Origin of the sequence: Myxococcus sp. RHSTA-1-4, assembly GCF_020037125.1 — a bacterium.
Taxonomy (GTDB): domain Bacteria; phylum Myxococcota; class Myxococcia; order Myxococcales; family Myxococcaceae; genus Myxococcus.
Genome location: NZ_JAIQDG010000055.1, coordinates 1 through 49300, shown reverse-complemented (window position 1 = coordinate 49300; position 49300 = coordinate 1). Strand labels below are relative to the sequence as shown.

The following is a 49300-nucleotide window of genomic DNA, read 5'->3' as shown; positions in this document are numbered from 1 at the left end:
CACCTGCGCTTCAATCACCTGCGGGATGTTGCGCTCGGACGCCTCGGGCAGGCGCGTGTCGTTCCACGTCACCAGCAACTGCTCGCGCTCCTCGCGAGTCAGCAGGGGCAGCTCGGCGATGGAGCGCTCGGGCGTGGTGACGGCCGCATGCAGCAGCGTGCGGAAGTGGCCCGCGACGCGCGCCACGGTGGAGGCGCCGAAGAGGTCGGTGGCGTACTCGAAGGAAGCATCCAGCGCGCCCTCACGTCCCTCGAAGAGGAACAGGGTGAGGTCGAACATCGACGCGCCAGTGTCCACGTCCAGGCGCTCCCAGCGCAGGCCCTCCAGCTCCAGCGCGAGGGCCGGGTCGTCCTGGAGGACGAGCATGGCCTGGAAGAGCGGCGCATGGCTCTGGCTGCGGACGGGCTGCACGGCCTCGACGACGCGCTCGAAGGGCACGTCCTGGTGGGCGAGAGCGCCGAGCACGCGCTCCCGCACCTGGCTCAGCAGGCCCAGGAAGGAAGGCGCGCCGGACATCTCCGCGCGGAAGGCGAGCGTGTTGACGAAAAGGCCGATGACGTCGGCTTGTCCCGCGCGGCCTCGGCCGGCGACGGGAGTCCCCACGCACACGTCCGTCTGCCCCGACAGGCGGGACAGCAGCACCTGATACGCGGTGAGAAGCACGGAGAAGGGCGTCGTGCCCTCGCGCCGCGCGAGCGCCTGCACCTGGCTCCACAGCCCGGCATCGAGCTGGAACGCGTGGCGGGCGCCCCGGTGGCTCTCCAGCGCGGGGCGGGGGGCATCGGTGGGCAGCTCCAGCAGCGGCGGCGCGCCGTGCAGGTGCTTCCAGTATTCGAGCTGTCCATCCAGCTCACCGCGCTCCAGGCGGGCGCGCTGGGCGGCGGCATGGTCCACGTAGCGCGCGGGCGCCGGAGGCAGATGCGCCTCGCGGCCCGAGGCGTGGGCGGCGTAGAGGGCGGCCAGCTCCCGCGCGAGCACGCCCATGGACGTGCCGTCGGAGACGAGGTGGTGCACGGTGAGCACCAGCACGTGGCGCTCCTCGCCCAGCCTCAGCAGCAGGGCGCGCAGCACGGGGCCACGGGCCAGGTCGAACGGGCGGCGAGCCTCATCACGGGCGCGGCGCAGCGCTTCTGCCTCGCGCTGGGCCTCGGGCAGGCCGCTCAGGTCCTCGCGCTCCAGGCGCGTGCGCCCCGCGAGGAGGATGGACTGCGAGGGCGCGCCCTCATCGGAATGGAAGACGGTGCGCAGCGACTCGTGACGCTGGACCAGCGCGTGGAGGCTGGCCTGCAGCGCGGCCACGTCCAGGCGGCCATCCAGGCGCAGGCCCACGGGCAGGTGGTACACGGCGCTGCCAGGCGTGAGCTGCTCCAGGAACCACAGCCGCTCCTGCGCGGGAGAGAGCGGGAAGGGACCGGGGCCGGTGGAGACCTCCAGTGCCTGCTCCCGCCGAGGCTCGGCCGGAAGGGCGCGAGCCAGCTCCTCCAGCGTGCAGCCCGCGAGCAGGGTCTGCATGGGCACCGAGACGCCCAGCTCCTTCTCGAAGAAGTGCGCCAGCTCCACCGCCGCGAGCGAGTCCAGGCCGTAGCGCGTGAGCGGCGCCGTTGCGTCCAGCTCCTCGGGCCGCACGTGCAGGCGCGGCGCGAGGCGGGCGCGCAGCCAGGAGACGCGCTCCTCCTCGACGATGGGCGTCGCACTCACGGAGGTGGACGGGGCCTGCTCGGAGGAGGTCGAGCCCGGTGAGGACTCGGACCAGGACGACACCACGGCCAGCCGCCCGTCGAGGAGCGCCTGGCGGCAGGCGCGGCGCTGCACCTTGCCGCTGGACGTCTTGGGAAGCGCGCCGGGCTCGATGAGCACGAGCGTGTGCGGCTGCACCTCGTGCGTCTCCGCGAGGCGCTGGCGGAGGGCGCCAATCACCTCGGCCGGGTCGGCCATGCGGCGCGGGTCCACCTCCAGCACGACGGCGAGCCGCTCCTCGCCCTCCACCTCCAGGGCAAAGGCGGCGCTGCAGCCGGGGCGGATGGCGGGGTGGCTCTGGTCCGCCGTCAGCTCCAGGTCCTGCGGGTAGTGATTGCGGCCACGGAGGATGATGAGGTCCTTGAGGCGGCCGGTGACGAACAGCTCTCCCTGCTGGAAGAAGCCGAGGTCTCCCGTGCGCAGGTAGCGGTGCTCGCCGCCACCCACGGGGCGCGCATGGAAGGCGTGCTCCGTCTCCTCGGTACGCCTCCAGTAGCCCAGGGCCACGCTCGGGCCGCGCACCCAGACCTCGCCCACCTGTCCGTCCGCGAGAATCTCCCGCGTCTCCGGATGGACGATGAGCACTTCCTGATCCGGCAGGTTGCGGCCGCAGCTCACGAGCGTGCGCGTGGCCACATCGCCGCCAGGCTCCACCGCGCGGTTCTGCTCCAGCGCGGCCGAATCCAGCGTGCGGAGGATGGGCGCCTCGGACGGGAGGCCGCCGGAGACGATGAGCGTGCCCTCGGCGAGGCCGTAGCACGGGTAGAAGGACTCGCGGCGGAAGCCCTGGGGGCCGAAGGCCTCGACGAAGCGGTCCAGCGTCTCCGGGCGGATGGGCTCGGCGCCGGAGAAGGCGACTCGCCAGCTGCTCAGGTCCAGGCCCTCGCGCTCCTCGGGCGTCACCTTCCGGACGCACAGGTCATACGCGAAGTTGGGACCGCCGCTGATGGTGGCCTTGTGACGGGAGAGGGTCTGGAGCCACAGCAGGGGCCGCTTGAGGAACGTGAGCGGCGACATCAGCGCCACGGGGAAGCCCCCGTACAGCGGCTGGAGGATGCCGCCGATGAGGCCCATGTCATGGTACGGGGGCAGCCAGATGGTGCCCACGCTGTCCGCGTCCGCCTGGAAGGCGTGGGAGATGAGCCCCAGGTTGTGCAGCAGGTTGCCGTGGCTGAGCATCACGCCCTTGGGCGTGCCGGTGGAGCCGGAGGTGTACTGGAGGAACGCGAGCGAGTCGGCGCTCACGTCCGGAGCGCGCCACACGCTGGCGGCGTCTTCCTCGAGCGTGTCGGTGGCCACCCAGCGCAGCGACTTCAGCTCCGGGGCCTGCTCGAAGAGCATCTCCGCCATGGACAGGAGCCACGACGTGGTGAGCACCACGGAGGCCTGGGCGTCCTTGATGATGGCCAGCAGCCGCGGGAGGGTGCGCTCCAGGCGCGTGGGGTCCGGCGGGTACGCGGGGACGGCGATGGCGCCCGCGTAGAGGCAGCCGAAGAAGCCCGAGATGTACTCCAGCCCCGGCGGGTAGAGCAGCACGGCGCGCTCGCCCCGGGCGCCGAGCGACTGGAGCGCCCCGCCAATGAGGCGCGCGCGGTGCTGGAGGGCCCCGCGATTCAGCTCACTCTCTTCGCCCTCGAAGTCCTCGACGAAGGAGTAGAGGCGCGCGGCCGGCTGGGCCGAGGCCCTCGCCTCGAGCAGCTCGACGAGCGTGGACCACTGGGTGGGCGATTGGCGGATCATCACCGATTCCCTCGAGGCGCGGTTCGTGGGGCCGCGCGATGTAGCGGGAAAGCTGCGTTGAAAGCGGAAAGCCGAGGCATGCGAGGCGCGGAGAGCATGGGACGCAGGGAGGTGGAGCGGATGACGGGTCGCCGCGCTAGCGCGGGTCCGCGGTCAATGCCCCAGAACAGCTCCGCCGCGAGGACGGAGCAGAACCTGTCGAAAGAAGAAGTCTCAAATGCCCAACGAGCCGGATCGAATGGTCAGCAGCTTCATACCACACGTCTACGGGTAGACGGATGATCCGAGGCTCCCTTGAAGACGAGGGAGGGAAGCGGCCGGGGCCGTTGTTTTATTCCCTGTTTTTCAATGTTTCCCGGTGGGCAGGCGACCAGGTGAGGTGGCTATGTGCCTTGAATCATTGGCCTTTGAGACGTCACAAGGGGTCGGAGGGGCTCACACGTCCCAGTGCACCCGGTAGAGCGTCAGGGGCGCGTCCTTCCCCTTGACCGGGGTGGGAGGCAGGAGCTCCAGCTTCCAGCGGCGATCCGCCAGCCGATCACGAGTGCTCTGGGTGATCAGGATCTCCCCCGGGCCGGCCGCACCGCAGACGCGGCTGGCGACATTGGTGGTGTCGCCGATGGTGGCGTACTGGAGGAAGCGCTGGGAGCCGATGTTGCCGGCCGCCACCGGGCCGCTGTTCAGCCCGATGTGGATCTGGAGCGCTTCCTGGCGCTGTTCGCTCCGGTGCTCGTTGAGCCGCTGAAGCGCCTGCTGCATCCGCACGGCCGCGCGCAGCGCGCGGTCGGCGTCGTCCGGATGTGAGAACGGCGCGCCCCACGTGGCCATCAGGGCGTCACCGATGTACTTCTCGAGCGTTCCTTCCTGCTCGAACACGATGTCCGCCATGGTGGGGAAGTAGGCATTGAGCATGTCCACCACCTCTCCGGGCCGCATCCGCGAGGACAGGTTCGTGAAGCCGCAGATGTCCGAGAAGAGCGTCGTCACCTCGGCCTCCTTCGCGCCCAGCTCGATGACGGAGGAGGACTGCTCCAGCCGCGCGAGGGCGCTGGGCGGAAAGAAGCGCTGGTAGTTGTTTCGGCGGACGGCCTCCTGCTCGATGCGCTGGTAGAGCATCGAGTTCTCCAGCGCGATGCCCACCTGGTTGGCGAAGGACGACAGGAACTCGAGGTCCTCCTGCGAGAAGCGCTCCGGGCGCCGGAGGTTGTCCAGGTAGAGCACCCCCAGCAGCTCCTCGCGTCCCTTGAGCGGCGCGCACATGGCCGCGTAGATGGACTGCTGCACGACGGACTCGGCCGTGTCCAGGCGTGGGTCCAGCCGCGCGTCGGCGAAGAGGGCCGCCACGCCATGGCGCTGCACATAGCTGGCGATGTGCCGGCTGTAGACGTGGGCCAGGTCCCTGGAGCCTTCCGAGGTCCGCGCGACGCGGGGCCGCAGCACGCCGTTGCCCGGGTCCACCAGGAGGATGACGGCGCGGTCCGCCTCGAGCACCTGGAACACCAGCTCCAGCGAGCGCTCCATCAGGTTGTCGATGGTGCCCGGTGAAGAGAGGAACTGGCTGACCTTGAGGAGGATCTGCAGCTTGTCCCGGTCCCGCTCCGCCGAGCTCGTGGTGCCCAGCTTGAGCGCCGAGGACCGGCTGCTGTCCTGGGTGCCCAGAATCTCCTGCAAGGAGACCTGGGAGAACGCCCGGGACTCATGCGTCATCGTGGGGTTGACGGACGGCTCCGCCACCCGGAGCAGGCGGAAGGTGACGGCCCCGCAGGTGAAGGTGTCGCCGGGGTGGAGCTCGCGGCTGGTGATGCGGGCGCCTCCGACGAACGTGCCGTTCTTGCTCTGCAGGTCCGTCAGCACCACCTTGCCGCCGGCGGTCGCAATCCGGGCATGCTGGCGGGAGAGGCTCTTGTCCAGGATGGAGATCTGGTTCTCCACGTCACGCCCGATGAGGGTGATGCCTTCTCCCAGCGGGAAGACCTGCTCGTCAGGGAGCCCCGGGTTCATGACGACCTGCAGAGTCTGCACCGCACCCTCCCGTGCGCATGGCCACGCCGCCACCCGGTGGCCCGTCCAAGGCCTTCTCTAGCACAAGCGACCGGTGGGGCTCCCCGAGGGGGCCTGACGGGGAGCCCCACCGGATGGCCGGATCGTCCCGGTCCACGGGGACCCGGCTTCGCCGGTCATCCGGGCCGGTGAGGCTCCCCCTCGTGGGCGGCCTCGGGGGGCCGCCCGGTCAGCAGCCGGGTGGTGCGCCACAGCCGCTCGGCGCCCATGCGCTGCAGCTCGCGGCGCAGCTCCGGTTCCGCGTCGAGGAGCTGCTCGAAGGCGCTTCGCTCCAGCTTCAGCAACAGGCAGGGCGTCGCGGCCCGCACGGAGGCCGTCACCAGCTTGCTGCGCAGCAGCGAGACTTCTCCGAAGACGTCGCCCTCGACCAGGTCCGGGTAGGGCGTCTCATGGCCGTCCACGTGCTGGTGGAACACGGTGCAGCGCCCGCGCAGGAGGAGGTAGAGGGCCTGGGCGGGCTGTCCCCGCGTGAGGACCTGCTCCCCCGCGTCCACCGTGCACGGCGTGAAGGCGTCCCGCACCGTCTGGAGCAGGGGCCGCCGCAGCCGGGAGAAGAGGGGGCTGCTGCGCACCAGATGGGCGACCACGTCCGCGCTCCGCGCCTTGACGGGAGCCTCGGCGGGCGGCGTCACCGGGGGCGCGGCGGCGCTCTTCCCGGCCGCGGCGCCGGGCAGGGGCAGTCCGCGACGGGCACGCAGCTCCACCAGGAGCGCGTGGGCACGCCCGTGGTCCGGGTCGAGCTGGAGGATGACCTTGCACAGCGCGATGGCGCGCAGCGTCCACCCCAGCTTCTCCCAGGCCCTGGCGGCCGCCTCGTACTCGGCGATGGCGCCACGCGTCCGGCCCAGCCGCTGCAGGACCTCGGCGACCTTCTGCCGGCACGACGGCTCTTCCGGTGCCACCTTCACGGCCTCCTGGAAGGCGGTGAGCGCCGCCTCCAGGTCTCCCGCGACCAGCATGTCGGTGCCGCGGTTCCTCGCCTCGCGCAGCACGGCCGTGGCCGGGGCTTCCCTGGCGGAGGCGGGGGATGGGGAATCGAGAGACGCCGATGCATTCTTTCCGGGCATGGTGCGTATCCGGTCATCCACTGCGAGGTTGACCGTCACGTTAGGCCCGGACAAGGAGCCCGGCTGTGAAGCAGCTCACAGGTTCACGGTGAAAGCAGCTACAGCGTAGAAACCGGAAAGGCGTTGATCTCGAATCGCTTCACCTCACATGCTGCTTCGAGGGGGGTGACTCCGTGTCCTACGCGCAGCTCCTGAACCAGGTCTCCATCTTCGAGCAGCTCGAGGGCGACGACCTCGAGCACCTGTCCGCGCTTCTCCGAACCCGGCGCTATGCGAAGGGGGAGGTCATCTTCCACCAGGGAGACGTGGGCACGTCCCTCTACATCATCCGCAAGGGGCAGGTGGCCATCCGCCTCGGCTCACCGGATGGCAAGGAGGTCATCCTGGCGCTGCTCGACCGAGGGGACTTCTTCGGAGAGCTGGCGCTGTTGGATGGAGAGCCCCGCTCCACGGACGCCGTCGCGCGCGAGGAGTCGGACCTGCTGACCATCCGGCGGGAGGACTTCCGCAGGTACCTGGACGCCCGTCCCAAGGTGGCCCTGGGGCTGCTGGCCAACCTGAGCCGGCTGGTGCGGCACGTCACGCAACTGGTGCACGACACCACCTTCCTGGATGCGCGGGCGCGCCTGGTACGCGTCCTCCTCGAGCTGGCGCGCAACCAGGGCCAGCCGGGCGCCGAGGGTGTCGTCATTCCCCAGAAGCTCACCCAGACGGAGCTGGCCAACCTCTGCGGCCTCACCCGCGAGAGCACCAACAAGTGGCTGCGCTTCTACGTCCGCGAGGGCCTGCTGGCCTACGAGGGAGGGCGCATCACCCTGGTCCACCCCGAGCGCCTGGGGCGGGAAACGGAGTGAGCACGCCCTCCCGAGGCACCTACAGCGAGTAGCCCAGCGTCACCCCGAGCACGTGCGCGGTGCCGGAGTACGTGCCGTCGAGACCGGCTCCCGTGCTCTCCGTGCTCGCGAGGAGCACGAGCTGGTAGGCCGCGTCCGCGCGCAGGTTGCCCATCGCGTAGCCCGCGCCCAGGGAGAACTTGTAGCGGTCGGCGTCCGGCAGGTCCGGCGTGAGCGTCTCGGCCGGGCTGGGCGACAGGTCCACCACGAAGCCCGCGCGCACCTGCAGCTCCGGCCGCAGGGTGTACTCCGCGCCCAGGTGGTACTTGGCCTTCGCCACCCACCGCTTTTCCACCGGGTTGTTCAGCGCGGGGTTGTCCGGGAACTGGATGGTCAGCTCCTTCATGCTGGCCCAGTCCACCATCTGGACGTCGAACGCGAGCGTCAGGTTCTCCATGGGCGTGGCCGCGAGCCCCAGCGACAGCGTCGCGGGGAACTTCACGTCCGCCTCCACGCGCTGGTCCAGCATGCGCGCCTGGAACTGCTGGGGGATGTTCTGGAAGTCCGCCAGGCCCTCGTACTTCGTGGACACGGCGCTGCGGTAGTGGACGCCGGCCGTCAGCTCCCCGGGCAGCAGCACCGCCTGGAAGCCCGCGTTGAAGCCCACGCCCCAGGCCGCGCCGCCCAGGTGGACGCCGCCCTCGCTCTCCACGAAGTTGATGGAGCGCTTCAGCTCCACCGTGGTGCGCACGACGTCCACGCCCACGCCCAGCCGGAAGTACTCGTGGAGCTGATACGCGAACGTGGGGTTGATGTAGTACGCCGCCAGGCTCGACTCGCGGCCCTTGAAGCGGCCCACGAAGTCATCCTCCCAGCGGCTGCGCGCGCCGTAGGGCGTGTACGCGCCCAGGCCGAACGCCGCCTTCTCGAAGGGCCGGTAGACGACGAAGACGTGGGGCGGGGGAGACAGCGTCATCTTCTGCCCCTGCGCCGCCCCGTCCGTCGGGGTGAACTCGATGAAGGGGAGGATGCCGGTGTCGCCGACGGTGATGTCCAGCTTCTTCACGCCGAGGATGTTGGCGGCGTTGGAGTAGATGGCCGACGAGTCGTCCAGCGCGGCGGTGGACGCATTGCCCATGCCCGTCGAGCGCGCGCTTTGGGTGTCGATCTGGAAGCCCGCGGCCTGGGTGGCACCCGCGGCGAGCAGCGTCACAAGGGAGAGCGTCTTCTTCATGGTGTGCATTTCGTCTGGCCGGGCCATCGATTTCGGCGCCGTCGTTTTTTGTGCCGCGCCGAAGCGGGTGACCCAATCCCATTTCCGGGAAGCGCCATCCGGGCGGAGGGGGTCACTCGGGGAGGCGTGAGTATAGGCGGAAGGGCGATTCACTTGCAGCCGATGCTTCCCGCGTCCGGTGCGGAGGGCGTTCCCCCATCCGCGGCCCCCGGGAGGTCCCGCACTCCGGGTGGGGGTTGGCGGATGCGCCTCGGCGAGGGGAGGGCGTCGATGAGCCGCCAGGCCTCGTCCCAGCTCACACAGGGCAGGATGACGTGCGAGCCCGCGACGGCCACCTGGACGTGTCCGATGCCGTAGCCGCGCTCCAGCGGTCCCTGCACGGCCTTCACCGACTGGATGCGCGAGCGCTGGAGCACCGTGGTGCGCCTGCGCCAGAAGCCCTGCCGGACCACCACGAGGCCCTCGGTGATGAGCCAGCCCTGGAAGCGCCAGTCGAACCAGGCGCCCACGAGCTGGAGCGGGAGCAGCGCCCAGGCGAGCACGCCCCAGGGCCAGAGGAGGAAGGTCGCGGGCGTGGCCACCAGGACACTCACCCCCACCGAGCGGATTCGCGCGCGCAGGAGCGATTTCGGGTGCGCGGGGCGCAGGGACAGCGCGCCCAGGGTGGCCGGCAGTCCCGGGATGAGCCGCTCCACGAGCGCCTCCATCCGGTCGGAGGGCACCACCGGCACCACCAGCTCGGCGCGCTCGGCCGGCTCCCGTCCGGCGCGCACCCCGGCCGTCTCCACCTCCACGGAGCCAAAGCCGAGCCAACGGCGCAGGAGGGGCTCGTCCAGCACGACCTGCTGGATTCGCTCGCGCCGCACCGTCACCTGCCGGCTCGTGAAGAGGCCGCCCATGGCGCGGAAGTGCCTCCCGGTATCCACGAGGCGGAAGCCATGGAACCGCAGGACGGCCAGCACCACGTTCACCAGCCAGAGGACGAGCAGCCCCGCGAGGACGACCAGGACGGCGGAGGCCCAGCCCATCCCGGGCTTCGCCAGCGCCGCCCACCGCGCCGACATCCACGGCAGCATCCACTCGTGGAAGGCTTCCACCAGCTCGTTGAGGGCGCCCATCACCACGGCGAGAACCCCCAGGCCCGTGGCCGTCGCGCCGTAGCGAAGCAGGTCCACCAGCCGCATCCGCGCCAGGACCTCGCCCTCGGCCGCGCCCGGAGCGCCCGCGGGAGCGAGTGCCGGCGCCTCGTGCCCCCGCGCCGCGTGCAGTGCGTCGATGAGCGCCTGTGCGTCCCGGGGCGTGAGCCCGCGCAGGTGGCCCTCGGCCTTCTGTCCGGAGGCCGTCTCCACCTTCAGCTCCACCAGGCCCAGCAGCTTCGAGACGAAGGGCTGGAGGACCTCGGTGTTCTGCACGCGCGCCGCCTCGATGAAGCGCGAGGTCTTGGTGAAGACGCCGGAGCGGATCTCCAGATGCGCTCCCACCACCCGGTAGCGCAGCGTGGCGACGTCATAGAGCAGCGCGGCGGCGCTGACCGCGGCGAACAGGAAGATGAAGCCCCAGAGGAGGACGGGAAGTCCTCCGCCCTTCATGAAGAAGGCCGGAATGATGGCGCCCAGGAGCGGACGCACCACGATGCCGAGAATGGGGAACAGCGCCGCGAGCGGAGCCCTCGGGCTGAGCATCTTCCATGGCACCTCCTCGGGCTCGGGGACGGGCGCCGGGGTTTCAGACGACATCGTCGGCCTCGCGCCGCACGAGCTTCTCGCGCAGGGCATCCGCCGTCTCACGCGCGAGGCCGGGAATCTCTCCGTCCGCTCCACCTCCGGAGGCCGTGTAGACCTGGAGCCTCGCCAGCCCGAGGGCCCGCTCGATGGGGCCCTGGTGCACGTCCACATGCTGGATGCGGCCCGCGGGGATGGACACGAGCCGCCGCACCAGCACGCCGTGCGCGATGAGCAGGTCATGCTCGCGCAGCGCCCAGCCCCAGCGCTGGTGCGCGCGCGGGGGATACCAGGCGGCGAGCACGCCACATACCAGCACCGCCGCCCCGGGGAACAGCCAGGCCCATCCGCCCAGGCCCGTCCTTGACAGGATGAACGCCGCGAATGAGCCGAGCACGCCATACACGGCGATGCGGATGAGCCCCGACAGGCGGAAGAGCGTGAGCGCGTTGGGAGGGAGGCGTTCGAGCGTGGGCACCGTGTCGGACATGGTCCTCCTCCGCGAGGCGCCCGTGAGTGTACTCCGGTATCTGATACACTCGCGGCTCCCGTCACGAGTCCGCGATACATGCATGGATCATGTGACAGTTCCGCGTGACCCGCGCCGGTGCGGGAAGAGCGCGCTCTCGTCGTCCGCCTCGACAGCCAAACCAGCATTTCGGGCTTTAGCCGCCTAGCTTGCGCGCCGCTCACCAGCGACGATATCCAGGGCTCCCCCTCGGCGAACATGGCACCTTCCTCCGCGCGAACCCCCCCGGCTGCGACCCTTCTGGAGTTGCTCGAAACCCGCGCTCGTACGCTCGGAGAGCAGCCCCTCTACACCTTCCTGGAAGATGGCGGCGACGACACGGTCCTGAGCTATGCGGCGCTGGATCTGCGTGCGCGGCGCATCGGCGCGGCGCTCCAGTCGCTGGCGCGGGCAGGCGAGCGGGCGGTGCTCCTCTATCCTCCGGGCCTGGAATACGTCGCGGGCTTCTTCGGCTGCCTGTACGCCGGGCTGGTCGCCGTGCCCGCGTACCCTCCAGACCCCTCGCGGTTGGACAGGACGCTGCCGCGGCTGCGAGCCATCATCCGTGATGCCCGTGCGAGTGTCGTGCTCACCACCGCCTTCATCCAGGAGATGGGGGAGGGACTCTTCGAGGGCGCGCCGGAGCTGGCGGCGCTGCGCTGGGTGGCCACGGACGCGCTCCCCGACGGGACGGAGGCGGGCTGGCAACGTCCGGACCCGCGGTGGGACACGCTCGCGTTCCTCCAGTACACGTCCGGTTCCACGGGCGACCCGAAGGGCGTGCGGCTCAGTCACGGAAACCTGCTGCACAACCTGGGGCTCATCTCCCACGCGTTCGAGGTCCGTGACGACAGCGCCGGTGTCATCTGGCTGCCGCCGTACCACGACATGGGCCTCATCGGCGGCATCCTCCAGCCGCTGTACGCGGGCTTCCCCGTGGCGCTCATGTCGCCGCTCGCGTTCCTCCGGCGCCCGCGCTTCTGGCTGGAGTCGCTCACGCGCTTCGGCGGCACCATCAGCGGCGGTCCCTGCTTCGCCTTCGACCTGTGCGTGCGCAAGGTTCCCCCCGGTGAGCGCGAGGGCCTGGACCTGCGCCGCTGGGAGCTGGCCTTCTGCGGCGCGGAGCCCATCCGCCCGGAGGTGATGTCGCGCTTCGCCGAGGCGTTCGCTCCCGCCGGCTTCCAGGCGGGCGCGTTCTATCCCTGCTACGGACTGGCCGAGGGCACGCTGATCGCCTCGGGAGGACGGAAGGGCGGCGGCGTGCTCACGCGGAGCTGGGACGCGGCGGCGCTGGAGCGCAACGAGGCACTGGAGGCTCCCGAAGGCTCCGGCTCGCGCCCGCTCGTCGGATGCGGCCGGACGATGCCGGACCAGACGCTGCTCGTCGTGGACCCGGACACGCGGCGCGCGTGCCCGCCGGAGCGGGTGGGGGAGATCTGGGTCTCCGGGCCGAGCGTGGCCCATGGCTACTGGGAACGGCCCGAGGAGAGCGAGGCCACCTTCGGCGCGACGCTGGCGGACGACGCGAGCGGGCAACGCTTCCTGCGCACGGGTGACCTGGGGCTGCTGCGCGACGGTGAGCTGTTCGTCGTGGGCCGGCGCAAGGACCTCATCATCCTGCGCGGGCGCAACCTGCACCCGCAGGACCTGGAGCTGACCCTGGAGCGCAGCCACCCGGCGCTGCGGCCGGGCTGTGGCGCGGCGTTCTCCATCGAGGTGGGCGGCGAGGAGCGGCTCGCCGTGATGTACGAGGTGGACCCGCGCAAGGCGTGGACGCCGGAGGACGTGGTGGCCGCCGTGCGCCGAGGCCTGTCCGAGGCGCACGAGGTGCAGCTCCACACGCTCGTCCTCATCGAGCCGGGCGCCCTGCCCAAGACGTCCAGCGGGAAGATCCAGCGCCGCGCGTGCCGGGCGGAGCTGCTCGCCGGAACGGCCCGGGCGCTGCTGACCTGGAGCGAGTCGGACGCGGGTGGCGCGGAGGCGCCGGAGCGCGCGGGGACTCCGGGAGAGATGGCTCCTCCGGCGCCGTCCACCGTCGAGGAGCTGGAGGCGTGGCTGCTGGCGCGGATCGCCAGCCGGCTTCGCGTCCGTCCGGAGTCGCTGGCGCGCGACGTGCCCATCACGTCCTTCGGCCTGGACTCACTGGGCGCCGTCGAGCTGGCGAACGACCTCGAATCCCTGGGCACCGTCCTCCGGATGGAGGTCCTGCTCCAGGGGCCCACCGTGGCCGAGCTGGCACGCAAGGTCTTCGAGGCGCGTGGAGCGGCGGCGCTTCCGGAGCTGGTCCCCGGGACGGGTGCCGAGCCGGCCCCGCTCACCTCCGCGCAGCAGCGGCTGTGGCTCTTCGAGCAGCTCGAGCGAGGCAATCCGGCGTACCACCTGCCCGCCGCGGTGCGGCTCACCGGGAAGCTGGATGAGCCAGCGCTGCGGTCCGCCTTCGAGGCGATTACCCAGCGGCACCTCGCCCTGCGCGCGGTGTTCCGCGAGGAGGACGGTACGCCCTCGCAGATCACCCGGCCCGAGGTGTCACCCTGGTTTTCGCGCGTGGACCTGCGCGCGGTCCCCGTGGCCGGGCGCGAGGAAGCGGCGCTCCGGCTGGCACGGGAGGCGGCTCGCGCACCCTTCGACCTCACGAAGGGGCCGGTGCTCCGGACCACGCTGATCCAGCTCGACGAGCACGAGCACCTGCTCGTGGTGGTGATGCACCACATCGCCTCGGATGGAGGTTCGTTCGCCATCCTGGCGCGTGAGCTGAGCGCGCTCTACGCGGCCTGCACGGCGGGGCGCGAGGCCACGCTGCCACCGCTGCCCCTCCAGTATCCCGATTTCGCGCGCTGGCGCCGGGAGCGCGACGAGGAAGCCGCGCGCTCCGCCTCGATGGAGTGGTGGAAGCAACGGCTCGCGGGAGCTCCCGCCGCCCTGGAGCTTCCGGTGGATCACCCGCGCCCGCCCATGCCGTCCTACCGGGGCGGACGGATCTCACTGCACATCCCCGAGCCCCTCACCGCCCGGCTGGAGGCGCTTGGCCGGGATGAGGGCGCCACGCTCTTCATGACGCTGCTGGCGGCCTTCCAGGTGCTGCTGGCGCGTCACTCGGGCCAGGAAGACCTCTGCATCGGAACCCCCGTCAACGGGCGGGACAGGGCCGGGCTGGAGGGGCTGATCGGCTGCTTCCTCGACCTGCTGGTCCTCCGTGGCTCCCTCGCCGGCGCCCCGCGCTTCCGCGAACTGCTGGGGAGGACGCGCGAGGTGACGCTCGATGCGTTCGCGCACCGGGGTGTTCCCTTCGAACGGGTGGTGGATGCCGTGCAGCCCGCGAGGGACCGCTCCCGCGCGCCCCTGTTCCAGGTGCTGTTCGTGCTCCAGCCGGAGCCCGGGGCGGGGCTCGCGCTGCCCGGCCTGGAGTCGCGCCGTGCGGAGCTGGACCCCGGCGCCACGCCTTATGACCTGACCCTGTCCCTCGCGCGCGGCGCGAACGGGCTGGAGGGCTGGCTCGAGTACGCCACGGACCTCTTCGAGCCGGCCACCGCCGCGAGGATGGCGCAGCGGCTCCAGGTGCTGCTGGACGCCATCGCCTCCGGCCCGGATCAGCGCGTCTCCGCGCTCTCGCTGCTGCCGGAGGCCGAGCGGCGCCAGCTGCTGGTGGACTGGAACGACACGCGCACGGACTTCCCGGATGCGTGCATCCACACGCTCATCGAAGCGCGGGCCGCGCGGGCTCCCGAGACGGTCGCCGTGCGCTGCGGGGACGAGGCGCTCACCTGGCGCGAGCTGGACCGGCGGGCCAACGCGCTGGCGCGGCGGCTGCGCGAGCAGGGCGTGGGGCCGGAGTGTGTGGTCGGCTTCTGCGCGGACCGCTCGGTGGACCTGGTGGTGGGACTGCTGGGCATCCTCAAGGCCGGCGGTGCGTACCTGCCGCTGGACCCCGCGTACCCGGAGGCGCGGCTGGCCCTCATGCTGGAGGACGCCGCGGCGCCTGTCGTCCTCGCGCACCGGCACCTGGCCTCGGCGTTCCAGGCCAGCGGACGTGCCGTGGTCCTGCTGGATCCGCCGGGCGGGCCCGAGGAGGCGGACGCCGCTCCCGCTTGCGGCGTGGGCCCCGGCAACCTCGCGTACATCCTCTACACATCCGGCTCCACCGGCCGCCCCAAGGGCGTGCTGATTCCGCACCGCAACGTCGTCAGCTTCTTCGCCGGCATGGACGCACGCATTGGCGCCACGCCGGGCACGTGGCTCGCGGTGACGAGCGTGTCCTTCGACATCTCCGTGCTGGAGCTGCTCTGGACGCTGGCACGCGGCTTCAAGGTCGTCGTGCAGGGCGAGAAGGGCGCCCTGGCCGCCGAGACACTTCCCACGCTGATTCGCGGGCACGGGATTACCCACCTGCAGGTGACGCCCTCACTGGCCCATGCACTGCTGCTGGAGCCCGACGCACCGGGCGCGCTCGCGGGCCTGGAGCGGATGCTGGTGGGCGGCGAGGCGCTGCCCATGGAGCTGGCCGCGCGGCTGAGGGACACCGTGGGCGGTGCGCTCCTCAACATGTACGGTCCCACGGAGACCACCATCTGGTCCTCCACGCACCGCGTGGGCACGGAGCAGGGGACGGTCCCCATCGGGACGCCCATTGCCAACACCTCCCTCCTCGTCCTGGACGCGGGGCTGCGGCCCGCTCCGGTGGGCGTGCCCGGCGAGCTGTTCATCGGCGGCGCGGGAGTCGCCCGCGGATACCACGCGAGGCCGGAGCTGACGGCGGAGCGTTTCCTGCCGGACCCGTACGGTGACGTCCCCGGTGCGCGGATGTACCGGACGGGAGACCGCGCGCGCTGGCGGGCGGACGGCACGGTGGAGTTCCTGGGCCGCGTGGACCACCAGCTCAAGGTCCGCGGCTTCCGCGTGGAGCCTGGTGAGATTGAAGCCGCGCTGGCGAGGCACCCCGGAGTCGGACAAGTCGTGGTGGTGGCACGGGAGGACGTGCCCGGTGGCGCGCGACTGGTGGCGTACGTCGTGCCCCAGCCCGGTGCGGCGTTGTCCGAGGACGCGCTGCGGGCCTTCGCGCGGCAAGCACTTCCCGAGCACATGGTGCCTTCGGCCATCGTGCGGCTCGACGCGCTCCCCCTGACGCCCAATGGGAAGGTGGACCGCAAGGCGCTTCCCGCTCCGGAGGGCGTGCGTGCCGCGGCCCGGGAGTACGTCGCTCCAAGGACGGAAACCGAGCGGCGCCTGACGGAGCTGTGGTCGTCGCTGCTGGGCGTGCGGCAGGTCGGGGTGGAGGACGACTTCTTCTCGCTGGGCGGTGACTCCATCCTCGCGTTGAGGATCGTTGCACGGGCCCGGCAAGCGGGCCTCCACCTGACGGCGCGACAACTCTTCCAGCACCCGACGGTGGCCGGGCTGGCCCAGGTGGTTGGGAACGCAGGCCCGGTGGCGGGATGGGCACGGGACGAGGCCGGCACGGCGGGCACGGCGCTGTCGCCCGTCCAGCAGGGCCTGCTGTTCCAGGTGTTGCTGGAGCCGGGGACGGAGGCGTACTTCGAGCAGCTCAGCTGGACGCTCGCGGGGCCGCTCGACGTGGACGCGCTCCGGCGCGCCTGGGCGGTCGTGGTGGAGCGCCATGGCGCGCTCCGCACCTCGTTCAGGTGGCAGGGCCTGGAGGCGCCGCTCCAAGTGGTGCACGCCCAGGTGGCGCTGCCCTGGCTCGAGCAGGACTGGCGGAGTGTCCCGGCGGACGAGCAGCGCCGCATGCTGGAGGACTTCCTGCGTGACGACCGCGCGCGGGGCTTCGACCTGACCCATGCACCGCTGCTGCGGCTGGCGCTGATCCGCCTCGAGGAGGGGAGCTGGCGGTGCGTCTGGAGCTTCCACCACCTGCTGCTGGACGGCTGGAGCATCGCGCGGGTGCTGGGGGAGGTCCTGGACGCGTATGGGGTGCTCGCGAGCGGCGGGACGTGGCGGCCCTCCGCCGCCATGGACTTCCGCGCGTACGTCGAGTGGCTGAAGCACCGGAGGCCCGAGCAGGACGAGTCCTTCTGGCGCGATCAGCTCGCGGGAATCGACTCGCCCACGCCGCTGCCGGCGGAGGGCGGCACCCCGGCCACGCGTGAGACAGGGGAGTGCGAGGTGTCGCTGGACGAGGCGGACACCTCGGCGCTCCAGGACTTCGCGCGGCGCCATGGTTTGACGCCGAGCACGCTGGTGCACGGGGCGTGGGCCCTGCTGCTGTCGCGGTATGGCGGCGGCGCGGACGTCGTCTTCGGAACGGCACTCTCGGGACGGCCGGCGGAGCTGCCCGGCATCGACGAAGCAGTGGGACTGTTCATCCACTCGCTCCCCGTACGCGCGCGGGTGCGCCTCTCGGAGAAGCTCGTGCCGTGGCTGCGCGAGCTGCACGCGGTGTTGATGGAGTTGAGCCAGCGCGAGCACGTCCCGCTCCCTCTTCTCCAGGGGTGGAGCGAGGTCCCCCGGGGCGCACACCTCTTCGAGAGCCTGCTGGCGTTCGAGAACTACCCGCTGGACTCCGCGCTCACTCGAGGCGCGGCCGGGCTGGAGGTGCGCGACGTCCGCGTCTTCGAGCGCACGCACTACCCACTGACCGCCGTGGCCCTGCCGGGCCGCACCCTCCGGCTGAAGCTGCAGTACCGCCTGGAGCGCATCCAGGAAGAGGCCGCCGCGAGGTTGCTGAAACACTGGCGGACCCTGCTGCGCGGGATGATCGCCGAGCCGGAGCAGCGCCTCGGAGACGTGTCCCTCCTCTCGGAGACCGAGCGCCGGCGGGTGCTGGTGGAGTGGAACGCCACCCGCACCGCGTACCCGCGTGCGGCCACCGTGCACGCGCTCTTCGAGGCTCAGGCGGGGCGGATGCCCGAGGCCGTGGCGGTGGTCTACGGCGGCGCCGCGCTCACCTACGCGGAGCTGGACCAGCGGGCGAACCGGCTGGCGCATCGGCTCCACGCGCTCGGTGCTGGACGGGGCTCCACCGTGGGGCTCTGCGTGGAGCGCTCCGCGGAGCTCGTCGTGGGGATGCTGGCCATCCTCAAGGCGGGAGCGGCCTACGTACCGCTGGACCCGGCGTATCCGCGCGAGCGGCTGGCGTGGATGCTCGCGGACGCGGGTGCGCCGGTGCTGCTCACCCAGGAACGGCTGCGGGGCACGCTGCCCGTGGAAGGTGTGCGGGTGCTCGCGCTGGACGGGGAGGGCGTGCTCGACGGGATGCCGGCCACGGCTCCGGAGTCAGGGGCCGGCGCGGAGGACGCGGCCTACGTCATCTACACCTCCGGCTCCACCGGCACGCCGAAGGGAGTCTGCGTGCCTCACCGGGCGGTGGTGCGCCTCGTCGTGGAGACGGACTTCATCCAGTGGTCGCCGGACGACCGTGTCGCGCAGGCCTCCAATGCCTCGTTCGACGCGGCCACGTTCGAGGTCTGGGGGGCGCTGCTCAACGGCGCGCGGCTGGTGGGCGTGGACCGGGAGACGGCGCTCGCCCCGAGGGCCTTCGCCACGTGGCTGCGCGAGCAGGACATCCGCGTGCTGTTCCTCACCACGGCGTGGTTCAACCAGGTCGCGGCCGAGGTGCCGGACGCCTTCCGCGGGCTGAGGCAGCTCCACTTTGGAGGCGAGGCGGTGGACCCGAGGCCGGTGCGCCAGGTCCTCCGCGAAGGGCCGCCGGAGCGCCTGCTGCACGTCTACGGCCCCACGGAGAGCACCACCTTCTCCACCTGGCACCTCATCACCGAGGTACCGGAAGGAGCGACGACCCTGCCCATCGGCCGGCCGCTCGCGAACACGGAGCAGTACGTGCTCGACGTGGCCCTGGCGCCGGTGCCGCCGGGAGGCGTGGGGGAGCTATGGCTGGGTGGAGACGGGCTGGCGTGGGGCTACCTCGGCCGGCCGGAGCTGACGGCGGAGCGCTTCGTGCCGCACCCGTTCAGCACGACGCCGGGCGCGCGGCTGTACCGCACGGGTGACCGGGTCCGGCTCCTCCCTGACGGCGCGGTGTCGTTCGTCGGGCGCGTGGATACGCAGGTGAAGGTGCGCGGCTTCCGCGTGGAGCCGGGCGAGGTCGAGGCGGCGCTGCTGCGGCACCCCGAGGTGCGGCAGGCCGCCGTGCTCGCGCGCGAGGATGCCGTGGGTGGCTCGCGGCGCCTGGTGGCGTACGTGGTCCCCTCGGCGGAGGGGGCCGCGCCTCCGTCCCCGGCCGTCCTGCGGGAGTTCCTCACCGAGCACCTGCCCGCGTACATGGTGCCCTCCGCCTTCATGGTGCTGGAGCGGCTGCCGCTGACGCCCAATGGCAAGGTGGATCGGCGCGCGCTGCCGGAGCCCACGCGCTTCGAGTCCGCGGAGGAGACGTCCGCGGGCTCCGCCGCGCCCCGGGGACCCGAGGAGGAACTGCTCGCCGGACTCTTCGAGGAACTGCTCGGCGTCTCGCACGTCGGTGCCTACGACAGCTTCTTCGACCTGGGTGGGCACTCGTTGCTGGCCACCCGCGTCGTCGCGCGCATCCAGGCCACCTTCGGCGTGTCCCTGTCATTGAGAGACCTGTTCGAGGACCCCACGGTGGGGCGGCTCGCGGAGCGCATCCGAGCGGCCCGCCAGGCGAACGGGGCCGTGCGACTCCCGCCCATCGTCCCCGTGCCGAGGGAGTGCCCCCTGCCGTTGTCCGCGATGCAGGAGCGGCTGTGGTTGCTGGAGCAGCTCCAGCCGGGCACGGCGCTCTACAACGTCGTCTGGGCGGCATGGCTGGAGGGACCGTTGGACGTGCCCGCGTTCGAGCGCGCGCTGTCCGCGCTGTTCCGCCGCCACGAGGCGCCACGGACCACGTTCTCGAGCCACGCGGGAGATCCGGTGCAGGTCATCCACCCGGAGGTGCAGGTCTCGCTGCCAGTGGTGGACCTGCTCAACGTGGCCGAAGCGGAGCGTGAAGCAGAGGCCCTGCGCGCCGCCTCCGAAGAGGCCCGGCGTCCGTTCTCCCTGGCCGATGGGCCGCTCTTCCGCGCGCTGCTGCTCCGCACGGGGGAGACGAAGCACCTGCTCGTCCTGACGCTGCACCACATCATCTCCGACGGCTGGTCCCTGGGCGTGGTCACCCGTGAGCTGGCCGCGCTGTATGGGGCGGAGCTGCACGGGCGCCCCTCGCCACTGCCGGAGCCCTCGCTCCAGCCCGCGGACCATGCCGTGTGGCAGCGCGAGTGGCTGAAGGGCGAATCGCTGGAGGCGCAGCTCCGCTACTGGCGCAAGCAGCTCGCGGGGGCCCCGCCCGTCCTGGAGCTGCCCACGGACTTCCCGCGCCCGAGCCTCCAGCGCTTCCGGGGAGACACCCTCCGCGTTCACCTGCCCGCCGAACTCTCCGAGCGCTTTCGTGCCCTCTGCCGCCATGAGGGTGTCACGCCCTTCATGGGCCTGCTGGCCGCGTTCCAGCTCCTGCTGTCCCGCGTGTCGGGGCAGGAGGACGTGTGCGTGGGCTCGCCCATCGCCGGCCGTCACCACCCGGGCCTGGAGGACTTGATTGGCTTCTTCGTCAACACGCTGGTGCTGCGCACGCGGCTGGGGGGCAACCCCACCTTCCGCGAATTGCTCCACCAGGTGCGTGAGACGACGCTGGATGCGTATGCCCACCAGGACGTGCCCTTCGAGAAGCTGGTGGAGGCCCTTCAGCCTCCGCGCAGCCTGAGCCACGCGCCACTGGTGCAGGTGGTGCTGGCGCTCAACGAGGGAACGCGGTGGGATGCACCCGAGGGCCTCGCCATGCGTCCGGTGGAGCTGGCCTCCGGTACGGCGAAGTTCGACCTGACTCTCTCGCTCTTCGACTCCCCGGATGGACTCTCCGGGACGCTGGAGTACGACGCGGACCTCTTCACGCCGGCCACGGCCTCGCGGCTCATGTCCCAGTTGCGCGTGCTGCTGGAGGGCGCGGTGGCGGATGCCGGTCAGCGCGTGGGCGACCTGCCGATGATGGACTCGGCGGAGCGCCAGCGCCTGCTGGTGGAGTGGAACGACACCCGGGCCGAGTACCCGCGCGAGGCCTGCCTCGCCGAGCTGTTCGAGGCGCAGGCGGCGCGGACGCCCGACGCGGTGGCGGCCGAGTGCGTGGACTCCCGGCTCACGTACGGCGAGCTGGACCGGCGGGCGAATCAGCTCGCGTGGTACCTGCGCAAGCACGGCGTGGGGCAGGGGACACCGGTGGGCCTGTGCGTACAGCGCTCGCTGGAGCTGGTGGTGGGGATGCTCGGCATCCTCAAGGCGGGCGGCGCGTACGTGCCGCTGGACCCCACGTACCCACGCGAGCGGCTGGCATTCATGGTGGAGGACACGCGCCTGCCGGTGGTGCTGGCGCAGCGGTCGGTGCTGGAGCTGCTGCCCTCCGGAAGCGCCACGGTGGTGCTGCTGGACGAGGCCTGGAGCGACGTGGCGCGCGAGCCGGAGTCGTCTCCGAGCATCCGGGTGCCGGCGGAGTCGCTGGCGTACGTCATGTATACCTCAGGCTCCACGGGACGGCCCAAGGGCGTCTGCGTTCCGCAGCGCGCGGTGGCGCGGCTGGTGCTCGGGAGCCGCTTCGCGCGGTTCGGACCGGAGGAGGTGTTCCTCCAGCTCGCGCCCATCTGCTTCGACGCCGCCACCCTGGAGCTGTGGGGGGCGCTGCTGCACGGGGCGAGGCTGGTCCTCTTCCCACCGACGACACCCACGGTGGACTCGCTGAAGGACGTGCTGGTCCGCCATGGCGTGACGACGCTGTGGCTGACGGCCGCGCTCTTCGAGGCCATCTCCGCCGCCCGGCCGGACGCGCTGGACGGGGTGCGCCAGCTCCTGGCGGGCGGTGACGTGCTTCCACCAGCGGTGGTGCGTGAGCGGCTCGCGCGCGGCGGCATCATGGTCAATGGCTACGGGCCCACGGAGGGCACCACCTTCACCTGCTGCCATGTCATGGAGGGCTCCATCGCCGACGGCCCGGTGCCCATCGGCAGGCCCATCGCCAACACGCGGGTGTACGTGGTGGACCGCGGCCTGCGGCTGGTGCCTCCGGGTGTGCCGGGCGAGCTGCTCATCGGCGGCGACGGGCTCGCGTGGGGCTACCTCGGGCGGCCGGAGCTGACGGCCGAGCGGTTCATCCCGGATGCCTTCGGACCGGAGTCGGGCGGGCGGCTGTACCGCACGGGAGACCAGGTCCGCTACCGGGAGGACGGGACGCTGGAGTTCCTCGGGCGGATGGACGCGCAGGTGAAGGTGCGCGGCTACCGCGTGGAGCCGGGCGAGGTGGAGGAGGCGCTGCGCAAGCACCCGGCAGTGGCCGAGGCGGTGGTGGTGGCGAAGCCGGACCCCGCCGGTGGCAAGCGGCTGGTGGCCTATGCCGTCCCACGGCATGGGGAGACGCTGGAGCCCCGCGCGCTGCGGACCTTCCTGGCGGAGTCGCTGCCGGAGTTCATGGTGCCCTCCGCGCTGGTGCCGCTGGCGGCGCTACCGCTGACGCCGGTGGGCAAGCTGGACCGGGCGGCGCTGCCGGAGCCGGATGTGGCCCGCCCGTCAGGGAGCACCTTCGCGGAGCCCACCACGGCGCTGGAGCGCCGGCTGGCGGAGCTGTGGGCAAAGGTGCTGGGCGTGGAGCGGGTCGGTGTGGAGGACCACTTCTTCGCGGACCTGGGCGGCAGCTCCATGTCCGTGGTCAAGGCGTGCGCGCTGCTCCGGGACGAGCTGAAGCGGGACGTTCCGGCAACGCGCTTCTTCGAACATCCGACGGTCCGAGCCTTCGCCATGTCCCTGGAAGGGGACGGCGAGGTGACGGACTCACGGGACAACGAGGCCCACGTGGATCGCGCCCAGCAGCGGCGGCAGGCGATCCGGCGTCAGGGCCGGCGGGGGAATCACGGCAATGGCTGAGGTCGATGACATGCAGGGCGAGGACACCGGGAACGACATCGCGATCATCGGCATGGCGGGGCGCTTCCCCGGCGCCACGAGCCTGATCGAGTTCTGGAGCAACCTCCGGAGCGGCGTGGAGTCCATCTCGTTCTGGTCCGAGGCGGAGACCGAGCGCTCGCCGCTCATCCCCGAGGAGCTGTGGATGCACCCGCGCTTCATCCGCGCCGGCGGCATCCTCGAAGGGGCTGACCACTTCGACCACAACTTCTTCGATGTCCCGCTGCGCGAAGCGCAGTGGATGGACCCGCAGCAGCGCGTCTTCCTCCAGTGCGCCTGGGCGGCGCTGGAGGACGCGGCGTATGACCCGTCCCGCTACAAGGACCGCATTTCGCTCTACGCGGGCGCGGGCTCCAGCGGGCACCTGCTGTCCCTGCTGAGCGAGGCACGCAAGGACGCGGGGGCGGTGCTGGACCTGGCCACCGCCGGCCCGGAGAGCCTGGCGATGAAGGCGTCCTTCAAGCTCCAGCTCCGGGGCGAGAGCGTCGCCGTCTACACCGCCTGCTCCACGAGCCTGGTCGCCATCCACATGGCCTGCCAGAGCCTGCTCACGCGGCAGTCGGACATCGCGCTCGCGGGAGGCGTGCGCATCGCCAGTCCCCAGCGGACGGGCTACCTGCACCAGGAGGGGCTCATCTACTCGCCGGACGGGCACTGCCGCGCCTTCGACGCACGGGCCGCCGGCACCGTGGCCGGCAACGGCGTGGGCGTGGTGGTGCTCAAGCCGCTGGCGGACGCGCTGCGCGACGGGGACCACATCCGCGCGGTCATCAAGGGCTCCGCCGTCAACAACGACGGCCAGCAGAAGGTCGGCTACACCGCGCCCAGCATCGAGGGGCAGGCCGAGGTCATCGCGGACGCGCTGGCCTATGCGGGGCTCGGGGGCGATGACATCGACTACATCGAGGCCCATGGCACCGGTACGTCGCTGGGCGACCCCATCGAGATTGCCGCACTGACCCGCGCCTTCCGGAAGACGACGGAGCGCCGGGGCGACTGCGCCATCGGCTCGCTCAAGACGAACCTGGGCCACCTGGACGCGGCGGCCGGCGTGGCGGGGCTCATCAAGGTGGTGCTGTCGCTCGAGAACGAGGAGCTGCCGCCGAGCCTCCACTTCGAGCGTCCCAACCCGGAGATCGACTTCGAGAAGAGCCCCTTCTTCGTCAATACGGAGCTGAGGTCATGGGAGCGCGGTGGGAGGCCGCGCCGGGCGGGTATCAGCTCCTTCGGCATCGGCGGCACCAACGCCCACGTGGTGGTGGAGGAAGCGCCCGCGGCACGAAAGGAGCGGCGGAGTGCTCGCCCCTTGCAACTCGTGACACTGTCCGCGCGCACCCCTTCGGCCCTGGAGGTGATGTCGCGGGCCCTGGCGTCGCACGTGGAGAGCAGTCCGTTCCTCGACCTGGAGGACGTGGCCTTCACGCGCAACGTGGGACGCCACGCGTTCGAGCATCGGCGCACCGTGGTGGCGGCGAACAGGCTCGAGCTGGCGGAGCGGCTGCGCAACACCACCGCGGTGGAGGCCGGCCGCAACCGCCGCGTGGCCTTCCTCTTCCCCGGGCAGGGCGCTCAGGCGGTGGCCATGGGCCGCGAGCTGTACGCGGCCGAGCCGGGCTTCCGCAAGGACGTGGACGCCGCGCTGGCCCGGCTGGAGCCGGCCCTGAAGGCGGAGGTGCGCCTGCTCCTGCTGGCCACGGAGGAAGAGGAGGCCGCCTCCAGGAAGCTGACGGACCCACGCGTGGCGCTGCCCGCGCTCTTCATCGTCGAGCACGCGCTGGCCCGGATCTGGATGTCCTGGGGCATCCGGCCCCACGCGATGCTGGGGCATAGCTATGGCGAGTACGCGGCGGCCTGCGTGGCCGGCGTGCTGTCGCCGGAGGACGGACTCCGGCTCGCGGTGGTACGCGGCGCGCTGATGGCCCGGATGCCCCCGGGGGCGATGCTCGCGGTCGGGCTGAAGGAAGAGGAGGTCCTTCCGCTCCTCGTGGACGGAATCTCGCTGGCGGCGGTGAACGGCGCGGGCCGGTGCGTCGTCTCGGGCCCCGTGGACGCCATCGCGCGGCTGGAGGGCGAGCTCTCCGGCCGTGGCGTGGGCGTGGTGCGCCTGCCCGCCGCGCACGCGTTCCACTCCAGCGCGGTGGAGCCGCTGATGCCGGACCTGGCGCGCGCGGTGTCCGCGCTGCGTCTCAAGAAGCCGGAGATGCCCTTCGTGTCCAGCCTCACCGGCACGTGGATCCGCCCGGAGGAAGCGACCGACCCCACGTACTGGGCCCGGCAGATGCGCCAGCCGGTCCGCTTCGCGGCGGGCCTGGAGGTGCTCATCGCGGAGGGGTGCAGTGTCCTGCTGGAGGTGGGGCCGGGGACGGACCTCACGTCGCATGGCCGCTACCACGCACGGCTGAACAAGCGGGTGCTCGCCGTTCCTTCCCTGCGCCGTCGCCGCTCGGAGGGAGACTACCTCGGGCTGCTCCAGACGCTGGGCGACCTGTGGTGCGCGGGCGTGGACGTGGACTGGGAGAAGTTCCACGGCGTGGACTCGTGCCGCCGCGTCCCGCTGCCGACGTACCCTTTCGAGGAGAAGCCCTGCCGGCTGGAGTCCCAGGCGCTTCCCGTGTTGCCGCGAGCCGCGCCGGCCGTGGAGGCGAAGCCCGCCGAGGCCGCCATGATGGCCGAGTCGCTCGCGGCCGCGGCGGTTCCCGTGCCTCCCACGTCCGTGGGGGAGATCCAGCAGCGCGTGATGGAGATCTGGCGCGAGCGGCTGGGGCCGGTGGAGATCGGCCCCAACGACGACTTCCTGGAGCTGGGGGGCAACTCGCTGATGGCGGCGCAGATGCTGACCCGCCTGCGCGAGACGTTCTCCGTGCAGCTCCCGCTGAGCGCGCTGTTCGAAGCGCCCACCGTGGCGGGCATCTCCGCGCGCATCGAGGCGATGCTGCAGTCGACCTCCCCGGCCGGCGGCGCGATGGCGTCGGAGGTGATGTTCCGCATCGACCGGAGTGGCGAGCTGCCGCTGTCGGTGGTGCAGGAGCGCGTCTGGCGGATGGAGCAGCTCGACCCGGGCAACCCGTCCCTCAACATGCCCCTGGCGGTGCGGCTCACCGGGTCGCTCGACGTGGCGGTGCTGGAGCGGAGCGTCAACGAGGTCATCCGCCGGCATGAGATTCTGCGCGCGACATACACCGTGGAGCAGGGGCGCGTGCGCCAGCACTTCGCCTCCGAGCTCCGCATCCAGGTGCCGGTGGTGGACCTGCGGGAGTACGCGGGCGACCGCGAGGCGGAGGCGCTGCGGCTGGCGCTGGATGAGGCGGTGCAGCCGTTCTCCCTGGAGCAGGGCCCCATCGTCCGCGCCCGGCTGCTGCGGCTGGCGGAGACGGACCATCTGATGCTCCTGACGGTGCACCACATCGCGGCGGACACGCTGTCGCTGGTGGCGTTCTTCCGCGAAATGGCGGTGAACTACCAGGCGTTCAGCGAGGGCAAACCGGCGCCGCTGCCGGAGCTGGCCGTGCAGTACGTGGACGCGGCGGCCTGGGAGCGCCGCTCGCTGGCCGGAGGCGCGCTGGCGCACCAGGAGGCCTACTGGAAGGAAGTGCTGGCGGACCTGCCTCCCTCGCTGGAGCTGGTATCCGACCGGCCGCGAGGCGCGGCCTCCCACCTGCGCGGGGCCCGCTTCCCCGTGGTCTTCTCGCGCGAGCTGAGCGCCGCGCTCTACGCGTTCAGCCACCGCGAGGGCGTGACGCCCTTCATGACGCTGCTGGCCGCGCTCTCCTCGCTGCTGGTCCGCTACTCGGGGCGCGAGGACATCGTGGTGGGCACGCCCGTGGGCAACCGCGCCCGGGGCGAGCTGGAGCCGCTCATCGGCTTCGTGGCCCACGCCATGGCACTGCGCACGGACGTGTCCGGCGACCCGTCGTTCCGCGAGCTGGTCGTCCGAGCGCGAGAGACGACCATCGGCGCGTCCAGCCATCAGGACGTGCCCTTCGAGCACGTGCTGCCCATGGTTGCGCCCGGACGCGACCCGGCTCAGCAGCGGCTCTGCGACGCGGCCCTCGTGCTGCACGGACTCAACGCCGCGGCCACTCCGTTGGTGCCGGGGCTCGAGCTGAAGCTGGTGGAGGTGCCGGGAACGCCCGCGCAATTCGGCGCGACCCTGGGCGAGATGACGCTCCTCCTGCACGAGAGCCAGAGCGGCATCTTCCACGGCTTCATCGAGTACGCCACCGAGCTCTACGATGAGGCGCGCATCGCCCGGCTGGCTGGGCACCTGGAGACGCTGCTCGGCGCGGCCCTGGCCAATCCGGAGCTGCGGGTGTCCCGACTCCCGCTGGCGACGCTCGGCGAGCGTGAACTGATGGCGCGACCAGGCGCGGAGTCTTCGGCGCCTGGACTGGCGACGCGTGTCGCGCCCCCTGGCGAGCGCGAGCTATCGGAGGGGACCGCGCCCGGACTCCTGGAGCGGCTCGCAGCGCGGGTGGACAGTGCGCCGGATGCGGTGGCGCTCAGTGCCGGAGCGCGCCGCCTGACCTGGCGTGAGCTCGCGGAGCGGGCCCGAGGACTGGCCGCCCGGCTGCGGAAGGAGGGCGTGGGTCCTGAAGTGCCCGTGGCCCTGCGCCTGGAGCCCTCGGTCGAGTCAGTCGTCGCGCTCTGGGGCGTGCTGGAGGCCGGCGGTGCGTGCCTCCCTGTCTCTCGTGGCGAGGTGCTGGAGCTGGCGTCTCTGCTCCCGGCCAGTGGCCCGAGGGTGCTGCTGGTAGCCCGCCTCGGAGAAGCCTCCGGGGTCCCGGTGGGCGTGCGTGTCCTGACCGTGGAAGGTGAGGCCGGTGATGTGGCCGCCGCTGGCACCGTGCCCCCCGAGCGGCTGGCATTCATCGTGCCCGCGCCCGAGGCGCTGGGCGGACGTGGCCGCGTCATGCTGACCCATCGCAACGTCGCGCACCTGCTGGCGTCGCTGGACGCGCGGGTGGGGGCGGGCGAGGGCGAGGTGTGGCTGGCGGCGGGCGGGCCCGCGTCGGACCCGACGGGACTGGACCTGCTGTGGGCCCTGGCGCGCGGAATGCGCGTCGTCCTCCCTCCCGAGCGGCTGGCCGCGCGCTTCGCCGTCCTCGGACGGAAGCCGGACATGCGCCGGCCCATCGACTTCAGCCTCTCCTACTTCGCCAACGACGAGGACTCGCTGGGCGAAGAGAAGTACGAGCTGCTCATCGAAGGCGCGAAGTTCGCGGATGCGCACGGCTTCTCCGCCGTCTGGACGCCGGAGCGGCGCTTCCACTCGTTCGGTGGCTTGTACCCGCAGCCCTCGGTGATTGGCGGCGCGCTCGCGATGCTGACGCGCAACGTGCAGATCCGCGCGGGCAGCGTGGTGCTGCCGCTGCACGACCCCATCGAGGTGGCCGAGCAGTGGTCCGTGGTGGACAACCTGTCGCACGGGCGCGTGAGCCTGTCGTTCGCCACGGGGTGGCACGCGAATGACTTCGTGCTCTCGCCGGACACCTTCGCCCGCCGGCGCGAGGTGCTCCTCGAGCGGCTGGAGGAGCTGCGCCGCCTGTGGAGGGGCGGCACGGTGAAGCGCCGCAACGGCGCGGGCAACGAGGTGGAGCTCGCGTTGCGCCCGAAGCCGAAGCAGGCGGAGCTGCCGGTGTGGCTGACGTCCACCGGAAACCCGGAGACGTTCCGCAAGGCCGGCGAGGTGGGCGCGAACATCCTCACCAACGTGCTCGGGCTGGGCTCCAGCCTGGACGAGCTGGCGGTGAAGGTCGCGCTGTACCGCGAGATGTATCGCAAGTCGGGCGCGCCGGGACGTGGCCATGTGGCGCTGATGCTCCACACCTTCCTCGGCCAGGACATGGACGAGGTGCGCGCCGCGGTGCGCGAGCCGCTCAAGCGATACTTCCAGAGCTCGGTGGACGTCTTCGCCAGCCTGGTCGGCAGCCAGGGCCTCCAGGTGGACGTGCGCGGTCTCACGCCAGAGGACATGGAGGTCATGCTCGAGCAGGGCGTCGAGCACTACCTGAAGGATGGCGGCCTGTTCGGCACGGTGGAGGACTGCGAGCGCATCGTGGAGCGCGTGCGCTCCCTGGACGTGGACGAGATTGCCTGCCTCGTCGACTACGGCGTGCCGCTGGAGCCGAGCATGTCCAGCCTGCGCCGGCTGGCCGTGCTGCGGGAGCGGAGCCAGGTGCGGCCCCTGCCCGAGGAGGCGGTGCTGGCCGAAGGCGATGCCGGCCTGGGCGACCTGCTGGAGCTCGTCCGGGGCGAGGGCATCACCGCGCTGCGGTGCGCGCCGTCACAGGCACGCGCGCTCGCGGAGCTGCCCGGCGCCGATGCGGCACTGGGCGGGGTGCGCTTGTGGGTGCTGGGCGGTGAGTCCCGGCCCGCGAGTGGAACGGACGCTCCATTCCTCTCCACCTCCGCGAGGAGGGTGGAGCTGGAGTCCTCACTGGTGGGCGCGGCCTGGCCGACCCACCACACCGCGCCCGTGTACCTGCGCGATGCCTCCGGCGGCCCGGTGCCTGTGGGTGTCGTCGGAGAGCTGGCGCTGGGTGGAACCGCCATTCCGCGCGGCTTCTGGAACGACCCCGAGGCTACCCGTGTGCGCTTCATTCCCGTGCCGGGTGCCGGCCCGGACGAGCGGCTCTTCCTGACCGGCCAGCACGCCCGCCTCCGCAATCCGGGAGAGCTCGAGCTGGTGGTGCCCTCGCACGCCACGAAGCCCCGTCATCCGGCGAAGGCTCGCGGCACGGTGGCACCCAAGCCCAAGGGGGTCGCGCCCGTCGCGCCGCCCCCAGTGGTGCCCGCCGCGACGGCGACGCCGGTGGCGCGCGTCTCGCGTGACGAGCCGCTGCCGCTGTCCTTCCCCCAGCAGCGCATCTGGGCCCTGAGCCAGCTCGACCCCAACGGCATCGCCTACAACAACACCGTCACCCTCCGTCTGGACGGCGCGGTGAGCGTCCCGCTGCTGGAGGCGGCGCTGAACGAGCTGGTGCGCCGGCACGAGGTGCTGCGCACCACCTTCGCGCTCGCGGAGGGCGGCGCGCATCAGGTCATTGCTCCGTCCATGCCCCTGGTGCTGGAGCAACTGGAGGCCAGGGGTTCGAGCACGGAGGAGCGCGAGGCCACGGCGCTGCGGCTGGCGCTCGCGGAGGCTCGCCGCCCGTTCGACCTGGTGCACGGGCCGGTGATGCGCGCCGTGCTGATCCGGATGGGTGATGCGGCCTCGGTGCTGCACCTCACCATCCACCACATCGCCTCGGACGGCTGGTCCAGCGGCGTGTTGTTCCGCGAGTTGGTCACGGTCTACGAGTCGCTGGTGGCGGGCCGTCCGTCGCCGCTGCCCGAGCTGCCGGTGCAGTACGCGGACTACGCGGTGTGGCAGCGCAGCTGGCTGCTCAGTCCGGCAGTGGAGGCCCAGCTCGCGTACTGGAAGCAGCAGCTCGCCGGAGCCCAGGTGCTGGAGATGCCGACGGACCGCCCGCGCCCCGTGCGCTGGTCGGGCCGGGGTGGGCGCCTCCAGGTTGCCGTGCGCAAGCCGCTGGTGGACGCGCTCTGGACGCTGGGGCGCCGTGAAGGCGCCACGCCCTTCATGGTGCTGACCGCGGCATTCCAGACGCTGCTGCACCGCTACTCGGGCCAGGACGACATCATCGTCGGTACCTCCGCCGCGGGCCGCAACCGGCCCGAGCTGGAGGGGCTCATCGGCTGCTTCCTGAACACACTCGCCATCCGAGGGGACCTGTCGGGCGCGCCCACGTTCGTGGAACTGCTCCGCCGCGTGAAGGTGGCGTCCATCGGGGCCTACGCCCACCAGGAGATTCCGTTCGAGCGGCTGGTGGACGAGCTGCGCGTCCCGCGCGACCCGAGCCGCATGCCGCTGGTCCAGGCGATGCTGACGTTCCACAACACGCCGCCGGTGGAGGTCCGCACGCCGGGCCTCGGCGTGAAGATGATCGAGCTGGACATCGGCGCGACCAAGGTGGACCTGTCGCTGGAGCTGCGCGACACGCAGGACGGCCTCACGGGCGCGCTGGAGTTCGCGGCCGATCTCTTCGAGCCAGCGACGGCGCAGCGCCTCTGGGAGCGCTTCGTGCGACTGCTGGAAGGCATCGCGGCCGACCCGGCCCAGCGCGTGGCCGAGCTGCCGATGCTGTCCGAGTCCGAGCGTCACCATCTCCTGGTGGCCTGGAACGACACGCGAGAGCCCTTCCCCTCGGAGGCCTGCATCCACGAGCTCTTCTCGGCCCAGGCGGCGCGGACGCCGGACGCCGTGGCGGTGGTGGCAGAGGGACAGCGCCTGACGTACGCCGAGCTGGAGACGCGTGCCAACCAGCTCGCGCACCATCTGCGCTCGCTGGGCGTGGGGCCCGAGGTGCGGGTGGGCCTGTGCGCGGAGCGGTCGGCGGAGCTGGTGGTGGGGCTGCTGGGCGTGCTGAAGGCGGGCGGCGCCTTCGTCCCGCTGGACCCTGCGTATCCCAGCGCTCGGCTGACCTACATGATGCGGGACGCCGGGCTGTCGGTGGTGGTGACGCAGGGGCATCTCGAGGACGAGCTCCCCGCCACCCATGAGCTGCTGGTCTCGGTGGACACGGAGTGGAGCCACATCGCCCGGAACCCCACGGAGGCGCCGCGCTCCGGCGTGCCGGCGGAGGGACTGGCGTACGTCATCTACACGTCGGGTTCCACGGGGACGCCCAAGGGCGTGCTGGTTCCGCACCAGGGCCTCTGCAACACGGTGCGCGCGGTCATCCGCGCCCATGGCGTCGGCCCCGGGAAGAGGGTGCTCCAGGCGGCGGCGCTCGGCTTCGACGCGTCCGTGCTGGAGGTGCTGTCCACGCTGGTGGCCGGGGCGGAGCTGCACCTTGCACCGCGAGAGTCGCTGCTGCCAGGAGCGCCGCTGCGCGAGGTGCTGGAGGCACGCGGCATCACCACGGTGACGCTCACGCCGTCGTCGCTGTCGCAGCTGGAGCCGGAGGGACTGCCCGCGCTGGAGACCGTCATCTCCGCGGGCGAGGCCTGCACGCCGGAGCTGGCGCGGCGCTGGAATTCGGGGCGGCGGCTGCTCAACGGCTATGGCCCCACGGAGGCCACGGTCTGCGCGACTGTCTCCACGGAGCTGGACGTGGAGCGCCCGGACATCGGGCGACCCATCGCGAACATGCGCGCGTACGTGCTGGACGGGCGGGGCCAGCCCGTGCCGCCGGGAGTGCCGGGCGAGCTGTACCTCGGTGGCCCTGGCGTGGCGCGGGGCTACCTGGGGCGGGCGGAGCTGACGGCGGAGCGCTTCGTGCCGGACGCGTTCTCCGGTGAGGCCGGTGTGCGCCTGTACCGGACGGGCGACCGCGTCCGATACCGCGCGGACGGCCGGCTGGAGTACCTGGGCCGTACGGACCACCAGGTGAAGGTGCGTGGCTTCCGCATCGAGCTGGGTGAGGTGGAAGCGGCGCTCCGCCAGTATCCCGGAGTGAACGACGCGGTGGCCACGGTGCGCGAGGAGCCACCGGGGACGAAGCGGCTGGTGGGCTACCTCGTGCGGGCCCCGGGTGACGCGGCCGCACTGGACGTCACCGCGCTGCGCGCCTTCCTGAAGGAGCGGCTGCCCGAGCACATGGTGCCCGCGGCCTTCGTCGCGCTGGAGACGTTGCCGCTGTCGCCCGCGGGGAAGGTGGACCGGGCGGCGCTTCCGGCGCCGGACTCCGCGCGCGTGGGGCAGGGGAAGACCTTCGTCGAGCCTCGCACCGACGCGGAGAAGAGGCTGGCGGCGCTCTGGGCGCAGGTGCTCGGCGTGGAGCGCGTGGGCCTGCACGACAACTTCTTCGAGCTGGGCGGCGACTCCATCCTCGGCATCCAGATTGTCTCCCGCGCGAAGGCGGCGGGGCTGGCGCTGGAGCCGGCCCAGCTCTTCGAGAAGCAGACGCTCGCGGAGCTGGCCGCCGCGGCGGGCGAGGCCAGGGCCGGCACGGCGGAGCAGGGCGTGGTGGTGGGCCCTGTCCCGCTGACGCCGATGCAGCGCATCTTCTTCGACGAGTGGGCGCTGCCGGAGCCGCACCACTACAACCTGGCGGCGGTGCTGGAGGTGCGCCGGCCGGTGGATGCCGCGTTGCTGGAGCAGGCGCTGCGGGCGCTGGTGGCCCATCACGACGCGCTCCGCCTGCGCTTCACGCGGACGGCGGCTGGCTGGCATCAGGAGTGTGCCCCCGTGCCCGAGCGCATCCAGGTGCGGCGCGTGGACCTGTCGTCCGTGCCGGAGGCGGAGCAGGGCGCGGCGCTGGAGGCCGTGGGAGCGGAGGTCCACCGGAGCCTGAACCTGGGCGAGGGGCTGTTGCTGCGCGCGGTCCTCTTCAACCGGGGAGCGGGCCGGACGGGACGGCTGTTGCTGGTGGTGCACCACCTCGCGGTGGACGGTGTCTCGCTGCGTCCGCTGCTGGAGGACCTGGAGACGGCCTACACCCAGCTCGAGCGGGGAGCCCCGGTGGTGCTGCCGGCCAAGACGACGTCCTTCAAGTCGTGGGCGGAGCGGCTGGTGGAGCACGCGCGCTCGGAGGAACTGGCCCGCGAGCTGCCGCTCTGGAAGGCGGCGGGCGATGTCCCGTCCCTGCCGGTGGACCTGGCGGGAGGCGAGAACACGCCGGGCTCGGAGGCGCTGGTGACGGTGACGCTCGGCGAGGCCGAGACACGGGCACTTCTGAACGAGGCGCCCACCGCGTACCGCGCGCGCGTGGACGAGGTGTTGCTCGCCGCGGTGGCGCGGGCCATCTCGCACTGGACCGGCGGCCGGAAGGTGCGGCTGGAGCTGGAGGGCCATGGCCGCGAGGCGCTGTTCGCGGACGTGGACCTGTCACGCACGGTGGGCTGGTTCACCAGCACGTTCCCCCTGGAGGTGGAGCTGCCGGAGGGGGGCAGCGCGGGTGACGGGCTGAGAGCCCTCCGCGACGCACGGCGGAAGCTGCCGGCGAACGGCATCGGCCATGGCCTGCTGCGCTACCTGCGGGAGGACACGGCCGAGGTGCTGCGCGCGTCCCCGCGCGCCGAGGTGGGCTTCAACTACCTGGGACAGCTCGAAGCGGCGGCCCGGGGCTCGGAGCGCTTCGCCCTCACGGAGGAGCCGAGCGGCGCGTGGCATGGCCCGGGAGGCCGCCGGCCCCACCGCATCGAAGTGAACGCGGTGGTGAGTGACGGCCGGCTGAAGGTGGTCTGGGCCTACAGCTCCAACCTGCACGCACGAGCCACCATCGAGGCCGTGGCCGCCCGGTTCCTGTCCGCGCTGCACGAGCTGGTGGAAGGCCGGGGCACGCCGGACGCGGCACGCCGGTCGCCCGGAGACTTCCCGCTGGCCCGCCTGACGCCCGCGTCCCTGGAGCGCCTGTTGCGGCAGTACCCCGACGTGGAGGACCTGTACCCGCTCACCTCGCTCCAGCAGGGCATGCTCTTCCACGCGGCGCTGGCGGCGCCCGGCTCGGGGGTCTTCCACGAGCAGCTCTCGTGGACCTCGCGCGGCCGGGTGGACCTGCCCGCGCTGCGGCGCGCCCTGGCGGAGGTCGTCGCGCGCAACGCCGTCCTGCGGACGTCGTTCATCCACGAAGGGCTGCCCGAGCCCCTTCAGGTCGTCCATGCGAAGGCGGCGCTGCCCTGGACGGAGCATGACCTGCGTGGGCTCTCCGCCGAGGAGCAGCGCGCGCGGCTGGAGGCCATGGTTCGCGAGGACCGCGCCCGAGGCTTCAAGTTGTCCCCGGCGCCCCTGGCGCGGATGGACGTGGTGCGCCTGGAGGAAGGCGCGTACCGGTTCCTCTGGAGCCACCACCACCTGGTGATGGACGGGTGGGGCGTGGGCCTGATGCTGCAACAGGTCTTCGCCATCTACACGGCGCTCGTGGAAGGCCGGGAGGCCGCGCTGCCGCGCCCGCCGGCCTGGCGCGACTACATCGCATGGCTCCAGCGGCAGGACCTTGCGCGGGCGGAGGCGTTCTGGCGGAAGGAGCTCGCGGGGTTCAGCGCGCCGACGCCGCTCCCCGCCGCCCTGCCAGCGGCGCCGGGAGTGGAGGCGGCCGTCACCGGGGAGGAAATCCTGTGGTTGCCGCCCGAGGCCACCTCGGCGCTCCAGGCGTTCGCCCGGCGGAATGGCATCACCCTCAACACGCTGGCGCAGGGCGCGTGGGCGCTGCTGCTCGGCCGCTACGCAGGAGAAGAGGACGTCGTGTTCGGCGCCACCGTCTCCGGGCGGCCGGTGGACCTGCCCGACGCCGAGTCCATGGTGGGCCTGTTCATCAACTCGCTCCCGGTCCGGGTGACGCTGCCCCAGGGAGCGCCGGTGGTGCCGTGGCTCCAGGGACTCCAGGCGCGGCAGCTCGAGATGCGCAGGTACGAGCACAGCCCGCTGGTGCAGGTGAAGGGCTGGAGCGAGGTGCCGCGCGGCCTGCCGCTCTTCGACAGCCTGCTCATCTTCGAGAACTACCCGCTCGACACCTCGTTGGGGCAGCGCGTCCCGGGGATGGAGGTGCGGGACGTGCACAGCCAGGAGCATGGCAACCATCCGCTCATCGCCTACGTGGTGCCCGGCGAGAAGCTGCGGCTGAGCCTGTCCTACGCGCCCGCGCTCTTCGGGGCGGAGACTGTGGCACGACTGCTGTCTCACTGGCGGACCTTGCTGGAGGGCCTCGCCTCCGGAGCACAGCGGCTCGGCGACGTGCCGATGCTGCGCGAGGAGGAGCGCCGCCGCGTGCTCGAAGCGGGCCGAGGACCGGAGGCTGTCTTCGACACGGAGGCGAGCCTCGGCGCGCTCTTCGACGCGCAGGTGACGCGCACGCCGGACGCTCCGGCCCTGCTGGCGGGCGACACACGGGTGACGTACCAGGAGCTTTCCGCCCGCGCGGAGCGGCTCGCGCGCCGCTTGCGGCAACTGGGCGTGGGACCGGAGTCGCGCGTGGCGGTGTGCGCGGACCGCTCGGTGGAGATGGTGGCGGGCGTGCTGGCCGTGCTGAAGGCAGGCGCGGCCTGGGTGCCGCTGGATTCCGCGTATCCCCGCGAGCGGCTGACATGGATGGTGGAGGAGAGCCGCCCGGTGGTGCTGCTCGCCCGGCGTCACCTGTCGGAGCGGCTGCCTCCCCACGGCGAAATCCCCGTGCTCTGGCTGGAGGACGATGGAGCGGAGGCCGGTGAGCCGTTGCCTCCCACTCGCGGTGGCGACGCGCTCGCGTACGTCATCTTCACTTCCGGCTCCACGGGCAGACCCAAGGGCGTCATGGCCACGCACCGCGCGACGCTGAACCGCTTCGCGTGGATGTGGCGTGCCTTCCCGTTCGATCCGGGCGAGGTGTGCGCCGTGAAGACGGCGCTGAGCTTCGTGGACTCGGTGTGGGAGGTGCTCGGGCCACTGCTGGCGGGCGTGCCCGCGGTGCTGCTGCCGGACGACACGGTGCTGGACCCGGTGCGGTTGGTGACGGCGCTGGAGTCCCATGGAGTGACGCGGCTGGTGCTCGTGCCGTCCCTGCTGCGGGCGCTGCTGGAGGTGCCGGAAGTGGGACGGCGGCTGGCGCTGTTGCGCACCTGGATGACGAGTGGTGAGCGGCTGCCCGAGGAGCTGTCGGCCCGGTTCCGCGAGCGGCTACCTCACGCGCGGCTGCTCAACCTCTACGGCTCCTCGGAGGTTGCCGCGGACGCAACGGCCACCGAGGTGGGCCAGGGCCCGGTGTCCATCGGCCGCCCCATCGACAACCTGCGGGCGTACGTCCTGGATGGGGCGCTGCGTCCCGTGCCGGAGGGTGTGCGCGGTGAGCTGTACGTGGCGGGGCACGGGGTGGCTCGCGGCTATCTGGGCCGGCCGGACGCGACGGCGGAGCGCTTCATCCCGGACCCGTTCGCAGCCACGCCCGGCGCGCGGATGTACCGCACGGGAGACGTGGTCCGGTGGCTGCCGGACGGCACGCTGGAGTACCTGGGCCGGGCGGACGACCAGGTGAAGGTGCGTGGCGCCCGCGTCGAGCCCGGTGAGGTGGAGGCGGCACTGGCCCAGCACCCGGCGGTGGCTCGCGTCGCCGTCGTGGCACACGAGGCGTCGCCCGGGGAGGCCCGGCTGGTGGCATGGGCTGTCCTGAAGCCGGGGCAGGCACTCGACGCCGCCGCGATGCGCGCGTTCCTCAAGGAGCGGCTGCCGGACTTCATGGTGCCGTCCGCCTTCGAGGCGCTGGAGGCCCTACCGCTGACGCCGAGCGGGAAGGTGGACCGGCGCTCGCTCCGGGCTCGCGCGGCCCCCACGGGCAATGCCGCCGCGGAGTACGTGGCCCCCGCGACGCCGGAGGAACTGGCGCTGGCGGGCATCTGGTCGGAGCTGCTTGGCCGGCCGCGCATCGGCGCGAGGGATGACTTCTTCGCGTTGGGAGGCCACTCGCTGATGGCGGCGCGGATCGTCTCCCGCGTGCGCGAGGCCCTGGGCGTGGAGCTGCCGCTGACGGCGGTCTTCGAAGCGCCCACGCTGGCTGGAATGGCGGACGTGGTGTCGCGCCTCGCGGGCTCGATGAAGGAGCTCGCCGGGGCGCCGATTGCCCGGGTGTCAAGAGAGCTGGACCCGTCCGCGCTGGAGCAGCTGTCGGACGAAGAGCTGGACGCACTGCTGGACGCGACCGAGGTGGAGAGCTGAGTCATGGGTAACGAGACGGACAAGAAGCCCACGCTCACGCGCGAGGAGAAGCTCGCGCTCCTGGCGAAGCGACTGGAGAAGAAGCCCCGGCCGGCCCTGCCGCTGACGTTCTCCCAGCAGCGGATGTGGTTCCTGGAGCAGCTCTCGCCAGGGCTCCCGGCCTACAACCTGCCGATGGTGGTGGAGCTGTCTGGCCGCCTGGACGTGGCCGCCCTGGAGCGGAGCTTCCAGGAAGTGGCCCGCCGCCATGAGTCGCTCCGCACGCGCTTCGGTGAGGTCTCCGGCACGCCGGTGCAGTTCGTCGAAGCGCAGGTCCGGCTTCCCTTCGCCGTCGAAGCGGTGGAGGAAGCCTCCGAGGATGCGCGCGAGGCCGCGGTGCGGCGGCGCATCCAGCGGGAGATGGAGACGCCGTTCGACCTGGCGAAGGGGCCGCTGGCGCGCGTGGTGCTGCTGCGCGTGGCACCGGAACGGCACGTGCTGCTGGTGGTGATGCACCACATCATCTCCGACGGCTGGTCCATGGGCGTGCTGACCCATGAGGTGGTGGCGATCTACGGCGCCTTCGCCGAAGGCCGGCCGTCACCGCTGCCGGAGCTGCCCATCCAGTACGCGGACTACGCGGCATGGCAGCGCGGGAAGCTGCGCGGGGAGGCGCTCGACGCGCACCTGGACTTCTGGCGCAAGCGCCTGGAGGGCGCGCCGCACGAGCTGGAACTGCCCACGGACCGCCCGAGACGCTCGGCGACGGGACGGGCGGAGCAGCGCAAGGCCCGGCTCCCCGCGCTGCTGGCGGAACGGCTGGAGTCGCTGGCACGAGGGGAGGGCGCGACGCTCTTCATGGGCGTGCTTGCGGGCCTCCAGGCGCTGCTGTCGCGGTACAGCGGACAGAAGGACCTGCTCATCGGCGCGCCGTACGCGAACCGGGACCGGAAGGAGACGGAAGGGCTGATCGGCCTCTTCTTCGAACCCCTCGTGCTGCGCGCGAACCTGTCGGGACGGCCGAGCTTCCGCGAGCTGCTGCGGCGCGCGAAGGCGGGCACGGTGGAGGCGTTCGCGCACCCGCACGTCCCCTTCGAGCCGCTGCTGAAGGCCCTGGCGGTGGAGCGGGACCTGACGCGGGCGCCCATGTTCCAGGTGCTGTTCGGACAGCTCGACGCGCTGCCCCAGGTCCGCGAGGTCCCCGGCTTGCGCGTGAGGATGCTCGACGCCGACGTGACGAGCACGGAGCTGGACCTGACGCTGATGATGGCGCGAGGGCCGGAAGGCATCGCGCTGGCGGCCACCTACAACGCGGACCTGTACGACGCGGCCACCATCGAGGGGCTCCTCGGGCACCTGGAGGTGCTGCTCGACGCGGCGGTGGAGTCGCCGGACGGGGCGGTGGAAGCGCTGCCGCTGATGAGGGCGCCGGAGCGGAGCCGGCTGCTGGTGGAGTGGAACGGGGCGCACGAGGCGCTTCCCCTCGACGCGAGCATCCACGCGCTGTTCGAGGCGCAGGTGGAGCGGACTCCGGACGCCCCGGCGGTGGCCGCTGGCGGCCAGTCGTTGACGTACCGCGAGCTGGACGCCAGGGCGAACCTGCTGGCGCACCGGCTGCGGGGGCTCGGCGTGGGGATGGAGACCCGCGTGGCCGTGTGCGTGGAGCGCTCGGTGGAGCTGATGGCGGCGCTGCTCGGCGTCCTGAAGGCCGGTGGTGCCTATGTGCCGCTGGACCCGGAGTATCCGGCGGAGCGGTTGGGCTTCATGCTGGAGGACAGCGGAGCACGCGTGGTGGTGGCGCGTGGCGCGTTCCGCGAGAAGCTGGGTGACGCACCCGGGCGGGTGTGGCTGGACGTGGACTCGCTCCCGGCCACCGGTGAGGTGTCGAAGCCCGCGATGCAGGTGCCGCCCTCGGCGGCGGCCTATGTGCTCTACACCTCGGGCTCGACGGGACGCCCCAAGGGCGTGGTGGTGCAGCACCGCTCGCTGGTGAACTTCACCCGCGCGGCGTGGCGGGCCTTCCCGGTGGAGCCGGGAGACCGCGTGCTCCAGTTCGCCTCCATCAGCTGGGACACCAGCGCGGAGGAGATCTACCCGTGCCTCACGCGCGGCGGGACGCTGGTGCTGCGCACGCCGGAGATGCTGGACGTGCCGGATGCCTTCCTGTCGCGAGTCGAGGCGGCGGGTGTCACCCAGCTCAACCTGCCCACGGCCTTCTGGCACGAAGTCACCGCGAGCCTGGACGAGGGCAAGGCGCGGCTCCCGGCGGGTTTGAAGTGGGTGGTCATCGGCGGCGAGCGTGCGGTGCCCGAGCGCGTGGCGCAGTGGCGCCGCCGCGTGGGCAGTGCCGTGCCCCTGTTCAACACCTACGGTCTCACCGAGGTGACGGCAGTGGCCACCTCCGTGGACCTGGCCGCGTTGGCCTCCGGTCCGGAGGAGGCCGGGCGCGAGGTGGCCATCGGCCGGCCGCTGACGAACGTGCGCGTGTATGTGCTGGACGGCGAGCTGCAGCCGGTGCCGCCAGGCGTGCTGGGCGAGCTGTACGTGGGCGGCGAAGGCCTGGCGCGCGGGTACCTCTCCCGGCCGGAGCTGACGGCGGAGCGATTCGTGCCCGACCCGTTCGGGAACGGTGCGCGGCTGTACCGCACGGGCGACAAGGCGCGCTGGAGGCGTGACGGCACGCTGGAGTACCTCGGCCGCGGCGACACCCAGGTCAAGATTCGCGGCCACCGCATCGAGCCGGGTGAGGTGGAGGCAGCGCTGCTGGCGCAGCCGGGCGTGCGTGAGGCGCTGGTGACGGTGCGGGAGGACGCACCGGGGGACAAGCGGCTGGTGGCGTACGCGGTGCCCAGGGAAGGGAAGACGCTGGACGGAAGCGAGGTCCGCGCGGCGCTGGAACAGCGGCTGCCACGGTTCCTGGTACCGCAGGCGGTGGTGGTGCTGGAGCGGCTGCCGCTCCTGCCCAACGGCAAGGTGGACCGCAAGGCGCTGCCCGCGCCGGAGGCGGTGAGTGTGCCGCGGCGGGAGGCCTACGTGGCCCCTCGTACGCCGGTGGAGCAGATGCTGGCGGGCTTCTGGGCGGAGGTGCTGCGCCTGGAGTCGGTGGGCCTGCACGACAACTTCTTCGAGGTGGGCGGACACTCGCTGCTCGCGATGCAGCTCGTCGCGCGGGTGCGTGAGGCGTTCCGGGTGGACCTGCCACTGCGCGATGTCTTCGAGTCGCCCACCGTGGCCGCATTGGCGGAGCGGGTGGCCCGATCCGTGGCCGTCGCTGGAGTCCCGGCGCCGCCGCTGACGCGGAAGGCTCGGCAGGGGGATGCGCCGCTGTCGTTCGCGCAGCAGCGGCTGTGGTTCCTCGCACAGCTCGACCCGGGGAATACGTCCTACAACCTGTGGGCCCCTGTGCGGCTGACGGGTACCCTGGACGTGGGCTCGCTGGAGCGGAGCTTCGGGGAGCTGGTGCGCCGGCACGAGTCGCTGCGCACGGTGTTCCGCGCCGTGGGTGGCTCGCCCGTGCAGGGCATCGTCCCCGAGGGCCGCGTGCCGCTGGAGCTCGTGGACCTGGGCTCGCTCCCGAGCGAGGAGCGTGAGGCCGCGGCGAAGGCTCGCGCCGAGGAAGAGGTGCGGCGCCCGTTCGACGTGGAGCATGGCCCGCTGCTGAGGACGACGCTGCTGAAGCTGTCGGAGCAGGAGCACGTGCTGGTGCTGGTGATGCACCACATCGTGTCGGACTACTGGTCCATGGGCATCCTCGTGCGCGAGGTGGCCGCGATCTACGAGGCCTTCTCCCAGGGCCAGCCGTCGCCCCTGCCGGAGCTGCCCGTGCAGTACGCGGACTACGCGGTGTGGCAGCGAGAGTGGCTGAAGGGCGAGGTGCTGGAGGCGCAGCTCGCGTACTGGCGCAAGCAGCTCGCCGGGGCTCCCCGGGCGCTGGAGCTGCCCACGGACCGGCCGCGTCCGGCGACGCAGACGTTCCGCGGCGCGAACCGGCTGGTGACGTGGCCGAAGGCGCTCTGGCGTGACGTGGAGTCCCTCGGCCGCCGCGAGGGGGCCACGCCGTTCATGGTGCTGCTGGCGGCGTTCCAGACGGTGCTGTCGCGCTACTCGGGCCAGGAGGACGTGAGCGTGGGAGCGCCCATCGCGGGACGCTCGCACTCGGAGACGGAGGGCCTCATCGGCTTCTTCGTCAACACGCTGGTGTTGAGGACGCGGCTGGAGCCCCGGCAGAGCTTCCGCGAGCTGCTGGCGCAGGTCCGCGAGGTGACGCTGGGCGCCTATGCGCACCAGGACGTGTCGTTCGAGAAGCTGGTGGAGGAGCTGCAGCCGGAGCGGGACCTGAGCCGCGGCCCGCTGTTCCAGGTGACGCTCACGTTGCAGAACACGCCCGTATCCGAGGTCCGGCTGCGCGACCTCACGCTCAAGGGGATGGAGGCGGAGGAGAAGACGTCGAAGTTCGACCTGTCCCTGTTGGTGGAGGAGGTGCGGGACGGAGTCGTCGCGCTGGTCAACTACAACAGCGACCTGTTCGACGCCGGAACGATGGAGCGGATGCTGGGGCACCTGCGCGTGCTGCTGGAGTCGGCCGTCGCACGTCCGGAGCAGCGGCTGTGGGAGCTGCCGCTGCTGGACTCCGAGGAGCAGCGCCGGCTGGTGGGCGAGTGGAGCGGCAGACGGGTGGAGTACCCCCGAGAGAAGTCGCTGCCGGAGCTGTTCGAAGCGCAGGTGGCGAAGACGCCTGACGCGGTGGCGGTGGCGTACGAAGGCCAGTGGCTGACGTATGTGGAGCTGAATCGCTGGGCCAACCAGATCGCGCACCATCTGAGGGGCATGGGCGTGGGGCCCGAGGTGCGCGTGGGCCTCTGCATGGAGCGCTCGCTGGACATGGTGGCCAGCGTGCTCGGCATCCTGAAGGCGGGCGGCGCCTACGTGCCGCTGGACGCGAGCTACCCGCTGGAGCGTCTGTCCTGGATGAAGCGAGAGGCCGGAGTGGCCTTGCTCGTGGCCCAGGAGAAGCTGGCGGACGAGGTGGCCGAGGGCGGTGAGCCGGTCTTCTGCGTGGACTCGCAGTGGGAAGCCATCGTGCGCCAGCCGGAGAACAACCCTCCAACGCGGGTCGGCGGCGGCAACCTGGCCTACGTGATGTTCACGTCGGGGAGCACGGGCAAGCCAAAGGGCGTGGGCGTGCCGCACCGTGCGGTAGCGCGGCTGGTGCTGGGGGCGGACTACGCGCACTTCGGGCCGGAGGAGGTGTGGCTGCAACTGGCCCCTATTTCCTTCGACGCGTCCACGTTGGAGCTGTGGGGCGCGCTGCTGCACGGCGCGAAGCTGGTGGTGTACCCGGCGGGCACGCCGTCGCTGGAGGAGCTGGGGCAGGCACTGGAGGACTCGGAGATCACCTCGCTGTGGCTGACGGCGGCGCTGTTCGAGCAGATGCAGGCGAGGCAGCCCGAGGCGCTGGCGCGTGTGAAGCAGGTGCTGGCGGGTGGAGACGTGCTGCCGGTGGGGCGGGTGCGCGAGAGGCTCGCGGGCGGAGGAGTGCTCATCAACGGGTACGGCCCGACGGAGAACACGACGTTCTCCGCGTGCTACCGGATGGAGGTGCCGGAGGAGGTGGGCGCGTCGGTGCCGATTGGCCGGCCGATAGCGAATACGTCCGCGTACGTGCTGGATGCGAGCATGAAGCCGGTGCCGGTGGGAGTGCCGGGCGAGCTGTACGTAGGAGGCGAGGGGCTGGCGGTGGGGTACGTGGGCCGGCCGGAGCTGACGGCGGAGCGCTTCGTACCCAACCCGTTCGGCCAGGGTGAGCGCCTGTATCGCACCGGAGACGTGGTGCGATGGAAGGGTGACGGGAAGCTGGAGTTCCTCGGCCGGCGGGACGGTCAGGTGAAGGTGCGGGGCTACCGCATCGAGCTGGGCGAGGTGGAGACGGCGCTGACACAGCACGGCGGCGTCAACGAGGCCGTGGTCATCGCGCGAGAGGACGGCGCGGAGGGCAAGCGGCTGGTGGCCTACGTGACAGCGACGGAGGGGGCGGCACTGGATGCGGCCACCCTGCGTACACACGTGAAGCAGCGGCTGCCGGAGTACATGGTGCCGTCGGCGTACGTGGTGCTGGACGCGTTGCCACTGACGCCCAACGGCAAGGTGGACCGCAAGGCCCTGCCCGCCCCGGACTTCCAGGCCTCCAATCCGGTGAGTTTCGAAGCGCCGCGCACGGGGGCCGAGAAGAAGCTGGCGGCCATCTTCGCGGAGGTGCTGAACGTCAAGGACGTAGGCCTGCACGGGGACTTCTTCGAGCTGGGCGGGCACTCGCTGCTGGCCACGCAGCTCGTCTCCCGGGTGCGCGAGGCGTTCCAGGTGGAGCTGCCGCTGCGGGACGTCTTCGAGGCCCCCACGGTGGAGAAGCTGGCCCTCCGCCTGGGCGGAGAGACACAGGGCGAAGCACCGGAGCCCCAAGCGCCCGCCTTGGCACGGGTGCCGCGCACGGGCGCACTGCCGCTGTCCTTCGCACAGCAGCGCCTGTGGTTCCTGGACCAATTGGAGCCGGGCAGCCCCTTCTACAACATCCCGATGGCCATCCGGCTGTCGGGCTCGCTGGACGTGGACGCCCTGGAGCGCAGCCTCCGCGAGATGGTCCGCAGGCACGAGTCGCTGCGCACCACGTTCCGCACCGAGAATGGCGCGCCAGTTCAGGTCGTCTCCGAGCAGCCCGAGCTCGCCTTCGCGATTGTCGACCTCTCCACGTTGCCCTCGGGGCAGAGCGAGTCGGAGGTCCACAGGCTGATTCGCGAGGAGTCGCTCCGTTCGTTCGACCTCTCCAGCGGCCCGCTGCTGCGGACCCGCTTGTTGAAGCGAGCCGAGACGGAGCACGTCCTGCTGGCGAACATGCACCACATCGTCTCCGACGGGTGGTCGCTGGGCGTCATCGTCAGCGAGTTCGCCGCGCTCTACTCGGCCTTCCGTGAAGGACAGCCCTCCCCCCTGCCCGAGTTGCAGGTGCAGTACGCCGACTTCGCCGCATGGCAGCGTGCGTGGCTGGAGAGTGGTGCGCTCCAGCGGCAGCTCGACTGGTGGCGCCGGCAGCTCGAAGGCGCGCCCCAGGTCCTCGCGCTGCCCACGGACAGGCCCCTGCCCGCGGTGCAGACGTTCCGGGGGGCCAACCTCCCGGTGCGGCTGCCCCGCGCCCTCTCCAACGCGGTGAAGGCCCTGGCGCAGCGGGAAGGCGCCACGCCCTTCATGGTGCTGCTGGCGGCCTTCCAGACGCTGCTGTCCCGCTACTCGGGCCAGGACGACCTGGTCGTCGGCACGCCGGTGGCGGGCCGCAACCGCGCGGAGACGGAAGGCCTCATCGGCTTCTTCGTCAACACCCTGGCGCTGCGGGCCCATCCTTCTGGGGACAAGTCCTTCCGGGACCTGCTCGCGGAGGTCAAGGACACGGCCCTGGGCGCCTACGCGCACCAGGATGTGCCCTTCGAGCGGCTGGTGGAGACCTTGCAGCCGGCGCGCAGCCTCGGCCACTCGCCGCTGTTCCAGGTGATGTTCTCCTTGCAGAACACGCCCATGCCCGAGCGGGCGTTGCCGGGCCTCACCCTGAGCCCCATCGAGACGGAGCTCGGCGCGGCGAAGTTCTTCCTCACCCTGGCTCTGGAGGAGCTGCCGGACGGCTTCGCCGGAGTGTTCGAGTACAACTCCGATCTGTTCGACGCGGCCACGATCCAGCGCATGCTGTCGCACCAGCTCCGTCTGCTGGAGGCGGCGGTAACCGCGCCGGAGCGGCGACTGTACGACCTGCCGCTGATGTCACCGGATGAGCGGCACCAGCTCCTGGTGGAGTGGAACGACACCGCGGCCGACTATCCGCGCGAGACGCCAGTGCCCGCGCAGCTCGCGGCCCGCGCGGCGCGTTCGCCTGGGGCCGTGGCGCTCTGCTGGGACGGTGGGCAGCTCACCTACGCCGAGCTGATGCAGCGGGTTGAAGCCCTGGCCACGAGGCTCCGGCGGCTCGGCGTGGGGCCCGAGGTGCGCGTGGGTCTGTGCGCCCGCCGCTCGCCCGAGCTCGTGGTGGGCCTTCTGGCCATCCTCGAGGCCGGCGGTGCGTGGGTGCCGCTGGAGCCGGACGCTCCGCGGGAGCGCCTGGCGTTCATGCTGGAGGATGCGCGGCCGGCGGTGCTCCTCACGCAGCGGGCGCTGAAGGACGCGCTGCCCGCGCTCGTCGCCACGGTGGTGCTCCTCGACGACGAGATGCCTTCGGGAGAGGAGTCCAACCAGGGCCGGGCCTCGGGGCCGGCGCCCGGCAACGCCGCCTACGTCCTCTTCACCTCCGGTTCCACGGGCCGTCCCAAGGGCGTGCTGGTCTCCCATCGCGCCCTGGCGCGGCACACGGCCTGGTTCATCTCCGCCCTGGCGCTGGGCGAGGGAGACCGGGTGCTGCAGAAGGCCTCGCCGGGCTTCGACGCCTCCGTGCCGGAGCTGCTGGCCACGCTGGTGGCCGGGGCCCGGATGGTGCTCGCGCCAGCGGAGGCGGACAGCGACACGGAGGCCTTGCTGGCCACGCTGGAGCGCCAGCGGGTGACGGTGCTCCAGCTCGTGCCGTCGCAGTTGCGGCTCCTCCTGGAGGACGAGCACGTGGTGCGCGCGGCGGGCTTGCGCGTGCTGCTGTCCGGAGGCGAGGCCCTGGCCGTGGAGCAGGTCCGCCGCGTGCGGGAGCGGCTGCCTGCCACGCAGCTCATCAATGCGTATGGCCCGACGGAGACCACCGTCGACGCGACGGCCTGGCTCGGTGGAGACCCGGGCGAGGGCCCCACCGCGCCCATCGGCCGCCCCATCGCCAACACGCAGGCGTACGTGCTGGACACCCGGTGGCAGCCCGTTCCGGTGGGAGTCCCGGGCGAGCTGTTCATCGGCGGTGACGGTCTGGCTCGCGGCTACGTGGGCCGTCCGGAGCTGACGGCCGAGCGCTTCGTACCGGACGCGTTCGGCGGAGAGCCGGGGGCACGGCTGTACCGCACGGGCGACCGGGTGCGCTGGCGCACGGGGGGCACGCTGGATTTCCTCGGCCGAGTGGACGCCCAGGTGAAGGTGCGCGGCGTCAGGATCGAGCCGGGCGAGATTGAGGCGGCCCTGGGCGAACACCCCGCGGTGCGTGATGCGGCGGTGATTGCACGCGAGGACTCGACCGGGGGCACGCGGCTGGTGGCCTACGTGGTGCGGCGCGATGCCGCGACGGAGACGGCTTCCCTGGCTGGCGACCTGCGGACCTTCCTCGCCGGACGACTGCCGCCGGCGATGGTGCCCTCGGCGTTCGTCGTGCTGGAGTCGCTCCCGCTTCTTCCGAACGGGAAGCTGAACCGCAAGGCGCTGCCGTCTCCGGAGTCTGACGCCTCCGAGCGTGAATACGTCGCGCCGCGCACCCCCACGGAGGAGCTGCTGGCCGGCTTCTTCAGCCGGGTGCTGGGCGTGGAGCGGGTGGGCGTCAACGACGGGTTCTTCGAGCTGGGCGGGCACTCGCTGCTGGCCACGCAGCTCGTGTCGAGGGTGCGCTCCACGTTCCGCGTGGAGCTGGCCCTGCGGGAGCTGTTCGAGGCGCCCACGGTGGCGGAGCTGGCTCGGCGCGTGGACCTGGCCCAGCAGCGCCAGGGGGCACGGGAGGCGGTGCCTCGGCTGAAGGCGCTGCCTCGCACGCGTGAGCTGCCGCTGTCGTTCGCACAGCAGCGGCTCTGGTTCCTGGACCAGCTCCAGCCGGGGAGCGCGTTCTACAACGTGCCCTCGGTGGTGCGGATGGAAGGGCCACTGGACGCCCGTGCGCTGGAGGCGAGCTTCGAGGAGCTGGTGCGCCGGCATGAGTCGCTGCGCACGACCTTCCGCAACGAGGGCAGTGCGCCGGTGCAGGTCATCTCTCCGGAGCCGATGCTCGCCTTCGCGGTGGTGGACCTGGAGACCGTCCCGGAGACGTCCCGCGACGCGGAGACCCGGCGATGGATTGACGAGGAGGCTCAACGTCCTTTCGACCTGCGCAGGGGACCCCTTCTGAGGGTCACGCTCCTGCGCCTGGATGCGCGGACGCACGTGCTGGTGCTGGTGATGCACCACATCGTGTCGGACGAGTGGTCCATGGGCATCATGGTCCGTGAGCTGGCCGCGCTCTACGAGGCGCTCGCGCACGGCCAGCGGCCGTCTCTACCGGAGCTCCCGCTCCAGTACGGCGACTACGCGGTGTGGCAGCACGACTGGCTGAAGGGCGAGGTGCTGGAGACGCAGATCGCGTACTGGAAGCGGCAGCTCGAGGGAGCCCCGCGGGCCCTTGAATTGCCCACGGACAGGCCGCGCCCGGCGATGCAGACCTTCCGCGGCGCGATGCTGAACACGCAGTGGACGGAGGAGCTGTGGGGGGCGGTCAAGGTGTTGGCGCAGAAGGAGAGCGCCACGCCCTTCATGGTGCTGCTGGCGGCGTTCCAGACGGTGCTGTCACGGTACTCGGGCCAGGACGACGTGTCCGTGGGCTCGCCCATCGCGGGCCGCACGCGGGAAGAGACCGAGCGGCTCATCGGCTTCTTCGTCAACACGCTGGTGCTGCGCACGAAGCTCGATGGCAATCCCACCTTCCGGGAGCTGGTGGCGCGGGTGCGTGAGGTGACCCTGGGGGCGTATGCCCATCAGGACGTGCCGTTCGAGAAGCTGGTGGAGGAGTTGCAGCCGGAGCGGGACCTGAGCCGCAGCCCGCTGTTCCAGGTGACGCTGACCTTGCAGAACACGCCCGCGACGGAAGTCCGGGTGCGCGAGCTGACGCTCAAGGGCATGGACGCCGAGGAGAAGGCGTCCAAGTTCGACTTGTCGCTGCTCGTCTCGGAGCTGCCGCACGAGCTAGGCGTCGCGGTCAACTACAACAGCGACCTGTTCGATGCCGAGACGATGGAGCGGCTGTTGAAGCACCTGAGGGTGCTGCTGGAGGCGGCCGTCTCGAAGCCGGAGACGCGACTGGCGGAGTTGCCGCTGATGGGAGAGGAGGAGCAGCGGCGGCTGGTGCGGGAGTGGAGCGGCAAGACGGTGGAGTACCCGCGCGAGGCGGGCCTGCATGAGTTGTTCGAAGCCCAGGCGCAGCGGACGCCCAACGCGGTGGCTGTGGAGTACGCGGGCCAGGGGCTGACGTACGAGGAACTCAACCGGCGGGCCAACCAGCTCGCGCACCACCTGAGGGGAATGGGCGTGGGGCCCGAGGTTCGGGTGGGCCTGTGCGTGGAGCGCTCGCTGGAGTTGGTGGTGAGCGTGCTGGGCATCCTGAAGGCCGGAGGCGTGTACGTGCCGCTGGACGCCAGCTACCCGCTGGAGCGGCTGGGGTGGATGAAGCGCGAGGCCGGAGTGGCCTTGCTGGTGGCGCAGGAAAAGTTGGCGGAGGAAGTGGCCGAGGGCAGTGAGCTGGTGGTGTGCGTGGACGCGGATGCGGCCAGCATTGCGCGTCAGCCGGAGAGCACGCCTGCGGTGCGAGTCGGCGGCGGCAACCTGGCGTACGTGATGTTCACGTCGGGGAGCACGGGCAAGCCGAAGGGCGTGGGCGTGCCGCACCGAGCGGTGGCGCGGCTGGTGCTGGGGGCGGACTACGCGCACTTCGGGCCGGAGGAGGTGTGGCTGCAACTGGCGCCCATCTCCTTCGATGCTTCGACACTGGAGCTGTGGGGCGCGTTGCTGCACGGAGCGAAGCTGGTGGTGTACCCGGCGGGCACGCCTTCGCTGGAGGAGTTGGGCCGTGCGCTGGGAGAGGCGGGCATCACCTCGCTGTGGCTGACGGCGGCGCTGTTCGAGCAGATGCAGGCGAGGCAGCCCGAGGCGCTGGCGGGGGTGAAGCAGGTGCTGGCGGGTGGAGACGTGCTGCCGGTGGGGCGGGTGCGCGAGAGGCTCGCGG

The 49300-nt window shown here is 71.8% G+C and carries 10 protein-coding genes; 4 read left to right on the top strand and 6 right to left on the bottom strand.

Annotated elements, in window-relative coordinates; all coding sequences use genetic code 11:
* The 3 genes from K8638_RS41575 to K8638_RS41565 all read right to left on the bottom strand — a co-directional run.
* The coding region (locus tag K8638_RS41575; protein ID WP_223760326.1) for a condensation domain-containing protein at positions 1–3477 on the bottom strand (3477 nt) is incomplete at its 3' end.
* A 435-nt stretch (positions 3478–3912) separates the two neighbouring features.
* On the bottom strand, positions 3913–5499 hold the full coding sequence (locus K8638_RS41570; protein WP_370644245.1) for an adenylate/guanylate cyclase domain-containing protein: 1587 nt from the start codon (positions 5497–5499) through the stop codon (positions 3913–3915).
* 155 nt (positions 5500–5654) lie between these two features.
* On the bottom strand, positions 5655–6605 hold the full coding sequence (locus K8638_RS41565) for a cyclic nucleotide-binding domain-containing protein (protein WP_223760325.1): 951 nt from the start codon (positions 6603–6605) through the stop codon (positions 5655–5657).
* A gap of 173 nt (positions 6606–6778) precedes the next feature.
* On the opposite strand from K8638_RS41565, the gene K8638_RS41560 reads away from it, so the two are divergent.
* Entirely contained in the window at positions 6779–7459 is a 681-nt protein-coding gene (locus tag K8638_RS41560; protein WP_223760324.1) for a Crp/Fnr family transcriptional regulator, read from the top strand.
* Positions 7460–7478: 19 nt separating this feature from the next.
* Here the strand turns inward: K8638_RS41560 and K8638_RS41555 are convergent, their stop codons facing one another.
* From K8638_RS41555 to K8638_RS41545, 3 genes are all read right to left on the bottom strand, one after another.
* Positions 7479–8672 carry an OmpP1/FadL family transporter gene (locus K8638_RS41555; RefSeq protein WP_223760323.1) on the bottom strand — a complete coding sequence of 398 codons (1194 nt, stop codon included), beginning with the start codon at positions 8670–8672 and terminating at the stop codon, positions 7479–7481.
* A 149-nt stretch (positions 8673–8821) separates the two neighbouring features.
* The gene (locus tag K8638_RS41550) at positions 8822–10408 is read right to left on the bottom strand and encodes a PH domain-containing protein (protein WP_223760322.1); all 1587 of its coding nucleotides are present in this window, start codon (positions 10406–10408) and stop codon (positions 8822–8824) included.
* Positions 10398–10883, bottom strand: a complete 486-nt coding sequence (locus K8638_RS41545) for a PH domain-containing protein (protein WP_223760321.1) — start codon at positions 10881–10883, stop codon at positions 10398–10400. The genes K8638_RS41550 and K8638_RS41545 overlap by 11 nt, the downstream gene beginning before the upstream one ends.
* 285 nt (positions 10884–11168) lie before the next feature.
* Between K8638_RS41545 and K8638_RS41540 the strand changes: the two genes are divergently transcribed.
* The 3 genes from K8638_RS41540 to K8638_RS41525 form a co-directional block, all read left to right on the top strand.
* The gene (locus K8638_RS41540; RefSeq protein WP_255663135.1) at positions 11169–22766 is read left to right on the top strand and encodes a non-ribosomal peptide synthetase; all 11598 of its coding nucleotides are present in this window, start codon (positions 11169–11171) and stop codon (positions 22764–22766) included.
* A complete protein-coding gene (locus K8638_RS41535) occupies positions 22759–37425 on the top strand; it encodes an amino acid adenylation domain-containing protein (RefSeq protein ID WP_370644243.1) in 14667 nt (4888 codons plus the stop codon). Before K8638_RS41540 ends, K8638_RS41535 begins: the two co-directional genes overlap by 8 nt.
* Before the next feature lie 3 nt (positions 37426–37428).
* Positions 37429–49300 (top strand): non-ribosomal peptide synthetase (locus K8638_RS41525; protein ID WP_223760319.1); only part of this gene is annotated, 11872 nt, incomplete at its 3' end.

Coding starts and splice junctions, on each gene's coding strand:
- K8638_RS41555 (WP_223760323.1), bottom strand. CDS start 8,672: ATGAAGAAGACGCTCTCCCTTGTGACGCTGCTCGCCGCGGGTGCCACC.
- K8638_RS41535 (WP_370644243.1), top strand. CDS start 22,759: ATGGCTGAGGTCGATGACATGCAGGGCGAGGACACCGGGAACGACATC.
- K8638_RS41545 (WP_223760321.1), bottom strand. CDS start 10,883: ATGTCCGACACGGTGCCCACGCTCGAACGCCTCCCTCCCAACGCGCTC.
- K8638_RS41565 (WP_223760325.1), bottom strand. CDS start 6,605: ATGCCCGGAAAGAATGCATCGGCGTCTCTCGATTCCCCATCCCCCGCC.
- K8638_RS41550 (WP_223760322.1), bottom strand. CDS start 10,408: ATGTCGTCTGAAACCCCGGCGCCCGTCCCCGAGCCCGAGGAGGTGCCA.